This is a genomic window from Billgrantia kenyensis (assembly GCF_013697085.1).
GTDB lineage: Bacteria > Pseudomonadota > Gammaproteobacteria > Pseudomonadales > Halomonadaceae > Halomonas > Halomonas kenyensis.
In genome coordinates, this window is sequence record NZ_JACEFT010000001.1 from 170,850 (window position 1) to 226,082 (window position 55,233).

A 55,233-nucleotide genomic window follows, 5' to 3' on the forward strand; every position below is an offset into this window, starting at 1 on the left:
ACCAGTTGCACGTTGTGATGGAAGCCACCGGCATCTATCACGAAACGCTCGCCTATTGGCTGCATGCTGCCGGCATCCAGGTTTATGTCCTCAACCCCGCACAGGTGCGTGACTTCTCCCGTAGCCTGGGAGTACGCGGCAAAACAGATAAGAAGGACAGTGTGGTGCTGGCACGCTATGGCGCGACGCAACGACCTGATGCGTGGCAGCCGGAGCCTGAGGAGGTACGCAAGCTCAAGGCGCTAGCAGCGAGACTCGACGCACTGGACAAGGACATTCAGCGTGAGCGAAACCGGCGCGAGAAAGCCGAGTTCGTCATGGCAACCGATATCCTCCGCTCGATTGATGACATCCTGTCGGCATTGACGCGTGAGCGGGATCGTCTCCAGCGGGAGATCGATGACCACCTCGATCAGCACCCTGGCTTGAAGCAGGATCGCGCCTTGCTACAAACGATTCCCGGCGTTGGCCCTGCGGTATCTCTCCGACTGTTGGCGATGCTGCGTAGCCGTGCTTTCGAAAGCGCCCGCCAGGCGGCGGCGTTTGCGGGGCTCGTGCCCGTCAGTTGGGAATCGGGTAGCTCCGTACGCGGGCGTCCCCGCTTGTCGAAAGCCGGCAATCCGAAACTACGGCAGAGCCTGTACATGGCAGCCGTCGTTGGGCTGAGGCGGAATCCCGATGTCTCGGCGTTATATCAACGGCTTACAGGAAACGGCAAGAGCAAGATGGCGGCCTTGGGGGCGGCAATGCGTAAGCTGATCCATATCGCTTACGGGGTCCTCAAGACGCAAACCGAATATCGGCCACAAACCGCCTGATGGGACATTTGTGGCCGGTTAGGAGAGATGGTATCTGACCCACCTGCAAGGACGATAAATGTCGCGACTGCCCTTCTACCTCATCGTGGGCCTGCTGATGGCGCTTGGCATCGGAACCAGCCTGCACAGGCATATTCAGATGGAGGTGCCCTGGACGCCCGGCGAGCAGCGCCAGATCTGGGAGGTCGAGGCCATCGTCGACTTTACCGCCCTGGGCGACCCCGTGCGCGTCGACCTGGCACTACCGTCACATCAGCGTGGCTACCGGATCCTGACCGAGAACACGGCGTCGCCGGGCTACGGTCTGTCGTTCCTGCAGGACGACAGCGGCCGCCGGGCCCAGTGGTCGATCCGCAGCGCTACGGGCAGTCAGCAGCTCTACTACTCCGTGCGACTTCAGGTCACGGATGATCGTCGCCAGCAGCAGATACTCCAGCCCCCCCTGCGCGATGTGAGTTGGGAGCGCCCCTATGATACGGCGGCATCCCAGGTCATCGAGAGTGCCTGGATGCGCAGCGCCGATCCCTATACCTTCGCTCGGCAGCTGATACGCGACTTCAGCGAGGATCGTCAGGGCGAGAATGCCCGCCTGCTGCTGACCCAGTTCGAGCGCACGCCGCTGCTCGTAAGGCTGCTCAACCAGGCTGGCGTGCATGCCCGGGAGGTCAATGGCCTGCTGCTGGAGGATGGTCGACGGCGCCAGGCGGCCACCTCCTGGATCATGGTTTTCGAAGACGAGCAGAATTGGGCGCTGTTCGATCCACGTACCGCCGACCAGGGCCAGCCGGAAAACCTGCTGCTATGGGAAACTGGCGGACGTGCCGTCCTCGAGGTCCAGGGTGGAACGAACTCACGGGTGACCTTCTCCATGCTCTCGCGCAACCAGCCGGCCGCGGCGGCGGTGCGCAGCCAGCTGGCCGACGATACCCTGCTCAACTTCTCGATCCACAGCCTTCCCCTCGAAGAGCAGGCGCTGTTCCAGACGATCCTGTTGATCCCCATTGGTGCACTGGTGGTCGTGTTCCTGCGTATTCTGGTGGGCATCAAGACTTCGGGCACCTTCATGCCCGTCCTGATTGCATTGGCATTCATCCAGACCACCCTGCTCACCGGATTGATCGGTTTCCTGCTTATCGTCAGCGTGGGATTGGTGATTCGAAACTACCTCTCCTATCTCAACCTGCTGCTGGTAGCGCGAGTGTCGGCGGTGATCCTCACGGTCATCGCCATCATCTCCATCTTCTCCGTCCTCTCCTATCGGTTTGGTCTCAATGCCGGCCTGACGATTACCTTCTTCCCGATGATCATCCTGGCCTGGACCATCGAGCGCATGTCGATCCTGTGGGAGGAAGAGGGTCCCAAGGAGGTATTGATTCAAGGTGGCGGAAGCCTCATAACCGCCGTATTGGCCTATCTTGCGATGAATAATCCCTTGATACGCCATATCACCTTCAATTTCCTCGGCGTACAGCTCATCATCATGGCGCTGATACTGCTCGTGGGGAACTACACCGGCTACCGGCTGCTCGAATTACGGCGCTTCAAACCGGTTACCGAGGATTGAACACCATGTGGGCATTGCCTGGACAGCTGTCGCGCCGTGGCATCATCGGCATGAATCGCCGCAATATTCGCTATATCGGCCGCTACAACAATCGCAGGCTCTACCCGCTGGTGGATGACAAGCTCAAGACCAAGCTGCTGGCCGAGGAGTATGGGATCACTACCCCTGCCCTGATCGGCACGGTGTCGACCCAGTTCGGAGTCAAGGCGCTAGGTGGCATGGTGGCCGGGCACTCCGGGTTCGTCATCAAGCCCGCGAAAGGCAGCGGTGGCAAGGGCATCCTGGTGATCGAGCGCGTCGATGGCGACGGTTTCTACAAGCCCAGCGGTGCCCGCCTCGGCCTCGAGGATCTCGTGCGCCACGTCTCCAATATCCTCTCGGGGCTCTATTCGCTTGGCGGAACGCCTGACGTGGCGATGGTCGAAGGGCTGATCAATTTCGATGAAGCGCTCTCCGAGTATACCTACGAGGGCGTGCCTGACATTCGGGTCATCGTATTTCGCGGCTATCCGGTCATGGCCATGATGCGCCTCTCCACCGCCGCCTCTGACGGCAAGGCCAACCTCCACCAGGGCGCAGTGGGCGTCGGGCTCGATATCGCCACGGGTACGGCCGTGCGCGGTGTCCAGTTCGACCGCTCGCGGCGGGACCATCCGGATACCGGCCATGAGCTCGCCAGTCTCAGGATTCCTGAATGGACCAGCCTGCTCCAGCTGGCGGCAGGCTGTTATGAAATGACCGGGCTTGGCTACCTGGGCACCGACATGGTGATCGATCGCGATCGAGGCCCCATGCTGCTCGAGCTCAATGCCCGGCCCGGCCTCGCCATTCAGATGGCCAACGGCGAAGGCCTGAGGCCACGCCTGGATCTGGTGGAGAAGCAGTCCGACCGTCTCGGTGTCAGTGAGCGTGTCGCCTTTTCCCAGCGTCATTTCGCCCGGCTGGGTGTCCTCAAGGACCTCCCGGAGCCCGAGCTGGCCCAGCCCTGTCCCAGCAAGTAGAATGAGTGCTGTTCCTGAATAACGGGTCAACCATGGCCGATGCTACCACCCTGCTTTCGCAGGCTGAAAAACAATGTCACCTCCGCGGTGTGAGGTTCACGCCGATTCGTCGACGCGTGCTCGAGATGATCGCCGGAGCCAACGGCGGCCTGAAGGCATATGAGCTTCTCGACCGCCTCGCCGTCGAGCATGCGGCCGCTCGCCCGCCGACGATCTACCGGGCGCTGGATTTCCTGATCGAACAGGGCCTGGTGCATCGAATCGAGTCGCTGAACGCCTATGTGGCCTGTCCCTGCCCTGAGCATACGCATGGCTTTCAGCTGCTCATCTGTCGTCACTGCGGTCATGTCGAAGAGCTTCACCTCGACGATGTCAATGCGCAGCTCAGCGAACGAGCCCACAAGCTCGGCTTTCGCGTCGAGAGACAGACCATCGAGCTGTTGGGCAGCTGCGACGCCTGCCTCAACGCGACAGCACACGCCTGAATTCAAGTAACGGAAAGGCCATGACCGATACCTTCAAACAACTCGAGCGCGCCGAGCTCGACGCCCGCTTGCCACTGCAGCAGGTGCTCGAGGCCGTGCGATTCAATGCCGATGGGCTGATTCCCGCCATTGCCCAGCAGCACGATTCCGGCGAAGTACTAATGATGGCCTGGATGAACCGCGAGGCGCTGGAGGAGACCCTCTCGTCCGGGCGAGTATGCTACTGGTCCCGCTCGCGCGGGAAGCTGTGGCGCAAGGGAGAGTCGTCGGGCCAGCAGCAGCACCTTCGGGCGGCCAGCCTCGACTGTGACGGCGACACCCTCCTGCTTCAGGTCGAGCAGACCGGTCCGGCGTGCCATACCGGACGGCGCAGCTGCTTCTATCTTGCGCTCGAAGGCAGCGAGGCGCGAATTTCCAGCGAACCGCTGATCGATCCAGAAGCGCTCTATCGCAAGTCCCCGGAGGGGCGCTGAGCCGTGCCCTGCCTGGCGTCATGGCTTGCCCGCCTGCTCCACCTGCTGGGCAGAGCGGCTGGTCTGGCGCTGATTGGCCTGGTGAAGCTCTACCAATGGGTGATCAGCCCCCTGCTCGGCCCACGTTGTCGCTTCTGGCCCAGCTGTTCGAACTATACGGTCGAGGCCATCCAGGTGCATGGCCCGCTGCGTGGAAGCTGGCTTGCCGCCAGGCGCATCGTGCGCTGTCACCCGGGAAGCGACGGCGGCATCGATCCCGTGCCGGGCGGGCCCAGCGAGCAGCTGTGTCGCGAAGACCCGGAGCTCGACGAGCACTACCGCTGTCGTTCCCGGCACGCGGCCAAGCGCTGAATACGGCGTGAGCCATTCCTCCGCTGCCTTACCTGCCTGCCCTCTTCTTGCTGTAGTAGCCCGCTACCACCCTCTACCGGTTCGCCCGTGCCAGACTGCTTGATGGCACACCCAACACGACGAGCCGATGAGGAGACACGCCATGTCTGCCAAGCGACTGCTCTTGCTGTGCGGCGATTTCGCCGAAGATTACGAAACCATGGTGCCGTTCCAGGCGCTCCAGGCCGTAGGACACCGCGTCGATGCCGTCTGCCCCGACAAGCGGGCCGGTGACAGTATTGCCACCGCCATCCATGACTTCGAGGGGGACCAGACCTATAGCGAGAAGCCCGGCCACCGCTTTGCCCTGAACGCCGATTTTGCCGCCGTCGATCCCGCCGACTACGACGGCCTGGTCATTGCCGGTGGGCGTGCGCCAGAGTATCTGCGCCTCAACGATAGGGTCATCGAGGTAGTGCGACACTTCTTTGCCGAGGACAAGCCGGTGGCGGCGATCTGTCACGGTGCCCAGCTGCTGGCGGCGGCCCGCGTACTGGAAGGTCGCACCTGTTCGGCCTATCCTGCCTGTCGACCCGAAGTCGAGCTGGCCGGTGGTCGATATGCCGACATCGCCGTGGACGATGCCGTGACCGATGGCAGGTTGGTGACGGCGCCGGCCTGGCCCGCTCACCCGGCCTGGCTGGCCCAGTTCCTCTCCGTGCTCGGCACCCGCATCGAGCTCTGAGGAACGACCTTGCCCTGGCCCGCGACCGACGCCATGCTGAAGGCATCGGTCGCGGCCTGGATCAGGGGGAAAGGATCATGTGCAGGCTTTTCATCGGCGCCCAGCCTGAGCTCTGGGAGCCGCAGACACGCTCCATGCGTATCGATGGCGTTTCCACCAGCGTGCGCCTGGAGCGTTTCTTCTGGGTGGTACTCGAAGAAGTGGGAAGTCGCGATGGATTGTCACTCAGCCAGCTGGTCGCCAGGCTGTCGTGGGAGTGCGCCGAGGCAGGCCACGATCCCGCCAACTTCGCCTCCTTCCTGAGGGTGTGCTGCGGCCGTTATCAGGCGCTGCGGCTGGCGGGCGAGATCCCCGCCGAGCCGGATGTGGCGATCGCCAGCCTGGATGCCGAAGGCATACTGGCCAGGGAGCGGCGACGCCATGCCGAGGGACGGCGCGCGGTAAGGCCTCAGGCGGCTTCGCTCTCGGCGACCTCGTAGATCTTCGCCAGCATCGCGTGCAGCCCGTTGCTGCGGGTCGGCGATAGGTGCTTGTCGAGCCCCAGGTCCTGGAGGAAGTGCGGGCTGGTGCTGCGAATCTCGCTCGGCGGCCGGTCGTTGTAGATGCGCATCAGTACGGCAATCAGTCCGGACACGATGGCGGCGTCCGAGACGGCGTCGAAATGCAGCGTGTCGCCATCACGCCGGTGATGGATCCAGACATTCGACTGGCAGCCCTGAATCTTGCGTTCCGGCGTTTTCCACTCCTCGGGGAAATCGGGCAGCTGCTTGCCCATGTCGATGATGTACTGGTAGCGGTCCATCCAGTTGTCGAACATCTCGAACTCTTCCAGCAGCGCCTGCTGGGCCTGCTCGGCCGTGGCTTCGGTCGTCATGGGGCCTCCGTCGGTGTCGTCAGCGATATTATACCGGCTCAGCCGGCCCCGCGTCCGCCTCGGACGGCAGGCCGTGAAGCGACTGCTGGCGGTGCCACTCCTCATCCTCGGTATGCAGGTATTGCGCCGTGGTGTCGAGCCGGGCGTGGCGTGCGGTACTGGCCAGGTAGCGCAGCTCCACCCCGGCCTGGGCCTGGTGGGTCAACGCGGTGTGGCGAAGCCAGTGTGGCGTTGCGGCGCGAAGCCGTGCCGCCTGGGCGGCAGCATGGTCGACCTCCTCGGCTTCCAGCGCCTCGGCCGCCTGACGGAAGGCGTCGCGGATCAGCCGGTACAGCTGGTTATCGCCGAGGCCGCGCTGGCCATCCAGCCCGCGCAGAACCGCCCCCGGCTCGCCGGGCTGCGGCTCGGGGGGCAGGCCCAGGGTGTCGCGCCAGTCGCGCAGCAGGTGCATCATGTCCTCCGGCACCGGAATTCTTGCCGTCTTGCCCCCCTTCCCTACCACGCGCCACCACCAGCGCCCCTCGCGCTGGAAGAAATCATCCATCTCGGCCGTGGCCATCTCGCTGATCCGCGGTGCCAGCAGGTAGGCAAAGCCGAAGATCATGCGACGCCGCTGCCAGAGATAATCCGCCCTGGCGCCGGCGTGCGCCTCGAGAGGGCGCGAAAGCCAGCCCCACAGCCACTGCCACAGCGGCAGCTCGAGGTAGCGCTCGATGCCTGCTCGTCGGTTGTCGAGGCGGCGGCGCTTGTCGCGCATCAGGCGAAACGGGTTGTGCGCGACCCACCCCGCTTCCACCAGCCAGGCGAACATCCCCTGCAGGATCACCAGACTCTGTCGGCGGCTCGCCGGTGACAGCGGACCGCGAAACGGTCGCCAGTCCGCGGCATGGCGCGGCCGTGGGGGCCCCACCCAGCGATGGTGCGGCGTGGGCGAAGCCAGGAAGGCCTCATAGGCATCCAGGTCCTGGCGGCGGAGCTGGGCCAGGCTCCGGTCCTGATCTCCGAGCCACAGCAATAGCCGTTCGGCCTCACGGCGATAGGTACGCAGCGTCTGAGGACTGGCGCGAAACTCGGCGAGCCAATGGGTCACGGCCTCGGCATCGCTTGCGGCGTCGATACGTGTGGTCTGGAGTCTTTCGGCCGGCGGCGTGCCGGCCGATGCTTGCAGCTCACGGCCCGCCTGATGCCTCGGGCCGGCGAGGCTGGCCTGCTTGCTGGTGTCCTTCATTGATCTTCCCTATTTCCTTCCCTTGCGCCTGGTGGCAAAAGTGTCCGCCGTAGCGCAAATAAATTCAAGATAAGACGGGTAATCATGAATTTATATTAGATACGTAATGTAAATTACGTAACACGCGTAATGTAATTTTCTTTCCCGATGCCCCGAAAGCAGCTATGATGCAAGTCTGAAGCGGGCGCATGGCAAAGTAACAACAAGCGACGCCCGACGCGTGATGCATGGAGCAGCAAGTCAACCGCCCAAGGAGATCGTGATGGCACGCACCGGTGTACAGTACGAGGACGTTCAAGGAGCCATCGATACCCTGCAAGCCAGGGGGGAGGCGCCGAGCGTCCAGAAGATTCGCGAAGTGCTGGGAACCGGCAGCTTCACCACCATCAGCGAGCATTTGCGCGAGTGGCGTATGCGTCGCGAGGCCAATCGCGAGCTGTCTGCCCCTCTAGCCATGCCCGAGCCGGTGATGCGCCTGGCGGAAAGCCTGTGGGACAACGCGCAGCAGGCTGCCGAGGAGGCTCTCGCCCGCTACCGGGAGCAGGCGGATCAGCAGGTGGCCGAGGCTCGCGCGGCCATGCAGGAGGCCCAGCGCCAGGTGGAGGATGCCGGGCAGCGCGAGGCGGCGCTCGCGGCCCACCTGGCGGGTACCGAGCAGCGACTGGAGCAGCGCAGCGCCGCCCTGGCGCGCGTCGAGAGCGAGCGGGATCAGTGGCAGGAGCGTGCGCGCCAGTTCGAGGAGCGTCTCGCACGCACCCTGCAGCAGCTCGACAAGCTGCACAAGGAGAGCGAGCAGCAGATCCAGGCCCACCAGCAGGCGCTGGCTGACCGCGACGCCCAGCAGCTGGCCCGCCTCAACCAGGAAGAGCAGCGTCACGAGGCGGCCGAGGCGCGCCTGATGAGCCTGCTCGATGAGGCGCGCCAGGAGCGGGTGTCGGCCGAGAAACGTTACGCTGCCAGTCTGGCGCAGCTCGAGAAACGCCAGGAGAGCATGCAGCGGCAGCTACATGAGGCCCAGGCTGCCCTGACCCGTGAAGAAAAGCAGCATCGTGAGGTTCAGTGGGCAAGAAGTCGGGCGGAGGAGCGTATCGATACGTTGCGTCACGAGCAGTCGCTGCTGCAGGCGCGCATCGACGACCAGAAGCGCCATATCGAAGAGCAGGCGGCACGGCTGCGTACGCTGGATGCCGAACTGATGCGGCGTACCTGGGAGCAGGGAGAAATCTCCCCCGAAGCCCGGCGGGCGGCAAATCAACCGTTAACCAAGGAAGGCGCCAGAACGGAGCCTTCGGAGAGCGTGCGCTGAAACTGCCGAGTCTCTCAGGCGTGCTGCGGCACGCCTGAGAAGGCTTGCCTCGGCATCAGCGGTAATAGGCGTTGGTGGTGTCGCTGTGATCGGTGACGTCGCGAATGCCGGCCAGCTCCGGAATGCGCTCCATCAGCGTTTTCTCCACGCCTTCCTTGAGCGTCAGATCGACCGCAGCACAGCCCTGGCAGCCACCGCCGAAGGCCAGTACCGCCACTTGCTCTTCGGTCAGTTCGACCAGCTTGATCTCGCCGCCGTGGGCAGCCAGCCCCGGATTGATCTCGCTGTAGAGGACATAGTTGACGCGATCCTCGAGCGGGCTATCGGCATTGACCTTGGGCATCTTGGCGTTGGGCGCCTTGATGGTCAGCTGGCCGCCCATGCGATCGGCATTGAAGTCGACCACGGCCTCTTCCAGAAAAGCAATGCTGTTCTTGTCGACCAGCACGGCGATCTTGTCGAGCTCGAGCCGCTCGTCGCTGGGCTCCTCCTCGCCGGGCCGGCAGTAGGCCAAGCAGGTTTCTGCATACGGGGTACCCGGCTGGGTGATGAAGATGCGTACGGCAATTCCCTCGACGTTCTGCTTCTCGAGCAGTTCGGCAAGGTAGTCCTGCGCGCTGTCCGTAATCTGGATGATTTCGCTCATGATGCTCTCGTTGGTCGGGCGCGGCAATGTCGTGCCGGCCGTAAGTGACATACCATTATGTTAAGCAAAACCCCGCGCCGAGACAATCCCGACTGTTTTGCTTGGTTTTTGACCGGCCCTGCCCTCAAGCCGCTGGTTTTGCTACCATGTCGGGCCGACATGACCGCCCTGCCCGCTGCCGACAATAACCTGCGGGTGAGCTCTGTTCCCTGGACGTGACTTTCGCTGGAGACCGACCCGACCCATGCCCGCCCTACCCTCTGCACTGACCGCTACCCTCACCGAACGCCTCGGCGAGCGCATCCTCATGCTGGATGGCGGCATGGGTACCATGTTGCAGAACGCCCGGCTCGAGGAAGCCGACTTCCGCGGTGAGCGTTTCCGCGACTGGCCCTCGGACCTCAAGGGCAACAACGACCTGCTGGCACTGACTTGCCCCGACCTGGTGACGCGCATTCACCGCGAGTATCTCGAGGCCGGCGCCGATATCGTCGAGACCAATACCTTCAACAGCACCCGTCTGTCCCAGGCCGACTACGGCATGGAGGACCTGGTGCCCGAGCTCAACCGCGAGTCGGCGCGCCTGGCCCGTGAAGTGTGCGATGCCGTGGCGGCGGAAACCGGCGTGCCGCGCTACGTGGCCGGCGTGCTGGGACCGACCTCGCGCACCGCCTCGCTGTCGCCCGACGTCAACGACCCTGCCAAGCGCAACGTCACCTTCGATCAACTGCGCGACAACTACTACGAAGCGGCCGAGGCGCTGATCGAGGGCGGCTCCGACCTGATCCTGATCGAGACCATCTTCGACACCCTCAATGCCAAGGCCGCCATCTTCGCCCTTGAAGTCCTCTTCGAGGACCGCGGCGAGCGGCTCCCGGTGATGATCTCGGGCACTATCACCGATGCATCGGGGCGCACTCTTTCCGGCCAGACCACCGAGGCCTTCTGGAACTCGGTGCGCCACGCCCAGCCGCTTTCCGTCGGCCTGAACTGTGCCCTGGGTGCCGAGGAACTGAGGCCCTACCTCGAGGAGCTGTCGAACAAGGCCGACACTTTCGTTTCGGCCCACCCGAACGCCGGCCTGCCCAACGAGTTCGGCGAATACGACCAGACTCCGGAAGAGATGGCGACCATCGTCGCCGAGTTTGCCAGTAGCGGCCTGGTCAACATCATTGGCGGCTGCTGTGGCTCGACCCCTGAGCATATTGCCGCCATCCACGCCGCGGTGAAGGACATGCCGCCGCGCCAGTTGCCCGATCGGCCCCGTGCCTGCCGGCTGTCTGGGCTGGAACCCTTCAATATCGAGAAGGATTCCCTGTTCGTCAACGTCGGCGAGCGTACCAACGTCACCGGCTCGGCGCGCTTCAAGCGCCTGATCGTCGAAGAGGACTACACCACGGCGCTGGAGGTGGCTCTCGAGCAGGTGGAGAACGGTGCCCAGGTCATCGACATCAACATGGACGAGGGCATGCTGGAGTCGCAGGAAGCGATGGTGCGCTTCCTCAACCTGATCGCCGGCGAGCCCGATATTGCCCGGGTGCCGATCATGATCGACTCCTCGAAGTGGGAGATCATCGAGGCCGGGCTGAAGTGTGTTCAGGGCAAGGCGATAGTCAACTCCATTTCGCTCAAGGAGGGTGAAGCCGCCTTCATCGAGCAGGCCACGCTGTGCCGTCGCTATGGTGCTGCCGTAGTGGTCATGGCCTTCGACGAGGCCGGCCAGGCCGATACCTTCGCGCGCAAGACCGAGATCTGCCAACGCGCCTATGAGCTGCTGGTCGAGCGGGTGGGCTTCCCGCCCGAAGACATCATCTTCGATCCCAACATCTTCGCCATCGCCACCGGCATCGAGGAGCACGACAACTACGCCGTCGACTTCATCGAGGCCACCCGCTGGATCCGTGAGCACCTGCCCCATGCCATGGTCTCGGGCGGCGTCTCCAACGTGTCGTTCTCGTTCCGCGGCAACAACCCGGTACGCGAGGCGATCCATTCGGTGTTCCTCTACCATGCCATTCGCGCCGGCTTGAGCATGGGCATCGTCAACGCCGGCCAACTGGCGGTCTACGACGACCTTCCCGCGGAGCTGCGCGAGGCGGTCGAGGACGTGGTGCTCAACCGGCGCAGCGACGGTACCGAACGCCTGGTCGACCTGGCAGAGAAGTACAAGGGCGACGGCTCCGGCGCGGCCAAGAAGGAGGACCTCGAATGGCGCACCTGGCCGGTCGACAAGCGAATCCAGCACGCTCTGGTCAAGGGCGTGACGGCCTATATCGAGGAGGACACCGAGGAGGCCCGGCAGCTGGCCAGCCGCCCCATCGAAGTGATCGAAGGGCCGCTGATGGATGGCATGAACGTGGTCGGGGACCTGTTCGGCGCCGGCAAGATGTTCCTGCCCCAGGTCGTCAAGTCGGCCCGCGTCATGAAGCAGGCGGTGGCCTATCTGATTCCCTTCATCGAAGCGGAAAAGAGCGAGGGAACCCAGGCCAAGGGCAAGATCGTCATGGCCACGGTCAAGGGCGACGTGCATGACATCGGCAAGAACATCGTCGGCGTGGTGCTGCAGTGTAACAACTACGAGGTGGTCGACCTGGGTGTGATGGTGCCGGCGGAGAAGATCCTGCAGACCGCCCGCGAGGTCAACGCAGACATCATCGGTCTGTCGGGCCTGATCACCCCCTCGCTCGACGAGATGGTGCACGTGGCCAAGGAGATGCAGCGCCAGGGCTTTACGCTGCCGTTGCTGATCGGCGGTGCCACGACCTCCAAGGCGCACACCGCGGTCAAGGTGGAGCCGCAGTACGATGAGCCGGTGATCTACGTGACCGATGCCTCCCGTGCGGTCGGCGTGGCGGGCAAGCTGCTTTCGCCCACGCTCAAGCCCACCTACGTGGGCGAGATTCAGGCCGAATACGAGCAGGTGCGCGCGCGCAACGCCAAGCGTCGCCCCAAGGCAGCCGACCTTACCTATGCCGAGGCCCGCCAACGCAAGCTGCCCATCGACTGGGACAGCTACACCCCGCCCAGTCCCGCCCTCACCGGCCTCAAGGTGTTCGACGGCTACGATATCGAGGAGCTGATCGAGCGCATCGACTGGACGCCCTTCTTCATCAGTTGGGAACTGGCCGGGAAATATCCCAGAATCCTCGACGATGCGGTCGTCGGCGAGGCGGCGCGCAGCCTGTTTGCCGATGCCCAGAAGATGCTGCGCAAGCTGATCGACGAGAAGCGCGTCGAGGCGCGTGGCGTGATCGGTCTGTGGCCGGCCAACAGCGTCGATGACGACGTCATCGAAGTGTATGCAGATGAAACGCGCACCCAGGTCATCGAACGACTGCATCATATACGCCAGCAGACCACCAAGAATCGCGATGGGGTCTGCTACAGCCTGGCCGATTTCATTGCCCCCAAGGAGAGCGGCAAGCCGGATTGGATCGGCGGCTTTGCCGTGACCACCGGCCATGGGGTCGAGGCGTTGGCTGAGCGCTACAAGGCTGCCGGCGATGACTACAACGCGATCATGGTTCAGGCGCTGACCGATCGTCTGGCCGAGGCTTTTGCCGAGCGCATGCACGAGCGGGTGCGCAAGGAGTTCTGGGGTTACGTGCCCGACGAGACGCTCGACAACGACGCGCTGATTGCCGAGAAGTACCAGGGCATCCGCCCGGCGCCGGGCTACCCGGCCTGCCCTGACCATACCGAAAAGCGCACGCTGTTCCGCTTGCTCGATGCCACCCAGAACACCGGCCTGGAGCTGACCGAGAACTTTGCCATGTGGCCTGCCGCAGCGGTCTCGGGGTGGTATTTTTCACACCCGCAATCGAAGTACTTCTCCACCGGCAAGATCACCCGCGACCAGGTCGAGGCGCTGGCCGCACGCAAGGACATGCCGCTGGAGGAGCTGGAGCGTTGGCTGTCTCCGGTGCTCTCCTACGACCCGACCTGATGCGCGGCAGGAGTTCGACTTGCACGAGACTCGGTAGATAGATGCTGCCAGATTCGCTTCGCCGCCGACGCATCCTGCGCCTTGCTGCACCGATCATTGCCGCGATGCTGACCCAGAGCCTGATCAACCTGATCGATGCCGCTCTGGTCGGCTCGCTCGGGGAGGTGCCGCTGGCCGGGGTGGGCATCGGCGGCTATGCCATGTTCCTGGTCACGGCACTGGTCTTCGGTCTCTCTTCCGGTGTGCAGGCACAGACGGCAAGACGCCACGGAGAGCAAGCCTGGGAGCAGCGCGCCATGCCGCTCAATGCCGGCCTGTCGATCGCGCTTGCCTTCTCGCTTCCCGTCACGCTGCTGTGCCTGTGGCAGGCACCTCGCCTGCTGGGGCTGATCAATCCCGAGGCCCAAGTCACGGCCGTGGCGGTTGAGTACTTCCGCTGGCGGGTGCTGTCACTCGCCGCCGTGGCGATGATCTTCTGCTTTCGGGGCTACTGGAACGGCATCGAGCAGAGTGGCTTCTACCTGCGCATCATGCTGGTGATGCATGCGGTTAACGTGGCAGCGAGCGTCTGCCTCATCTTCGGCTATCTGGGCCTGCCGGCCATGGGGGCTGCAGGTGCCGGGGCCGGCACGACGCTGTCGCTCTACGTCGGCCTGGCACTCTGGGCAATGCTCAGCTTGCGTCATGCCAAGCCCAGCGGCTTTCTCGTCAGGAAACCTCGGCGGCCAGCCCTGATGACCACCTTGCGCCTGGCCACACCGCACTCCTTCCAGCAACTGTGGTTTGCCGCCGGCTATGCCGTGTTGTTCTGGATTCTCGGGCGTATCGATACCGCCAGCGTTGCCGTCGGCCACGTGCTGGTCAACCTTTCGCTGCTGCTGATTCTGCCCGGCGTCGGGCTGGGTATGGCCGCCATGAGCCTGGTCGGCCAGTCGCTCGGCCGCCAGGCCCATGGCGAGGCCCATCGCTGGGGCTGGGACGTCGTGCGTCTGGCTTGGCTTGCGCTGACTGCCTTGGCGCTGCCGATGGCGGCCTTCCCCGAGCTGGTGCTGTCCGTTTTCCTGCATGATCCGGACTTGATCGCCCTGGCCCGGCTGCCGCTGCAGCTGACGGCGCTGATGATCGTGCTGGATGCCGCCGCCCTGGTGCTCGCCCAGGCGCTGCTCGGGGCGGGGGCCAATCGCACCGTGATGACCGTTACCCTTACGCTGCAGTGGCTGGTCTTCCTGCCGCTGGCCTGGTGGGTCGGGGTGGTATGGGAGCAGGGGCTGCTGGGTATCTGGTGGGTGCAGCTCGGCTATCGCTGCCTGAACTCGCTGTGGTTTGCCATGATCTGGCAGCGCCGCCGCTGGCTATGGCTCGAGGTTTGAGCCCGGCTTGACGCTTTATATGCTTTTACGTATAAAAAATATAAATATTTATTCTTTCATAGAATATGTCAGGGGCGTTATGGTGCCCCCTGACGCTTCGCCAATCCCCTAGCAGCAGGACCGGCTGAATGTATCGCTACGACACCCATGACCAGACCCTGGTCAATGAACGCGTCGCCCAGTTCCGCGACCAGATGAATCGTTATCTGGCCGGCCGCCTGAGCGAAGAGGAATTCCTGCCGCTGCGCGTGCAGAACGGACTCTATGTCCAGCGTTACGCGCCCATGCTGCGCATCGCCATCCCCTACGGCATGCTGGCTTCCTATCAATTGCGCAAGCTGGGCGACCTGGCGCGCGACTATGATCGCGGCTACGGCCACTTTACGACACGCACCAATCTGCAGCTGAACTGGCCGAAGCTGGAGACGGTGCCCGACATGCTCGCCGAGCTGGCCAGCGTGCAGATGCATGCGATCCAGACCAGCGGCAACGACATCCGCAACACCTCGACCGATCAGTTCGCCGGTATTGCGGAGGACGAAGAGGTCGACCCGCGGCCCTGGTGCGAGCTGATTCGCCAGTGGTCCACCTTCCACCCCGAATTCACCTATCTGCCGCGCAAGTTCAAGATTGCCGTGACCGGTGCCGCCGAGGATCGTGCCGCCATCCAGGTCCACGACGTTGGCCTGCGCCTGTGGCGTGATGAACACGGCGAGGTTCGCGTCAGGGTGCTGGCCGGCGGTGGGCTCGGCCGCACGCCGATGATCGGCGAGGTGGTACGAGACGACCTGCCCTGGCAGCACCTGCTGACCTATCTCGAGGCACTGGTGCGCGTTTACAACCAGTTCGGCCGCCGTGACAACAAGTTCAAGGCGCGCATCAAGATCCTGGTCAAGGCGCTTGGCATCGAGGAGTTCCGGCGCCGTGTCGACGCGGAGTGGGCGCATCTCAAGGATGGCCCCCAGACGCTGACCCGTGAGGCGGTCGACGCCATGCACAAGCACTTCGTCGATCCCGAGCGTCGTGTCCTCAGCGAAGAGGCCATTGCCGACTTCGAGCGCCTGCGCGGTGAGAATCGGGCCTTCGCCCGCTTCGTGACCAACAACGTCCACGGCCACAAGACGCCGGGCTACAAGGCGGTCACGCTGTCGCTCAAGCGCAGCGGCCACTCGCCGGGCGACCTCACCTGGGAGCAGATGCATCAGGTGGCGGACCTGGCCGACGAGTTCAGCCATGGTGAGATTCGCGTCACCCACGAGCAGAACCTCGTGCTGGCCGACGTGGCGGTAGATCGCCTGGAGGCGCTGTGGCAGCGCCTGGACGAGCTTGGCCTCGCCAACCCCACCGTGGGCACCCTGGCCGACCTGATCTGCTGCCCGGGCGGCGACTACTGTGGACTGGCCAACGCCAAGTCGATCCCGGTGGCCCATGCCATCCAGGAGCGCTTCGATGACATCGACTACCTCTACGACCTGGGGCCGCTGGATCTCAACATTTCCGGGTGCATGAACGCTTGCGGTCACCACCATGTCGGCCACATCGGTATCCTTGGCGTCGACAAGAAGGGCGAGGAGTGGTACCAGGTCTCGCTCGGCGGCGCCCAGGGCAACGACTCGTCGTTGGGCAAGATTCTAGGGCCCTCGTTCGCTCGCGAGAGCGTGCCCGAGGTCATCGACAAGGTGCTGCAGGTCTACGTCGGCGAACGCGCCGAGGGCGAGACCTTCATCGAAACGTATCGCCGTATCGGCCTCAAGCCATTCAAGGAGCGGGTTTATGCCTGATCAACGTACCGAGGTGCATCCCTTCATCCGCGACGGCAAGCCGGCCGAAGATCGCTGGGTGCTGATTCGTGACGAACAGGCGGCTCTGCCCGACTCCGCTGCCATCGTGCCCTTGGCGCGCTGGCAGGCACTTGAGGGCAGCGCTGAGCTGGCGCCCTGGCTCTCCAGCGATACCGAGCTCACGCCTGAGCTGGCCGAGGAGCTTGCTGCCGCGCCGCTGATCGCCATCGACTTTCCCAAGTTCACCGACGGTCGCGGCTACAGCCTGGCGCGGCTGTTGCGCGAGCGCTATGGCTTCGATGGCGAGATCCGTGCCATCGGCGACGTCTTGGTCGACCAGGCGTTCTTCCTGACCCGCTGCGGCTTCAATGCCTTGTCGCTGCGCCAGGACCAGTGGCTGGAGGATGCCCTGCACGCGCTGAACGCCTTCAGCCGCGCCTACCAACCTGCCGTCGATGTGGACGAGCCGCTGTTCCGCCAGCGCATGCGTGAAGCCATCACGCGAGAGGAGCCGGCGTTGGCCTGATACCGTCACTGAGCGCTCAAAACCCCGAGGAAGCCGGCCCAAGAGCCGGCTTCCTCGGTTTCGACCTTTACCCCCGCCGCTTCTGCTGTCGTTCGCGGTTCTGTGCTCGCGCCCGCTCGCTCTTGCGCAACATCACCCAGGTCGCTCCCAGCCCCCCATCGGCCTGCTGTGCGGAAACGAAGGCCTGGACCTCTTCGAACTGGGTCAGCCACTTGGCCAGATAGGAGCGCAGTACATTGGCGGGACTGTCCATTTCCGGGCCGCGCCCATGCACGATCAGCAACGAGCGCAGGTCGTGGGCATAGGCCTCGTGGATGAAGGGTGGCACTGCTCGACGACACTCTGCCAGGGGGCGGCGTAGCAGGTGCAGGCGTGACTGCACGGCGTAGCCGCCATGGCGCAGGCGATCGATGACGCCCTGCTGAATGCCATCGCGGCGATACTCGATAGGGTCGAATGGCGGTACCAGCTCGACGAAATCGTCCGAGAGGAAGCTGTCCTGGGCGAGCTCTGCCTGGGCGCTTTCGCGACGCGCCAGCTGCGCCTCGCTGGGGCGACTCCGGCGGCCACCAAGGCTGGCTCGATTGGCACTGCTGCGAAGTGGCTTCACATCGCCCATCAATGCCCTGAAGTCCTGATCCTCGTGAGCTGACTGGGTCATGGGCATCCTCCACTGTGGTCGAGCCATGCTTTGCATCCTAACAGAGCCTTGCGCCGAGGGAGAACCGGACAGAATCGCTCCAGCATGGCAGGATAGGCGTCTACGGCACACAAGGAGCGTGTATGCGCCTCTCTCATGTCGCCCTCGGCGCGCTGATCGCACTGCTGGCTCTGCTCGGCTGGCTCTGGCTGACCATGCTCAGCCCTCTCACCTATGATCGCCCGGATCACTTGCCCGATATCGAGGAGGGGGAGCATGTCGTGTTCGTCTACGGCACCCTGCGCTTCGCCCCGCTGCGCTGGGTAGTGATGGGCCGTGCGGGGGAGACCGAGCCGGCCGTCCTGGAGGGGTTTCGTCGAGAGCGTCTCGACCTGGTCGAGGCGGCCGATGAACGAGTGATGGGCGAAGTCGTGGTGGTCGAGGCCGGCGAACTGGAACGACTGGATCGGTATGAGCGCCTGGGGGTTCGCTACCAGCGCGTACCCAAGCGCCTGGCAGATGGGCGAATGGCGTGGGTATACCGCCGCCTGGATGAGGCCGAAAGCCCCGCCGAGGCCGGTGCAACCAACTGATCGAAGCGGAGATTTCCGGTGACCGCGGTTGTGGCCAGCATGGCGCCCCTTCTACAATACTGGCCAGCCTTTCAAGGATCGAGGAGTCTCGCATGACCATTACGCTTTACCACAACCCGCGCTGCTCGAAGTCGCGGCAGGCGCTGGCGCTGCTCGAGGAGCACGGCGCCGAACTCAGGGTACGACGCTATCTGGACGAACCGCTAAGCGAAGATGAGCTGCGTGACCTGATGTCGCGGCTCGATGCCGACGGCGAGCGCCTGGTGCGCACCCAGGAGAAGGAGTGGCAGCAGGTCGAGGAGAGCAACCTCGAGGATCAGGAACAGGTCATCAAGGCCATTGTCCAGCACCCCAAGCTGATGGAGCGGCCCATCGCTGACGACGGCAAGCGTGCCGTGATCGGCCGTCCACCCGAGGACGTTCTGGCGCTGGTGCGAGCAAGCGACTGATACCCTGCCCTTTTGAACTGGAGCCACGATGCGCGACTCCCTGCCCTATGTCCTGATCCTCTACTACTCCCGACACGGTGCGACGCGAAGCATGGCCGAGCAGCTTGCCGCCGGGGTCGAATCCTGCCCCGGTATCGAAGCGCGGCTGCGTACCGTACCGCCGGTTTCGCCCACCTGCGAGGCCGTCGATCCCGAGATTCCGGAAGAGGGTGCCATTTACGCCGAGCTGGATGACCTGCGCCATTGCGCCGGCCTGGCGCTGGGCAGCCCGACCCGGTTTGGCAACATGGCCGCCCCGCTCAAGCATTTCATCGATTCGACCAGTGCGCTGTGGCTCAACGGGGCGCTGGTGGACAAACCGGCCACGGCCTTCACCTCCACCTCGAGCCTGCATGGCGGCCAGGAAACCACGCTGATCTCGATGCTGCTTCCTCTGCTGCACCACGGCATGGTCTATGCGGGCCTGTCCTATCGCGAGACCGACCTGATGACCACCACCTCGGGCGGAACGCCGTATGGGGCCAGTCACCTTGCCGGCCAACGCAGCGACCAGCCATTGAGCGATGTCGAGCGGCGTCTGGTCCGTGCCCAGGGCAAGCGGTTGGCCCGGCTGACCCTTGCCCTGGCCAGGCTCGAGGAGGAAGCATGAAGCGTTGGCTGGAGGGTCTCGAGGCACGCCATGGTGTCGATTCGCTCACTGAGCGCACCCGCCAGGTGGTGCTGATCAGCTATATTACCCTGCTCGCGTTGCTGGTGTGGAGTGGCATGGCCATGGAAGCCGGGGCCAACCCGCTGACTCCCATTCTGATCCGTACCCTGCCGTTGCTGCTGTTTCTGCCGTCGATTCTCGGCAAGCGGCCACGCGGTCATGCGTGGCTGTGCTTTGTAAGCCTGCTCTATTTCATTCAAGGGGTGATGGTGGCGACGCTGCCGGGACAGGGGCTGCTTGGCATGGCCGAGGCCCTGGCTGCGCTCGGGCTGTTCAGCGGTGCGATGTTCTATGCCCGCTTTCGCAGTCGGCAGATGAAGGCGGCACGTGGCGAATGACGGCATGTTGACCCATAGCGAGTCCTCTACGGCCGCGGCGATGGCGGGCTGGCGCACTGCGGCGACCCGAACCCTGTCCGGCTCGTCCCCGGGCTGAAATACGATAGGTGAGCCGCGGGAGTTGTCCTGCCCGCCCCCAGCGGCGACCATGGAGAAAAACGATGAGGAGTACGCCATGACACGCAACATTGCCGACATACGGCGCGACTACGAGGGGGGCCGGCTCGAGGAAGACATGGTGCCCTCCAGGCCGATGGAGCTGTTCGATGAGTGGATGACGCTGGCCCTCGATGCCGAAGGCGAGGACGGCAACGTCATGACCCTGGCCACCGTCGACAGCCAGGGCCTGCCCCACGCGCGAATCGTCCTGCTGAAGGGCTATGACGATCGCGGGCTGGTCTTCTACACCAATTATCACAGCCACAAGGGCAGCGAACTGGCCAACGTGCCTCACGCCGCGATGGTGTTCTGGTGGCCATCCCTGGGTCGCCAGGTACGTATCGAAGGTCAGGTGGAGCAAGTTTCCAGCGAGGAGTCGGATGCCTATTTCAACAGCCGCCCTCGGGCCAGCCAGCTCGGTGCCTGGGTGGCCACCCAAAGCGTGGTGATTCCCGACCGGCTCTGGATCGAGGAGCGGCAGCATCGTTTCGAGCAGGCTTACGAGGGTCAGGCCATTCCCCGCCCCGGCCACTGGGGGGGGTATCGCGTGGTGCCGGAAATGATCGAGTTCTGGCAAGGGCAGCCGAGCCGGCTGCACGATCGCATTCGCTACGAGTATCGCGACGATACCTGGCACGCCTTCCGCCTCGCCCCCTGAGCGAAGAGGTACGCCACGACTGGCGCCTCCCTGCCTGGGCGGGGAGGTGTCATCGAATCAGTCCGGAAGGCTCTCCAGGCGCAGCCTCTGCCACTCGCTTTCCGGCTCGTTGAGGCGCAGCACCGCATCGACGACCTGCTCTTCCATGTTGTAGCGACAGCGAAAGCCCAGGTGCTTCATCAGCGCCCGCATGGGGTGGTTGTCGACCATGATCTTGCCGATCATCTCCAGCGTACCCACGCTCTTGCAGTAGCCAATCATTTTCTTCATCAGCAGGCTGCCTAGCCCCTGCCCCGCCATGTCGTCGCGCACGATGATGGAAAATTCGGTGCGGATGTTGTCGGGGTCGTTCCACACTCGTACCACCCCGAGCATCTCCTTGCTGCCGTCGTCCTTCTGGTGCTCGGCGATGAAAGCCATCTGGCGGTCATAGTTGATGTGGGAAAGAATCGACAGGTCTCGCTGGCTGAGATCGGACTTGTTGTGGAAGTAGCGAAAGCGGATGCTCTCTTCGGACAACTGGCTGTGGAAACTGGTGATCAGCGGAGCATCCTCGGCGCGGATGGGCCGGACCTCGACCGGCATCCCGCTTTTCAGGGTCACCCACTCACGCAGGTCCTCCGGATACGGCATGATGGCAAAACGGGCGGGTGGACCGAGGTCCAGGGCAAAGTCTACCGCCGTCATGCCGTCGCGGTTGAGCAGCAAGGGGTTGAGTTCGAGTCCGCGCAGCTCTAGCAGGTCCGTGGCCATCTGGGAAAGCTTGACCAACAGCTGGCAAAGCCGTTGGAGGTCGCGCTCCGGCTCGCTCGAGTGCTCGCGGATCAGGCGTGCTGCGTGGGTGCGCCCGACCACGTCGGCGGCCAGGGTCATGTTCAACGGCGGCAGGGCGACCTGGCGGTCGGCCAGGATATTGACCTTGTAGCCGCCAATGCCGAAGACGATCAATGGCCCGAACACCGGGTCGCGGGTAATGCCGGCGCAGATCTGCATGGAGTGCTTGCCGCGCTGCATTGGCTGCAGACAGTATTCGCGAATTTTCACGGGGGGGAACTTCTCGTGGACTTTCCCCGATAGCCGGCTGATGCCCTCGGCCACCTGGTCGGGATCGTGCAGGTCTTGCAGCAGGCCCGCCGAGAGCCGGTGGGGGTGCTTGCGATAGCGGAACGGCCGGCAGTTGCCATCGTGAACGACTTTCAGAGCCCAGGGCCCTTCCAGCTCCTCCGCCGCCGCCCTGGCCTCTTCGGGAGTGAAGACATAGCGGCTGGTGGCCACGGGGATGCCGTAGGCCTCGAGGACCTGTGCGGTCTCGGCGTGGGACAGGGTCTCTCGCCCCTCGGCCCGGGCCTGCTGGATCAGGGTGCGGCAGCGGGCGCGTATATCCGGGGTAGTGCTGAACGGCAGGCTTGGTGGCGTTTCCTGGAGCAGGGCCTGGACGCGCTGGTAGTCGACCATGTGCATGAAGGCCTTGACCGCCTTTTCCGGAGATACGTAGGTCGGAATGCCCGCCATGCTGCTTTCGTGGCGCGCATACAGCGCCCCCTCGAGCCCCATCCAGCTGGTCAGCAGGTTGCGCTTGAAACGCTTGCGATTGGCGATCAGGGCCTGTGCGGTGATTTTCGAGGGGGCCAGGCGCGTGGGTGCATGCACCACCAGCACGGCGTCGACGCCAGGGTCAGACGCGACGACTTCCAATGCCTCGACGAACCGCTCCGGCGTGGCATTTCCCCCCAGGTCCACCGGATTCTCACCGGGCTTGCTCATGTCGAATTCGCCCTGGCGCAACGCCTTGCGGGTCTCCTGGGTGAAGCTGGCCAGGCGACCACCGGCGCTGATCAGCTTGTCGATGGCAAGCATGGCAGGCCCCAGCCCATTCGAGACGATGGCCAGTCGATCACCCTTGAGCGGACGCATCTGGGACAGTGTCATCAGTGCATCGAACAGCTCGTCGGAATCGTTGACCCGCACCACCCCGGCCCGGGAGAAGGCGGCATCGAAGACTACGTCGCGATTGGAAATGCCCGGCGTGGGCGGCATGCCGGAGATGTCCGACTGCGGTGTCCGCCCGCTCTTGATCGCCAGTACCAGTCGGTTGCGCGAGGCGTCGCGCAGGGCCGTCATGAAGTGCTGGGCGTCATGGATGCGCTCGAGATGCAGCAGGATGGCCTGAGTCGGGGCGAATTGATTGATGTAATCGATGAGGTCGGGGAGCATCACGTCGACGCTGTCTCCCACCGTGATCAGGTGCGAGAAGCCGATCCCGCGTCCGGCCGCCCAGTCGATCATGGCATTGGCCAACATGCCTGACTGGCCCAGGTAGGCGACCTTGCCGGCCTTGACCGGCTGACTGGAATAGGAAGCGTTGATTCGCCTGCCCGGCATGACGAGGCCCATGCACTCCGGGCCCAGCACCCGGATGCCCGACTCGCGGGCGGCCGTCAGCATGCGCTCGCGAACCGAGCCCTTGCTGCCTTCCGCTTCGTCAAGGTGCGCCCCACCCGAGAGTACCAGCGCTGCCTTGACGCCGATGCCCCCCAGGCGGGAAATCACCTTGGGCAGTGTCTCGGCAGGGGTGCACACGACAGCCAGATCCGGTGTCTCGGGAAGCTCGCTGACCCGCGAGAAGCAGGGTTGCTCGAAGACCGTCTGGTAGCCTTTGCGATTGACCGCCCAGAGCTTGCCGGGAAACCCCGCCTCTCGCAGGTTGCCAATCACGATGCCACCGATGGAGTTCGGTTTCTCCGAGGCGCCGACCACCGCAATGGTGCGGGGTTCGAAGAAGTGGCGCAGGAACCGGGTACTCAAGTCGTCACCTCTGCCAGAAGCCTGAAGATGTCTCCCTGTGTACGACTTATTGACACTGTTGTGCAAGGGCTTAGGCGCATTAAGGTGATCTCAGTCACTCTGGAGTTCCCATATGATCACGTCGTTCATTACGCATCCGGACTGCGACCTTCACCATATGGGCCCGGAGCATCCCGAAAGCCCACTGCGACTGGAAGCCATTCGCGCTCGCTTGGCCCTGAGCGGCCTTCTGCAACAGACCATGCAGTCGGAAGCGCGCCCCGCCAGCGAAGAGGAATTGAGCCGGGTGCACCCGCTGCGACACCTGCGTGCACTGGACAAGTGCGTGCCCGAGGAAGGTATCGTTACCCTCGACAGTGACACCATGATGAACCCGGACAGCCTCGATGCGGCTCGCGTTGCCGCCGGAGCGGTCATCCGTGGGGTCGACCAGGTTTACCGCGGCCAGGCAGACAACGTCTTCTGCGCGGTGCGCCCTCCCGGCCATCACGCCGAGGCCACCGATGCCATGGGGTTCTGCTTCTACAACAATGTCGCGGTGGGGGCTGCCCACGCCAGGGCGCGCCATGGCGCACGACGTATTGCCATCCTCGATTTCGACGTTCACCAGTGCAACGGAACGATCGATATCTTCAAGGATGATCCGGACATCCTGATCTGCACCAGTTTCCAGTTCCCCTTCTATCCGTGGCGCTACCTGCGCAGCGAGTGGCAGAACGTGGTCAACACGCCGCTCGAGGCCGGCACCGACAGCGCCGCCTTCCGCAAGGCGATAGAAGATGACTGGCTGCCTGCGCTGCATTCGTTCAAGCCTGAGCTGGTCCTGGTGTCCGCGGGCTTCGATGCCCATCGAGACGATCCGCTCGCCGAGCTCTGCCTGGTGGAAGAGGATTTCTTCTGGGTGACGCAACTGGCCCTGGATATCGCCGCGCTGTATTCGGAAAATCGCCTGGTCTCGGTATTGGAAGGGGGATACGACACCGACTCGCTGGGGCGAAGTGCCGAGGCCCATGTCAAGGCACTGCTCGGGCTGCCTCTCGAAAGCTGAAGCCTGCGCTTTTGTCGGTATCGTGCATGTCGAAGGCGCTTCATGCCGGTGCATGAGGCGCCTTCTGTGGTACGCTTTGCGGAAACTCTGTTTCCAATAGTGAACCTGCCAATGCCCGCCAACACCGATCAGCAGGCCGCACTGCGCATCGCCTCGGGACGCAAGCCGTTCGTCGAGCCGTTGCGCCTCGGCGAGCGACTCAAGGAAATTCGCCTGGCCAACCAGTGGACACTGGAAGATGTGAGCCAGCGCACCGGCCTGGCCCGCTCCACGCTGTCCAAAATCGAGAACAACCAGATCTCGCCCACGTTTACCGCTGTGCAGAAACTGATCAGTGGCCTCGGGATCGACCTGCCACAGCTTCTCACCCCCCCCAAGGTTCAGCCACGCACCATGGGGCGCCGCGACCTGACCCGGCTGGGCGAGGGGCAGCGCCACCCTACCCCGACCTACGAGCATGAACTGCTAAGCTGCGAGCTCGCCCAGAAGCGGATGATTCCGTTCAAGACCATCGTGCGGGCACGCAGCTTCGATGAGTTTAGCGAGTGGGTTCGCCACGACGGGGAGGAATTCCTGATGGTGCTCGAAGGAGACATTCGGCTCTATACCGAATTCTACGAGCCACTGCAGCTGTCGCGTGGCGACAGCATCTATTTTGACAGCGACATGGGGCATGCGCTGGTCTCGGTGAGCGATGACGATGCGGTCGTGCTTTCGGTCTGTACCCGCGGCGACACCGCCTGAGCCAAGTCCCACCAGGCCCTGTCCGGTTTTGCTATCCTGTGTCGACCGCCACAAGGAGCCCTGCATGCAGCATCTCGATGATTCGACACGCACCGAACTGGAGGCTGCGGCATTCCGCCGTCTGCTTCAGCACCTGGACGCCAACAAGGATGTCCAGAATATCGACCTGATGATTCTTGCCGACTTCTGCCGCAACTGTCTTTCGAAATGGCTTGTGGCCGCCGCCCAGGAGCGTGGGACCGAGCTCGACTATGAGTCGGCACGCGATTACGTCTACGGCATGCCCTACGACGAGTGGAAGGAGCGTTATCAGCAAAAGGCCACGCCAGAGCAGCTGGCCGCCTTCGAAGCGCGGCAGGCGCGCAAGCGGGGCGGCGAGTCATGAGCGATTCGATGATTCCGCTCAAAATTGCGGTGCTGACCATCTCCGACACACGCGATCTCAACAGCGATCGCAGCGGCGCTCTTCTCGCCGAGCGCCTGACCGAAGCCGGCCATCGCCTCGCCGAGCGTCGCATCGTCATCGATGATGTCTATCGCATCCGCGCGGCGGTTTCCGAGTGGATCGCAAGCCCGGAAGTCCAGGTCATACTGACTACGGGGGGTACCGGCTTCACCGGCCGCGACTCGACGCCCGAGGCGGTGTCGGTGCTGTTGGACAAGCGCATCGAGGGTTTCGGCGAGCAGTTTCGCCAACTCTCCTGGCAGGAAATCGGCAGCTCGACCATCCAGAGCCGCTGCCTTGGCGGTCTGGCCAATGCCACGGTTGTCTTCTGCCTGCCGGGCTCCAGTGGGGCCTGCCGCACCGCCTGGGACGGCCTGCTCGCCGAGCAGCTCGACAGCCGTCACAAGCCTTGCAATTTCGCCAACCTGGTAATCCCCGAGCGAGGCCAGCATGTCTGAGCTGCAGTCCGTCGAGGCCGCCCTCGCGTCCTTGCTGCAAGGCGTGACTCCGCTCGAAGGTGAATCCGTGGCGAGCGAGCTTGCCGCAGGCCGAGTGCTGGCCGACGAAGTCATCGCCCGGCTAGACGTGCCTCCGTTCGACAACAGCGCCATGGATGGTTACGCACTGCACCACGAGGATGCCGGCGGCCGGCTGCCGATAGCCCAGCGCATCGCGGCGGGCAGCGAACCGCAGCCGCTTGCACGCGGGACCTGTGCGCGAATCTTTACCGGGGCACCGCTGCCTCCGGGCGCTGACTGTGTGGTGATGCAGGAAAAGGTCGAGCTCGATGGCGATGTGGCGTCGATTCCCGGGCAGGTGCCCTGGGACAACAACGTGCGCCATCGCGGCAGCGATGTTAACGCCGGCAGTACACTGCTGTCCCGCGGTCATCGCCTGGATGCTGCGGCCCTCGGCTTTCTGGCGAGCCAGGGAATCGTCGAAGTGGCAGTATGCCGTCGGCCTCGAGTTGCCCTGCTCACCAGCGGCAACGAGATCGTCGAGCCGGGCCAGCCGCTCGAGCCCGGCCAGATCTACAACAGCAATCGTCCCATGTTGAAGGCGCTGCTCGAGCAGTTCGGCGCCGATGTCGGCTTCATTGCCTCGATGCCTGACGATGCCGATGGCACCAGGGCCATGCTGGCCCTCGCTGCCGAGCAGGCCGACGTGGTGGTTTCTACGGGGGGCGTCAGCGTTGGCGAGGAGGATCACGTCAAGCCCGCCATTGAGGCGATCGGCCGGCTCGACCTGTGGCGCCTGGCGCTCAAGCCCGGCAAGCCCCTCGCCCTGGGACGACTGGATGCCAGCGACGGCCGCGAGGTCCGTTTTGTGGGCCTGCCCGGCAATCCGGTCTCGAGCTTCGTTGCCGCCTGGTTGTTCCTGCGTCCGCTGATGGGTGCCCTGCTAGGCTGCCCAAGGTTCGCCAACCTGCCAAAATTTCATGCACGAGCGGCCTTCGACACCCGCACCGGGCCGCGCCGACATTACATGCGAGTGGCGCTGAATATGGCGGAGGGTGAAGTCACCGCCCATGCCTTTCCCGACCAGGGCTCCGGCGTGCTCGCTTCATGTGTCGGTGCCGATGCGCTGGCATTGATCCCTGCAGATACCCATATCGCCGAAGGTGACAGCGTCGAGTGTCTCTGGCTCAGGGGCGGGTGAGCCAAGCATGTCAGTTTGCTGCCGGCGCGACCGCAAGCTCCAGCGTTACCGCCGGCCACAGCTGATGGAAATCGCGCTCGAGGCCGGCGTAGTCCTGCTCCAGCCACGGTACCAGTTCCGCCAGCCGATTGGGCCCAGATAGGCGGTTGCCGATGCCGCGCACCGCATCGCAGGTGAAGGTGAAGTCGGCATAGCGGTGCATCCAATCCTGCGCCACCAGCACCGGCATCATCCGTTCCAGGCGGGTTGGCGCGCCGCGCTGGCTGATCACGCGATAGCTGCGCAGTACCAGATGGGATTCCAGCCGGTCCAGCGCTAACTCTCTGGCCACGAAGTGATCCCAGACCAGGTCGAGGGCAATACCGGCAAAGCGGCGTATGTCAGCAGGCGCACGGCGACGGGCAGCGAGCACGACCGGGTGCCGGTCGACGTAGGCGTCGACCCGGCGGTGATGGCGAATCCCCAGCGCCACCTCGGCAGGCCAGGCGGTCAGGTCGCTCCCCTTGACGCCGTCAGCGATGAGATTGCCGTAGAGGAAATCGTCGCTGCCGCCGCGAGCGAGCCAGGCATGAGCGAGGAAGTTCACGGTCCAGCCTTCATAGACAGTTGGCAGGCTTGGGTAGCCCGGCCAGGCGCGCCGCGGCCTTGGCCGGGCTATCAGGGAAGAGCTTCATCAGATGCAGGGAGCGCCCTTTCTCGGGCCCCAGCGCCAGGCCCACCGCCTTGACCAGGGGGCGCATGGCAGGCGAGGCTTCGTACCGGGAGTAGAAATCCCGGATCACCTCGATGACCTCCCAATGCTCGGGCGTCAGCACCCTGCCCTCTTCTGCGGCCAAGGCGGAGGCCACGGCGGGCGACCAGTCAGACAGTTCGATGAGGTAGCCCTCGGGGTCGAGAGCGACGCGGCGATCCCCGACTTGAAGGTGACGAGCAATTTCCGTGGAAGCCATCAGAACCAGCTCACCGTCTTGTCGGCCTCTTCGGTCAGACTGACGAAGCCATCCACGTCGACGACCAGAACGCTGGCGTCACATTGGCCTTCCAGCCCGCGGGCGCTCAGATCTTCGCGCAAGGCAAAAAGCCGCCCTTCTATCTCCTGGAAATGGCGAACTTGAGAGGTCAAGGCTCCCATCACGCCATCCTCGATCAGCAGCAGGCGGTCGTTGCCCGCCATGGCGGCAAGGGCGTCGCGATAGGCGAGGCTCGAGCTTGGGGGGCGGTTAAGAATATGCAGGATCATGGGCACCCTCGCGTAAGCATCGCAGGCCTTCAGAATGTCAGGACCAACCGGTGACCGGCAAGCAGGTGCGAAATTGAGTCGCCATCGGCGATCCTGGCAGGCAGTTGCAGCTGCTTGGCCTCCAGGCCGAAGCGCTCGAGTGCCGTCTCCTCGACATGGAGCGAGTCGATATCGTACATGCTCAGCATGTCCAGGGTAGCGGCGGTGCCTTTCTGGCCGAGCGGGCCGGTCTGTTGTCCTTTGGCCAGGGCCAGAACGCCGTCGCCCTGAAACAGCAGGCTGACCGACTGCCCGAAGGCGGCCGCCACCAATGCTGCATCCAGCCCTTCCCGTAGCCAGCTGCTGCCATGGGGCGGATGGCGCAATATGACCAGCAGATCACCGGTCGAGGGGGAGCTAATCGCCATGGTTACCTCCTCAGGGAGCAAAGGTCACCAGCCGGTCGACGCCCTGCCCCAGGTCGATCAACTGGCCGAGCCCCGTGAGTTCGAAAGGCGGCTCGACGCTGTGCCCCGACTTGCCGTGACGTTCGGCTTCACGTTCATCGAGCAAGCCCCGGCGCAGCGCCGCTGCAATACACACCTGAAGCTCGGTGCCATGCTCGGCATGCAATGATCGCCAGGCGTCGTAAAGGTGTGGTTCGTCCTGGGGCGGAGCGGCAAGGCGGGCCGCATTGTAAACGCCATCATGGTAGAAGAACACGCTGACCAGCTGGTGCCCCCGGGCGACCAGCGTCGTGGCGAAGCGCAGTGCCGAATGGGATGCCTGGCTGCTGTAGGGCGCCCCCTCGACGAGTAGAGCATAGCGCATGGACGTTTCCTGGTGTCTCAAACACGCAGGCCCCGCATCGGCGGGGCCTGGAATCTCAACTGGCTTGCGGTCAGTCGTTGCTCATGATGCCGAGAATCGACAGCAGGCTGATGAAGAGATTGTAGATCGAAACGTACAAGGTGATGGTGGCGAGAATGTAGTTGGTCTCGCCTGCACGGTGCACGATCTCACTGGTCTGGTAGAGGATGGCGGCCGAGGCGAACAGTACGAAGCCGGCGGAAACCATCAGCATCAAGGTGGGGATCTGGAAGATCAGGCCAGCGACCATGGCCAGGATCAGCACGATGGCGCCTGCCAGCAGGAAGTTGCCGAGGAAGCTGAAGTCCTTCTTGCTCACCAGCGCTACGGCGGAGAGGCCGATGAAGGTCAGCCCGGTCATCGCCAGGGCGTTCATGATCAGCGCGGCACCGTTGGGCAGTGCCAGGTAGGCGCTGAGGATCGGTCCGAGGGTGAACCCCATGAAGCCGGTGAAGGCGAAGGTCGCCAGCAGGCCGGCGGCGGAATTGGCGGTCTTGTGGACCAGGAACATCAGTCCGTATGCGCCGATGAAGAACACCAGTATGTTCATCCGTTCGACGCCCATGGCCATGGCGGCACCCGCTGTGACGGCGGAGAACAGCAGTGTCATCGCCAGTAGCGCATAGGTGTTGCGCAGCACCTTGTTGACGCTGACGGCCTGGGACGAGTGCTGGGCCACATGTGTGTCGTGATAGGCCATTGATGCAGAGCTCCCTGTGGTTGATCTTGATTGATCTCAGCAGTTGACCAAGAATGCCGTCGGTTGGTTCCCGACGCAAGTCCTTAGTTCTGAAAGAGTCAACGTAGCTTCAGCGGCCTTGGCTGGAGGCCAGCATGGCGACAGCGATGCGTCGTGCGCTGTCGCATAGCGCCGGGGTGCGTCTCGCTTGCCCCGAATCCAGCCAGCGTACCTCGCTGGCATCGTCTGCGGCAAGACCGGTCCCCTTCACCCAGCGACAGCTGACCACCACGATGATGTAGTGCCCAAGCAGACAGCCCCGTGCATCGTGGTGGAACTGATCGATGGCGGTCAGCACGCGCTCTGGCTCGGCAACGATACCGGTTTCCTCGCGCAACTCACGTATTGCAGCCTCGAGCAGCGGCTCCCCGAGCTCCACTCGTCCTCCTGGTAGCGCCAGCATGCCGGCGTTGGGGGGCCGGCCGCGGCGCACCGTGAGGATCCTGCCGTTATGCACGACAGCGGCTGCCACTGCCGGTATCGGTGTGAGCTTTTCAGTGGAGGCCATGGAATCTCCCAAAATTCCTGTCGACTCTTGACCTTGTAAGCATAACTGGTAATATTCGCCACCGAGCCGGAGGGATGGCAGAGCGGTTGAATGCACCGGTCTTGAAAACCGGCAAGGGTTAACGCCCTTCCAGGGTTCGAATCCCTGTCCCTCCGCCACTGCTTGATGAAAAGCCACTGATTTCAGTGGCTTTTCTTTTATCTAGACTTTCCAAGCCAATGCTTCAGCCCATATTCGTGTTTTGATGCGGCTAACCTTCATGTTCCCGATAGGGGCGTCTGAATGGCACTGAAAGCGACTGTTTTCAAGGCAAGACTCCAGATTTCGGACATGGATCGCCATTACTATGGCGACCATGCCCTCACCATCGCCCGCCACCCGTCGGAAACCGATGAGCGCATGATGCTGCGTCTATTGGCTTTCGCCCGGCACGCCCATGAAGATCTTGCCTTTGGTCGTGGCGTCAGCTCCGATGATGATCCCGATCTATGGATAAGAAACCTGACCGGTGACATCGAACTCTTGATTCAGCTGGGACAGCCGGGCGAACGCGAGATACGCCGCGCTTGCAGCCACGCGAGGCAGGTGGTGCTCTACACCTACAGCGGGCAAGGTGCTCGGATCTGGTGGGAGCAGCTCGGCAACAAGCTTGCCGGACTGTCTAACCTCTCGATCTACGACATTTCCCCGGAAAGCATGGCCGCACTGGGACAGCTAACCGTTCGCAGCATGGATCTCAATATCACCATTCAAGATGGTGCGATCTGGGTGAGCGATGATAGAGAGTCCGTTGAAGTGGACATCCGCACACGCTTGTGAGCACTGGGCTTTATCATGGCCGGATGCCCATTTTTGCGTCAGCAGGTACGCGGGGAGGCACGGGGCAATCCCTGTTGCCCCGTGCAAGAACGATCAGAAGATCAGCATGAGAAGGCCGATTACCACCAGCAAGCCGATCAGAAAGATGACGCCTGCAGTACTGGCGAGAAACTTGAGCATTGTGACACTCCTTGTCGTGATGGTGTGACGAAGGTAGTCCTCATGTCGCAAGGCCGCAAGCGAGAAGGCGGCGTCCGTTACTTGATCGAACAGGAACACAACCTGCCGATACCTCGCGCTGCGCTCCCCTGGTCATCTAGCGCTGTCGATCCAGGCTAGTAGAGGCGCAAGCCGACCCGCGTGATGCGATTGCCTTCCATCTCGCTGACCACCCAATGAATGCCGTGCCAGTCGACGTCGTCCCCCACCACCGGATGGCCACCCACGCGCAGGGAGACGAATTCGGCGAGCGTCATCTCGCTTTCGCCGGGGCTGAGCGTCAAGCCGTAGACACTCGCAATATCCTTCATCAGAGCGTCACCGTCGAACGTGAAGGTGCCGAAGAAGGCGCGCTCACGTTTGAGTTTGGCCTCGCCACTGAACAGCCTGTTGAGTGCCGGCAGGTCTTCGCTGCGCCCAATGACGCAAATGACGTCGCCTGGCTTGAGCCGGGTGCTGCCCTTGGGGTGCAGCATGGCATGCTGGCGAAAAAGCGCTGAGATCACCGCCCCGGAAGGAAAACGCAACAGGCGGATGGGCACGTCATCGAGATCCTCGTTGTCCACCTTGTAGACGAACATTTCGTAGTCATTCTCGGGTAGGATGCCGAGCGGGCCACGATGGTTGGGGGTGACCCCCTCGGGTATCTCGACTCTGGTCCAGCGCGCCATGAGGGGCAAGGTGCCGCCTTGAATAAGGAGTGACAGCAACACGACGGCGAATGCGACATTGAAGTAGAGCCCGGCATTTTCCACGCCGCCGATCACCGGGAAGATGGCCAGTACGATGGGTACCGCCCCGCGCAGCCCGACCCAGGAAATGAAGCCGATCTCACGCCAGCGAAAACGAAAGAATGGCTTGACGGTGATCAGCACGGCCAGGGGGCGGGCAATGAAGATCAGGGCCAGAGCCACGAGCGAGGCCGGCAGGAAGAATTCGAGCAGCCCCGATGGGCTGACCAATAGCCCGAGGATCAGGAACAGGCCGATCTGACTCAGCCAGGCCAGTCCGTCATGGACCGGCAGGATGAAGTTGAGATGGCGGCCAGGCTGGTTGCCGATCATCAGGCCGGTCAGGTAAATGGCCAGGAAGCCGCTCCCACCAAAGAAGCTCGTGATTCCGAAGATGCAGAAGCCAAGGCCCAGGGCAAGCAGCGAATAGAGCCCCGGCGCCAGGTCGAGCCAGCGCAGCAGCTTGGCGCTCAGCCAGCCGCCGCCCAAACCGATGACCAGGGCGAGGCCGAACTGCAGAAACATGAACATGGCAGTCGAGGCCGGCCCGCGGATATCCCCTACCAGCAACTCCACCAGCAGGAGGGTCAGGAAAATAGCCATCGGATCGTTGGTGCCTGACTCGATCTCGAGTGTGGCGCTTACCCGTTCGTTGAGGTGCACGCCGCGACCGCTGAGCATCGAGAAAACGGCAGCGGCATCGGTAGAGCCGACGATGGCTCCGACCAGCAGGCCCTGCACCAGGGTGAGATCGAAGATCCACATGGCGAACAGGCCGATCACCCCGCTGGTGACGAAGACGCCAAGCGTCGCCAGCGACAAGGCCGGCTTGAAGCCTACACGGAACGTCTTCAGGCGAGTGCGCAGGCCCCCATCGAGCAGGATCATGGCCAAAGCCAGGTGGCCGATAAGAAACGCGAGGGAGTAATCGTCGAACTGAACGCCAAGTATGCCCTCTTCTCCTGCCAGCATGCCCAGTCCGAGGAAAATCAGTAGAAGGGGCAGTCCGACCATCGAGGAGATGCGGCTGGCCACGACGCTGAGCGCGATGAGAAAGCCGGAAAGCAGAAAAAGGGTGTTGATGGTGTCCATGCATGACCTCGGGCTGGAGTCGCTCCATTATGCCATGGGCGATCGGGCTCCCGCAGGTGGGTTTCCTCTGGCCATGCCTGGCATGACAACGATAAACTGCCGGCTTACCAAAGATCACGTTGTTGCTTTGGAGATCCATGACCAAACCTCTCGCCAGGCTGATGGCTGCACTGATTTCTGCGATCGTTGCCTGGGCGGTGTTGCTCTCCCTGCCGTTGCTGGCCGATACCCCGCCGGGTGATGATGATCCTCTGCCCGTCCCTCCGCTGCAGCTCGATACCAGGGTTATGGTTTTCCCCCCACTTGTTGGGCAAGAAATCCAGACACAGAGCGAACTCTCGCCACTGGTTGAAGTGCCGCCGGTTGTCGATGGCCCCGGCTTTCTCCCGCAGCTGTTGGGAGAGTCGGCATCGCCTGGCCTGCAGGCCGAGGCATCGGATGAGGCATCTTCTGCCGTGCCCTCGGTGGCTAGCCAGCCCCCCGATCCCATCATCCTGCCCCCTGTCACAGAGATCGCCGTGACGCTCGACTGGTACCTGAACCCGCAGCACGCCACCTTGCTCGTGGCACGGGAAAAAGGGATGTTTCAGCGGCGTGGACTGGAGGTGACCCTGGTGACGCCGGCCGATCCCAATGTGCCTGCCAAGCTGCTTGCCGCCGGGCGTACCGATCTTGTCGTCGGACGGCAGCCACAACTCCATCTGCTGACAGACAAGGGGGTGCCGCTGGTGCGCGTAGCCACGCTGCTGTCCGCGCCCGTCTCAGGGTTGGTCCTGCGGGCAGAGCACGACGACGAGATGGCGCTCGAGGGGATGAAGCTCGGATTTACCGATGCCGATGGGCGAGATGTGATGCTGGCCAGTGCGTTGGCCGAGCTGCTGGGGACGGCCAACGGCCTGGCGCTCGTGGAGTTGCAGGATGTTGACTATGCCATGCTCGAGGCCATGCGCGGAAAGAGTGTGGATGGTGCGATGGTGCATCATCGCTACCTCCTGCCTCGCCAGTTGGCGGACGAGGGTGTGCTGACACGCGTGCTGCCGGTCGAAGAACTGGGGGTGCCAGTACATGATGGCCTGATCTTGATGGCCAACCGGGAACGCCTTAATGGCAAGCGGGAAGAGATTCACCGCCTGGTTTCGGCGCTTGAGGAAGCCGCGCTGTGGATCGTCAACCATCCCGTCGAGGCATGGGAGTTGCTCGAGGCGTCCGAGCCCGCGCTGGCCGACTCGGCCAGCCGTGAGGCCTGGAAGGAGATAATGCCGCGACTCGCCCTGCAGCCGGCTGCCCTCGACCAGGGGCGCTACCTGCGCCTGGAACATTTCCTGTTCGAGGCCGGTATCATCGAGGCCATTCGCCCGATGGACCGGCTCGCCATCGATATCGGGGCTCCCATGCAGTGACGAGTTACTCCGCCAGCGAGGAAAGAAACTCGTTGACTGCGTTCTGGAACGCTTCAGGCTGCTCGGCATGAAGCCAGTGACCGGCGTTATCGAGGGTTTCGACCCGGGCATTGGGGAGTATCTCGCGTAGCCTCGGCAGCGCCGAGTCCGGCACGTAGTGCGACTGGCCTCCCCGCAGCACCAATGTCGCGCCTTCAAAGGGAGCTTCTCCAGCCGGGGCCTGCATGATGTCCGTATAGCCGGCTTCTATCTGGTCGAGGCCAAGGCGCAGCTGAAGACCTCCCTCCTCGCCTCGCTCCAGATTGGTCGCCAGGAACAGCCGAACGGCCCGCTCCTGAACATGTTCTGCCAGCAGGGCATCGGCTTCGCGACGATTTTCGGGCTTGCCGCGCTCCAGGTTCCTGAGGGCGGCAAATACCGCATCGTGGCCATGCCCATAAGCCTGTGGTGCGATATCCGCCACGATCAGCGAGGCCACGCGCTCCGGCGCCTGGCGGGCCAGGCTGATGACGACCTTGCCCCCCATGGAATGCCCCAGCAAGTGAGCCCGGTCGATCCGTAGGCGATCCATCAGCGCCAGCAGGTCGTCGGCCATCTCGCGATAGCTCATTCCCTCAGCGTGAGGGGAGCGGCCATGATTGCGCAGATCGACAGCCACCACCCGCCTGGCCTGTTGCCACTGTTTGACGTGGGATCGCCAGTTGTCTGCGTTGCCCAGCAGGCCATGAACGACGATGAGCGGCGTGCCTTCACCACCGGTATCCTGATAATTGAGATGCACAGTCATCCTTCCTCCCGTTGCTTGTCCTTTCGGCCATCACGAGCGCTGGGGCGCAAGGTCTTGTTGGCCGGTGAATTCAACCAGCCTGCGGCTCAGCCAAGCCAGCAGTACCCCGTAGAGCGGCAGGAAGAACAGCAGACTGACGCCGAGCTTGATCACGTAGTCGACGACCGCAATCTCGACCCAGTTGGCCGCCATGAAGGGATCGGGGCTGCGATAAAAAGCCATGGCGAAGAATCCGGCCGTATCGGCAAGATTGCCCAATACGGTGGAAATGGCTGGCGCCAGCCACCAGGAGCCGATATTGCGCAGGCGATCGAACACCTGCACGTCGAGCAACTGGCCGAGCACATAGGCCATGAAGCTTGCCAAGGCGATTCTCGCCACGAACAGGTTCCACTCCCCCAATGCCTCGAAGCCGACGTAGGTGCCTCGCGGAAAGACCACCGAAACGACATAGGAGATCAACAAGGCTGGGAGCATCACCCGCATGACGATGGCGCGGGCCTGTTCCTTGCCGAACAGTCGCACGGTGAGGTCGGTCGCCAGAAAAATGAAGGGAAAACTGAAGGCGCCCCAGGTGGTATGGAAGCCAAATAGAGTAAAGGGAAGTTGAACCAGATAGTTGCTGGCGGCGATCACGAAGATATGGAACGACACCAGCAGCAGCAAGCAGCGACGTTGCTGTGCTTCCGTCAGCACGAACATGAGCGAGTCCTTTTTAAGGCCGTCAAGGCCAGGGTGAGATCGAGGGGTGAGGGAACCCTCGCCGCTATCCTGCCGGATAGCGCCATGAGGCGGGCATTATACGTGGCCCAGTCTCGCTGGCCAATGGGCCATGGGGGGCAGGATCAATTCACTGCGCCGCCCGATGGGCGGCGCAGTGGCACTGGTGGTCCAGCAGATCTGGGGATTCGTCAGAGCTGACGAGCTTCGTGGGCAGAGCCCACCTCGCGATCCTTCATGGCCTCGTGTACGTCCTGCAGGCTGGCCGGATCGTCAATGGTCGAGGGGACGCCGTACTCCTTGCCGTCGGCGATGCTGCGCAGCAGCTTGCGCAGGATCTTGCCCGAACGCGTCTTGGGCAGCCGGTTGACCACCAGTACCTGCTTGAAACAGGCGATCGGGCCGATCTTTTCCCGCACCAGGGCAATCAGTTCGTTCTCAAGTGTGACTTCGTCGCCATCGAAACCATCCTTGGGAATGACGAGACCAACCGGGATCTGCCCCTTGAGAGCGTCATGAATCCCGATCACGGCGCACTCGGCCACGGCGGAATGCGCCCCCACGACTTCTTCCATCTCACCGGTCGAAAGCCTGTGGCCCGCCACGTTGATCACGTCATCGGTGCGCCCCATGATGAACAGGTAACCCTCCTCATCGAAATAGCCGCCGTCGCCGGTCAGGTAATAGCCCGGGTATGCCGCCATGTAGGCACTGTGGAAACGCTTGGGGTCGCCCCAGACGCCGACCAGGCAGCCCGGAGGCATGGGCTGCTTGATGACCACGCTGCCCTGCTCCATCGCCTTGACCGGCTCCGCTTCACGATCGAGAATCTGAACGTTGAAGCCAGGTACCGGCACAGTGGCACTACCGGCCTTGGTCGGCATCGCCTCGAGCCCCTGCAGGTTGGCGGCAATCGGCCAGCCCGTTTCGGTCTGCCACCAATGGTCGATCACCGGAACCTCGAGAAGGTCATCGAGCCAGTGGTAGGTGGGTGGGTCGAGCCTCTCGCCGGCAAGGTACAGCGCCTTGAGGCAGGAAATGTCGTACTGCTGCATCAGCTTGCCGTCCGGGTCTTCCTTCTTGATCGCGCGGAAGGCCGTCGGTGCGGTAAAGAAGCTTTTCACCCGGTACTGACTGATCAGGCGCCAGAAGGCGCCGGCATCCGGCGTTTTGACGGGCTTGCCCTCGTATACCACAGTGGTGCAGCCACGCAGCAGCGGCGCGTAGACGATATAGGAGTGTCCTACCACCCAGCCCACGTCCGAAGCCGAGAAGAAGACGTCGCCGGGGCTTACGTCATAAATGGTATCCATCGAATAGTGCAGGGCCACCGCATAACCTGCGGTGTCGCGCACCACCCCCTTGGGCTTGCCTGTCGTGCCCGAGGTATAAAGCACGTAGAGAGGGTCGCTGCCCTTGACCGGAACACAATCGGCGGGTTTGGCGTGCTTCACGACTTCCACCCAGTCATGGTCGCGTGCGCCGAGTTCGGCTCGCTGCTGGTCGCGCTGGAGGAAGATGCAGGCATCGGGCTTGTGCTCGCTCTGCTCGATCGCCTGGTCGATATTGGGCTTGTAGGGGATCACCCGGTCGATTTCGATACCGCAGGAGGCCGCAACCACGACCTTGGGCTGGGCATCGTCGATGCGAACGGCAAGTTCATGCGGGGCAAAGCCACCGAACACCACGGAGTGTATGGCACCGAGACGGGCGCAGGCGTACATCGCCACCAGAGCCTCCGGCACCATGGGCATGTAGATCACGACCCGGTCGCCTTTGGTCACGCCAAGGCCCTGCAGCGCGCCGGCAAAGAGCGCCACCTCGTCGCGCATTTCACGATAGGTCAGCGTACGCTTGCTGCCGGTAACCGGGGAGTCCCAGTAGATGGCAGGCTGATCACCACGCCCCTGCTCCACGTGATGGTCGAGTGCCGCGTGGCAGATGTTCATCTCGCCATCGGTAAACCAGCGTGCATGGCCCTGATCGTCGTATTCGAGCACGGTACTGGGCGGAGTGAACCATGGAATCCGTTGTGCCTGCTCGGCCCAGAAGGATTCCGGCTGTTCGATCGAGCGTTGAAATTCGTTTTTGTAGATTGCCATGAGCGTCTTGTCCGACATCGAAGGAGAACTTTGATTGTTGACACTTTAGAGACTTTTATAGAGTTTTCCTTCATACCATTGGCTAATGTGTCGGAAACAGCGGGCAAAAGCGATTTTTTCTTCAGAGGTTGTCGACAATCGCGCGCTATCGGCAAGGCACAGGTGGGCATGGGTTGATTCTTCGTTTGACAGCCGGAGAGTCACTATCAATGATGACTAAATCAGCAATGCCAAGACCAATCCGGGCACTGCGTTGACCTCCGGGATGCGCCATGTTGGCTGACATCTGGAATCGAGGCAGCGCCTGAAGCCCAGCCTGAGCCAACAGCACGCTCGCGCAGCCACAACGGGAGATCATCATGAGCACCTCGCATAGCGCTGCAGCCCGTCTCCTCCAGGCCGGCAATCCGGCCATCGATCATGCCACTGCCCTGCTAAAGGCTCTGGCCAACGACAATCGCCTGCGCATCCTGTGCCACCTCGACGGCACCGAGCTCTCGGTAACCGAGCTCAACCAGCGACTCTCGCTTAGCCAATCGGCCCTGTCCCAGCACCTGGCGATACTGAGACGAGAAGGACTGGTCTCGACTCGCCGGGCGTCGCAGACCATCTACTACTCGCTGCAGGGCGATCAGGCCAGCCAGATGATCGATGCGCTGGTTCGGCTTCAGGAGTTCTGATGCATGCCGATTGGCCTCCTGCCTCAGCTCAGCGCTTTTCCCAGCGGCTAGCCTCGAGCCGCTCCAGAATGCGGTCAAGCGCACCTTCGACACCACGGCTCATGGCCATGCCGAAGCGTTCCGCCATTGGATGACGCGCTTCCAGGCGCACGCTGACGACACGGGCCTCTTCCATACGGGAGACGAGGTAGGCTTCGCCGGTACCAAGTGCATCAATCAACCCCTTGTCGAAGGCATCGTGGCCGTACCACACCTCCCCCGTGGCCACGGCTTCGATATCCAGGCTCGGGCGGCGCTCGGCCACGTGCTTCTTGAACAGGTCGTGAATATTCTCGAGATCCGACTGGAATTTTTCGCGCCCCTCCGGTGTGTTTTCCCCGAACACGGTTAGAGTTCGCTTGTACTCACCGGCCGTGAGCAGCTCCACATCGACATCGTGCCGCTTGAGCAGGCGGTGGACATTGGGAAGCTGGGCAACAACGCCGATGGAGCCCAGCACGGCAAAGGGAGCGGCACGCAGGTGGTCCGCGGCGCATGCCATCAGATAGCCGCCGCTGGCCGCTACCTTGTCGACGCACACCGTGGTGGTAAGCCCCGCCTCTCGCAACCGGTCGACCTGGGCCGCGGCCAGGCCATAGGAGTGGACCAGCCCGCCCGCGGATTCGAGACGGATCACCACTTCGTCCCCTTTCGCTGCGGCTGCCATTACGGCGGAAATCTCCTCACCCAGGCGCCCCACTCCGCTCGCTTTCAGGTCGCCTTGAAAGTCGAGCACCCAGACAGTGCTGCGGCTGTCCTGTGCCTGCTTGTCGCCGCTCCGGGAGCGGTGCTTGTCATCGCGTCGGAAGGTCTTGACCAGGCGCTTGCGGGCGCTTGGCGCGGTGGCAGCGAGGGCCAGACGGCGACGGCGATACTCGAGGTTGTCGTTGAGCTCCTCCACACGCAGCCGGGTCCGTCCGCCCGATTCGCTCTTGATCCGTACGATCACCATTATCACGACCGCGACCAGCAAGGTGAGGAGCGACATCTGTACGACGAAGCGCCCGATATCCATCAGCCATTCATTCACGTCTTCACTCCATGGATTGAAGATGTCCCAATCGTGACCCTGGCCGGGGGCAATGACAATGGGCTTGATTGAAACAATTGTTTGAAATACTCTCTGGTTTGACAGGACTGTTTGAGTCCGCATGGTCATCAACAAAGGAATAGCTTCATGTCCACCTCGACCCTTGACAAGCTCCAAGAGCGCTTCGATCCCCAGGCTGCCCAAGGCATGGACGATGTCTTTCAGTTCCACTTCAGCGACAACGGCAGTCACTATCTAGTGGTCAAGGATGGTAGCCTTGCAATCGAGGAGGGTGAGCATGACGACCCCTCCGTATCGCTGTCGATGAGCAGCGACACGCTGAAGGGCATCATGAGTGGGGATGTCAATGGCATGACGGCCTTCATGACCGGCAAGCTCAAGGCAACCGGCAACGTGATGCTGGCGACCAAGCTGACGAGCCTGTTCCCCAATCGCTGAGCGTCGCTTCGAGCCGCTGCATCGTCATGGGCCGCCTTCAGGCGGCCCATTTCAATTCAGTTTGCCATGTCGGTTGGTCCCGCCGGCGACTTCTGCAAGGTGAGTCTCTATCAATGCCCGGGAAATGGAGTAAGGCGGCGGCAACTGCGGCAGCCGCCCGGGCAGGAACCAGGCGGCATCGGCAATCTCGACACCATCGATGCGAATGTGCCGGCTGGCGGCCTCGGCAAAAAATCCCAGCATCAGGGCGTGAGGAAAAGGCCAGGCCTGGCTGCGGTAGTAACGAATCCGCCCCACACTGATACCCACTTCTTCATGGACTTCACGATGAACCGCTTCTTCTGCTGACTCTCCCGGTTCGATGAAGCCTGCCAGGGTCGAGTAACGTCCCGGTGGAAAGCGTGGGCTGCGGGCCAGCAGCATGGCATCGCCATGGGTCACCAGGGTAATGATGCAGGGCGAGATCCGTGGGTAGTTGCGATGACCGCAATGCTCACAGTGCATGGCGAACTCGGCATCGAGCCGCGAGGCCCGGGCGCCGCAGCGACCACAGTAGCGGTGGTCGCGAATCCAGGATGCCACTTGCAGTGCCGTGGACAGCAGGGGATACCAGGACTCGGGCATTCGCGCCAGCCACTGCCGCCCGTCCGGCCAATCCTCGCCGGGCTCTTCTTCCACTGACAGTGCGATAGGCTCGTCATGCCAATAGGCCAGTGGCTGGATGCTCTCGGGCCAGGCCTGTTCCGCTTGAAGGGGGGTGTCGTCCGCCCCGGGAGCGATGCGGCCGGCGGCCACACGGATCACTCTGCCATAGGCGTTATCGACTGGCAGCTCACGGCGCAGCATCACCGCCCTCTCCCGCCTGTCCTGTCAGCGCATCCCAGTGGCAGCGGCCAGCCGCCTGGCGGATCTGCTCCAGCTTGGTCTGGTGTGCGGCAAGCTCCGCCTCGGCAGGGCGCACGACGCGCAGGCTGCCGGTCGACAGCGAGAGGCGCCTGATCGAGAGGCCGCCGGTCATGGCCTGGGTGTCGGCGGCCTCTTCGGCATCCAGCGACAGGGCTGTCTGTCCGCCGGTCATGGCGAGGTAGACCTCTGCCAGGATTTCCGCATCCAGCAAGGCACCATGAAGCACGCGGTGGCCGTTGTCGATCTCGTAGCGCTTGCACAGGGCATCGAGGTTGTTGCGCTGACCGGGGTGGCGCTCACGCGCCAGCTGCAGGGTGTCGAGTATGCGGCAGTGTTCCGCTACCGGCCCCAGGCGGGGTTCACCGCGTGCCGCCAGCAGCAGCTTGAACTCATGGTCGATGAAGCCTACGTCGAACGCGGCGTTGTGAATGACCAACTCCCCACCGCGAACGAATTCCCAGAAGGCGTCGGCAACCTCAGCGAAGACCGGCTTGTCCTCGAGGAACTCGTTGGTGATGCCATGGACGCCGATGGCCTCGGCTTCGACCTCACGCTCGGGATTGATGTACTGGTGGTAGGTGCGACCGGTGAAGCGACGGTTGACGAGCTCCAGTGCACCGATCTCGATCAGGCGATGGCCTTCGCGAGGATCGATGCCGGTGGTTTCTGTATCCAGAACGATCTGACGCATTGGCTAGGACTCAGGTTGGATGACTTTCGGCTCGCTGTTGGGCCCGTGAACGTCGATGGCGGCATTGGCCAGTGCATCGGCGCGCTCGTTGCCGGGATGACCGTTGTGTCCCTTGACCCAGTGCCACTCGATGCGGTGACGGTGGGTTTCTTCCAGCAGCTCGCGCCATAGCTCGGCATTCTTGACCGGCTGGCGACTGGCAGTTTTCCAGTTGCGCTTCATCCAGCCATGAATCCACTGCGTGATTCCCAGGCGCAGATACTCCGAGTCGGTCCAGAGCTCTACCTCGCATGGTCGCTTGAGCGTTCGCAGGGCCATGATGGCAGCCATGAGCTCCATTCGGTTGTTGGTGGTCGCCGCCTCGAAGCCGTTCAAGGTCTTCTCGTGCTTGCCGCTGACCAGCAAGGCGCCCCACCCTCCTGGCCCCGGATTGCCTCGACAGGCACCGTCGGTATAAATGGTCACGTGCGGGAGCGGCTCGCCCTGCTCATTGTCCTTCAACTTCGGTTGTCCTTCTGCTTGGTTCAGGTGCGGGCGTGCCGACGCGGGTGGCATGACCCAAGGCGCCCCCGCCCAGCGTGCCCTGTATGTTCAGTCGCGGCTTCTGGCTCTGGGCAAGGCGCGTGCGCCGGCGGGCACGAATGACATAGCTGTCGCCCAGCGGTACGTTATGGCGCCGGCCGAGGGTCTCGAGCGCCGCATTATTCGGCAGGCTGCCAGGCAGATGAAAGCCGCAGTAGTCTACCCGTTCGATACGGAAGTCGACAAACGCGAGCCAGTCGTTGAGCTTGGATGGCGTGCGCCAGTGACCGCGCCAGGGCAGACGCTCCCGACGCCACGGTGAGAGTCGTCCCAGGCCGGTAATGCCGAGGGGCATCCAGCCGAGCACGATGAGGCAGCCGTCGTCGGCAGTGACCCGGGCCGCTTCCTGCAGCAGCTTATGGGGCTCTTCCACCACTTCGAGCAGGTGATGGACGATGACCAGATGCAGGCACTCGTCGGGAAGCGCCAGGGCGTCCAGGGGACACACCAGCGTCGACGAGGTCTCGGTCAGTTCCACCGTCGGGGCCCAGCGGAGGTTATGGCGTATCGGCGACATGTCGGTCAGCGAGGGTCCCATTCCGAGTTCCAGGCTGTGGCCACCGTGCAGGCTTTCACAGACCGGTCCCAGGCAGGCTCGCTCGGCGCGCCAATGGGCCTGCCCGTCTTCACTGGCCCAGTAACGACGTCCTTCCCGAAACAGCCGCGCCAGGGCGAGCGGTTCACGCAGGTTTGACATTTCGGGGAAATACCTCCATGATCACCGGTTTTGCAGGAAAATAACGGCGAATTTGGCCGCGCATGCTCCATGTCGACGGTCGAGCTGCGGCCGTCATGCGCGCTTGAGTGCAACGAACGGGCAGCCACCCGCCACTCACTTCGGCTGACGACGCGACAAGGGACAGACGCCTATGCTGAGCGTGACACCGATTCCCGCTTTTAGCGACAACTATATATGGCTCCTGCGCCAGGATACGAGCCCTGAAGCCTGTGTCGTGGATCCCGGTGATGCAGAACCGGTCATCCGTGCCCTCGAACAGGAGGGCCTCACACTCGATACCATCCTCGTCACTCACCACCACCACGACCATACTGGCGGGCTGCCGGAGCTCATCGATCGCTATTCGCCGCGGGTCATCGGCCCCGACAACCCGCGGATTACCGGCTTGACCGAGCGAGTCGGTGACGGTGATACCTGTCGGGTCATGGGGCGGCGCTTCGATGTCTTCGCGGTCCCCGGCCACACGCTCGACCACATCGCGTTCTTCACGGCAGGAATACCGCCGCTGCTGTTCTGTGGCGATACCCTCTTTTGCGGTGGATGTGGCCGTCTCTTCGAGGGCAGCCCGGAGCAGATGCACCGCTCCTTGCAGGTGCTTGCCGGCTTGCCGGACGAGACCCTGGTGTTCGCGGCTCACGAATATACCCTGGCCAACCTGCGGTTCGCCCAGGCAGCCGAGCCCCACAATTCCGATACCGTCGAAGCCCTTGCCGCAGCCCAGCGTGCCCGTGACTTCGACAAGCCTACGCTGCCGAGCACGCTTGCGCGTGAGAAGCGGATCAACCCGTTCCTGCGCTGTAACGACCCCGAGCTGCGTGCCGTCGCTTCGCAGCATGGCAGCACCGATACCGACCAGGCGACCTTTGCGACGCTGCGCGCCTGGAAAGACAGTTTCTGAGAATCGACGCATCCCATGGGCGACATCAGCAACACGACGTGCCCAGAAGGAGAACGCATGACCTATCGAACGACGCGGCAGTGGACATTGGCACTCGCCGGAGGCATTGCCATGATCGGCGCCTTGGCGACGACCGGCCAGGTGTCGCTGGCGGCGCCTCATCCGGGTGCCAGCCCTGCCTTGCCCACGCACCATTTCTGGGATGACCTGACACTGGACTACCTTCCAGGCGATGCCTGGGAACGCCTGCGTGACAACCTCGCCTGGCATGACAGTCGGCACGACGCACGGGTGCAGCACTGGATCGAGCATTACCGCTCCAATCCGGAAAACGTGGTCGAGATCATCGAGCGTGCTCGCCCCTGGATGGCCTGGATCACCGAGCAGGTGGAGCGGCGTGGCCTGCCCGGCGAGGTCAGCCTGATCCCTTTCATCGAAAGCTCGTACGATCCGCACGCTCGTAGCCATCGCGGCGCCGCCGGCCTTTGGCAGTTCATGCCCGGCACCGCCGATGCCCTGGGGCTTCGCCGCCTCAATGGCTATGACGGGCGCCTGGACGTGGTGGCCGCGACCCAGGCGGCGCTCGACTATATCGAGCTGCAGGCCGAACAGTGGTACGAAGGCGACATAGAACTCTCGCTGGCTGCATACAATGCCGGTGCAGGGACCGTCAACCGTGCTCGTCATGCAGCCATGGCGCGCGGCGAAGCCGGCGACTACTGGCAGTTACAGCTGCCCAACGAGACCATGCAGTACGTACCCAAGCTGAACGCCATCGCCGCGATCATCGACGACCCCGAGACCTACGGCGTCGAGCTTCCCGAGATAGAGGACACCCCCGCTTTCGCCAAGATCCCGGTCAACCAGCCTGTCGACCTGGCGCAGTTGGCAAGAGCCACCGGCGTAGACAACCAGGAACTGACGGCCTTGAATCCAGGCCTGACCAACGGCAGCGCCAGTCCAGCCACGGTGGATGTAGTGCTGGTGCCCGTCGAGCAGGAAGAACTCGTGCTGGCTGAATTGAGCGCCCCGGCGCCGAGCTCGCACACCGATGAGAGCCAATACCTGGTACAGCGCGGCGACAGCCTGTCTGCGATCGCGGCTCGGCATGGGGTCAGCGTCGGTGAGCTGCGTCGGCATAACGGTCTCAATGGTGACATCATTCACGCCGGTCAGACGCTTCAGATCCCGCAGCGTAGCCTGGCGGCGCGTTGACCGCAGCAGCCGGTTTCGCTGCATGCCGATGTTTACAAGCGACTTGGAGCCTGACACCTTATGGCGGTAATGCCCGGCTGCCGGGATAGCCCCACTCAAGGATGTCACTGATGCGGTTTGCCTTGCGCTCCACTCTTCTTTGCTCTCTCATGCTCGGCTGGTGGGCCGCGGCGTCAGCGGCCGATCCCGACTCCGTTGCCACCGTCCATGGCTTGTCGCTTTACGACGAGCCGGCCCTGCCCGCAGATTTTACCCACTTCCCTTACGTCGAGCCTGACGCTCCGAAGGGGGGCACAATGACCCAGGCAGCGGTGGGCAGCAGCTTCGATTCGACCAATCCGTTCATCATTCGCGGTACGCCGGCGATCGGAACCAGCCAGATCTATGACACCCTGCTTGCCGAAAACGCAGATGAACCCTTCAGCCTCTATGGCCTGCTGGCCGAGGGCATTCGGCTCGACCCGGACCGCTACTGGATCGAGTTCGACATGCGCCCGGAGGCTCGCTTTCATGACGGCGAGCCGGTAACCGCCGACGATGTGGTGTACAGCTTCAATCTGCTGATCGAGGAAGGCAATCCCTTCTACCGCGGCTACTATGCCGATGTCGAAAATGTCGTGGCGCTCGATCGCCACACCGTGCGCTTCGAGTTTGCCACCAACCACTCCCGCGAACTGCCGCTGATCGTGGGGCAGCTGCCCATCCTGCCCAAGCATTATTGGGAGGAGCGCGACTTCAGTGCACCGACCCTCGCCCGGCACCCTGGCTCCGGGCCTTACCGCATTGCCAACGTCGAACCCGGGCGGCGCATCGTCTACCAGCGCGACGAGGATTACTGGGGACGGGACTTGCCGGTCAACGTCGGTCGGCACAACATCGATCGCATGATCTTCGACTATTACCGCGACCGTGACATTGCCTGGGAGGCGTTCAAGGCCGGTGTGATGGATTATCGTATCGACGCCCGTGCGGCGACCTGGGCCATCGGCTACGATTTCCCCGCCTACCGGGACGGCCTGGTCAAGCGGATTACCGTTCCGGATGGCCAGCCGGCTCGCATGCAGGCCTTCGTCTTCAACCTGCGCCGCGACAAGTTCCAGGACCCCCGGGTCAGGGAGGCGCTCAACCTCACCTTCGACTTTCCCTGGCTCAACGCCAACCTGTTCTACGACTCCTACCGGCGCACCGAGAGCTATTTCCAGAACTCGGAAATGGCGGCCGAGGGGTTACCGAGCGAAGCCGAGCTCGAACTGCTCGAACCCCATCGTGACGAACTGCCCGATCGGGTCTTCGACAGCCCGCTACCGATCGATCACCCCGAGAACCTGAGGGAACGGCTGCGGCTGGCCCATGACCTGCTGATCGAGGCTGGCTACGAGTATCGTGGCGGCACCCTGGTGCATGGCGACACGGGGCGTCCGCTCACGGTGGAAATCTTGCTCTTCGATAGCGGTCTGGAGCGTGTCGTGCATCCGATGCTGCGCAATATGTCGCGCCTGGGCATTCAGGGGCGGCTGCGCATCGTCGACATCAACCAGTTCTTGAATCGCCTGCGCAGCTTCGATTTCGATATCGTCACTGGCCACTTCCCCCAGTCGAACAATCCCGGCAACGAGCAGCGGGAATTCTGGACCAGCGAGTTCGCCGAGGTGCCCCAGAGCCGCAACCTGATGGGCCTGGAAAACCCCGTGGTGGATGAGCTGGTGGAGCGTCTGATCCGGGCGGACAGCCGCGAGGAGCTGAATACCGTGACCCGTGCCCTGGATCGGGTCTTGCTGTGGAACTTCATTACGATTCCCCACTATCATTCCGGCGAAACGCGTCTCGCGGTTTGGGACAAGTTCGGCTATCCGCAGCCTTTCCCGAAATACGGTTTCGACCTCACCGCCTGGTGGGTCGACACCGAGCGCGAGGCTGAGATAAACCGCCGGCTACGACGCAGATAATCCGTTGCCACCCGTCACCTGCTTGCACAAGGACGATCTATCGTGAGCCGTTACATCCTGCGCCGCCTGCTGCTCATGATCCCGACCCTTTTCGGGATCATGTTGCTGAACTTCGTCATCGTTCAGGCGGCTCCGGGCGGCCCGATCGACCAGATGCTGGCCCGCTTCGAGGGCGTCGATGCCATGGCCAGCACACGCCTCGATGCCGGCGGTGGCGAAGTGGTGGTTCAGGATGAGTCCCGCGGTGCCCGTGGCATCGACCCGCGCTTCATCGAGCAGCTCGAGGAACAGTTCGGCTTCGACAAGCCGGCCCACGTGCGCTTCTTTACCATGATGCGCGATTACGCCACCTTCGACTTCGGCAACAGCTTTTTCCGTGACCGCCCGGTCGTCGAGCTCATGATCGAGCGTCTGCCGGTCTCGATATCCCTGGGCCTGTGGACGACGCTGCTGGTCTACCTGATCTCGATACCGCTGGGCATCCGCAAGGCACTGCGCCATGGCTCCCGCTTCGATGTCTGGACATCGGGGCTGGTCATCGTCGGCTATGCCATCCCCGGCTTCTTGTTCGCCATATTGCTCATCGTACTGTTCGCCGGCGGCAGCTACTGGGACTTCTTTCCTCTCCGAGGGCTGACCTCGCCGGACTTCGACGAACTGACTCTGTGGGGCAAGATCAAGGATTACTTCTGGCACATAACGCTGCCGGTAACCGCCCTGACCATCGGCAGCTTCGCCACCCTCACCATGCTGACGAAGAACAGCTTTCTCGACGAGATACACAAGCAGTACGTGCTGACCGCTCGCGCCAAGGGGGCGAGCGACCGCCAGGCTCTCTACGGACACGTGTTCCGCAACGCCATGCTGATCATCATTGCCGGCCTGCCCGGTGCCCTGGTGTCGATCTTCTTCACCGGCTCGCTGCTGATCGAGGTGATCTTCTCGCTGGAGGGGCTCGGACTACTCGGCTTCGAGGCGGTGATGCAGCGAGACTACCCGGTGATCTTCGGCACCCTGTTCCTGTATACCCTGATCGGGCTGATCCTCAAGCTGGTGTCGGACCTCACCTATGTCTGGGTGGACCCGCGCATCGATTTCGAGACAAGGGAGTCCTGAGCCGATGTTCGCCAACTTCACCGCCAAGCTCTCGCCCATCTCCCGGCGACGCATCGACGTCTTCTGGAGCAACCGCCGCGCCAAGGTCTCGCTGTGGATCTTTCTCGCTCTCTTCGTGGTCAGCCTCTGCGCCGAGCTTATCGCCAATGACAAGCCCATCGTCATGAACTATGAAGGCCAGTGGTACGTGCCGCTGCTGGTGGATTATCCCGAGACGGAGTTCGGCGGGTTCCTGCCGACGCGCACGGATTACCACGACCCCTTCATCCAGCAGCAGATCGACGAGCATGGCTGGGCGATCTGGCCGCCGATCCCCTTCTCCTATCAGACGCTGGACATGCAGATGAGGCGCCCTTCCCCGTCTCCCCCCGACTCCCGCCACTGGCTGGGCACGGACGACCAGGGGCGCGATGTCCTGGCACGCGTCATCTACGGCTTTCGCCTCTCGGTGTTCTTTGCCCTGGTGCTGACCGCCGGCTCGCTGGTGATGGGCGTGGTCATCGGCGGCATCCAAGGTTACTTTGGCGGAAAGACAGATCTTATCGGTCAGCGCTTGACGGAGATCTGGTCGGGCTTGCCCGTGCTGTTCCTGCTGATCATCCTGGCCAGTCTCGTGCAGCCGGGATTCTGGTGGCTGCTGGGCATCATGCTGCTGTTCTCGTGGCTTGGCCTGGTCGACGTGGTGCGCGCCGAGTTCCTGCGCGCCCGCAATCTGGAGTATGTCCGTGCAGCCAAGGCGATGGGCTTGCCGTCTCGCCTGATCATGTGGCGCCACGTGCTGCCGAATGCCATGGTCGCCACGCTGACCTTCATTCCGTTCCTGTTCACCGGTGCCATCACCACCCTGACGGCCCTCGACTTTCTCGGCTTCGGCTTGCCGCCGGGCTCACCGTCCCTGGGGGAGCTGGTAGCCCAGGGCAAGAACAACCTGCATGCTCCCTGGCTCGGGATCACCGCCTTCGTCAGTCTCTCGCTGATGCTGTCACTGCTGGTATTCATTGGCGAAGGACTGCGCGATGCCTTCGATCCCCGACACATCCAGCACGCCTCGAGTGCCACTCCGTTGACCAGGACCCAGCCCAATGCCTGACACTCGCTCTACGCCTCTGTTACGCCTCGACAAGCTGTCGGTCGCCTTCGACGGAAAGCCGGTCGTCAATGAGCTCAGCCTCGAGGTACGCCGCGGAGAGACGCTGGCGCTGGTGGGGGAGTCTGGCTCAGGAAAGTCCGTCTCGGCACTTGGGGCCATGAACCTGCTGCCGGACAACGCCCAGGTCATAGGCAGTCGCTGGCTTGGCGATACCGACCTGAGCTCGTTGAAAAAGCGCGACTGGCAGGCGCTGAGGGGAGGACGCGTCGGTTTCATCTTCCAGGAGCCGATGACCTCTCTCAACCCACTGCATACCGTGGCCAAGCAGATCGGTGAGACGCTGCGCCTGCATCAGGGCCTGTCGGGGCGCGCGGCCCGGGATCGCACCCGTAAGTTGCTGGAACAGGTCAAGCTGCCGCGACCCGACGAGTTGCTCGATGCCTGGCCACATCAGCTGTCGGGCGGGCAGCGGCAGCGCGTGATGATCGCCATGGCCATCGCCAATGATCCAGAGTTGCTGATCGCCGACGAGCCCACCACCGCGCTGGATGTCACCGTGCAACGGGAGATACTGGCCCTGCTCGCCGAGCTACGCGATCGCCACGGTATGGGCATGCTCTTCATCACCCACGATCTCAACCTGGTGCGGCGTCACGCCGACCGTGTCTGTGTTCTGTATGGTGGACACGAGCAGGAAACCGGGCCGGTGGATGAGGTGTTCACCACACCCAGTAGCAGCTATACGCGAATGCTGCTCGATGCAGAGCCTACCGGTCGCCCGGCGGCTGTATCGTCTTCCCAAGTACTGCTCGAGGCGAAGGGTGTCAGCGTCAGCTTCCAGCGTCCCAAGCGCCTGTTTGCCAAGCGACCGCCCCCCTTCGTGGCCGTGCAGCCGATCGACCTGCAGCTTGCCCGGGGCGAAACCCTGGGCATCGTTGGCGAATCCGGCTCCGGCAAGACCACGCTGGCCATGGCCCTGCTGCGTCTGGTGGAGAGCCGCGGCGAGATCGAGCTGGCGGGTGAACGGCTGGATCGCCTGACCGGGAATGCATTGCGGCAGCGAAGGCGCCGCATTCAGGTGGTCTTCCAGGATCCCTATGGCTCGTTATCCCCCAGGATGCCGGTGTCCGACATCATCAGCGAAGGGCTTCGCTTCCACTACCCCGAGCTGAAGGAGGAGGAGGTAACCGCGAAGGTGCGTGCGGCGATCGCCGAAGTCGGTTTGCCCCAGGATTGCGCGGCACGTTACCCCCACGAATTCTCCGGGGGGCAGCGCCAGCGCATCGCCGTGGCCCGGGCGCTGATCCTGGAGCCCGAGCTGGTGGTACTCGACGAGCCCACCTCGGCGCTGGATCGCACCGTGCAAAAGCAGCTCGTACAACTTCTCAGGGAGCTTCAGGCCCGCCGAGGACTCAGTTACCTGTTCATCAGCCATGACCTGGCCGTGGTGAGGGCCATGGCGCATCGGGTGCTGGTCCTGAAGGATGGTCAACTGGTTGAGGAAGGTGAGAGCCAGGCGCTGCTGTCGAATCCGGTCAGCGCCTATACCAAGGAACTGGTCAAGGCGGCCGGCTTCCTGCCCGAGGAGTGAGCGTGCTACCTGAGGTCACCTGAAAGCGTCAATTTCCCCTTCGGTCAGTTCGCGCCACTCGCCGGGCTCGAGGGTGTCAAGCGTCAACGGACCTACCGATTCTCGATGCAGTGCGACCACGTGGTTTCCGATGGCGGCAAACATTCGCTTGACCTGGTGATAGCGACCCTCGTAGAGGGTCAGCTCTGCCTTGAAGGGCGTGCGCATCACGAGCTCGGCCGGCAGCGTCGGCTTCTCTTCGCCGTCGAGCAGAATGCCCTCCTCGAAGCGCCTGACGGCCTCGTCCAGGGCTTGTCCTTCGAGCGGTTCGGCCAGGGTCGCCAGGTAGACCTTGGCGCAACGACGGCGAGGCGAGGTGACGCGATGCTGCCACTGTCCATCATCGGTCAGCAGCACCAAGCCGGTGGTATCCACATCCAGCCGCCCCACCGTCTGAAGCCGCTCCGCCTTGGGCAGCTCGATATAGTCCACCGCACGGGGGTAGAGTCCCCGCCGTGAGCTGCACTCGACGTCTTCCGGCTTGTGCAGCATCACGTAGCGAAGACCGACCAGCGCTAGCGGCTGGTCACCCCACACCACGCGATCATCCGCATCCAGCTGGAGCGAGCCCTGCTTTACCACTTGCCCGTTGACGCTGACCTCACCACGCTGCAACGCCTTCTTGGCCAGGCTACGGGTCAGCTCCGTGGTTTCCGCCAGGAAGCGATCCAGGCGCATCAGAACCCTACTCCATCGGCCAGGGTGAAGTGGTCGGCGTCACGCCAGGCCGGGAACTTCTCGCGAAACGCTTCGAGGTCGGCGTGGGACAGCGTCGCGGTCTTGATGAAGGCCGTGTCGCGGGGCTCGTCGATGATGGTCTCCCCCTTGAAGTCCACCAGCATCGAATCCCCGGAATAGCTCATGCCATTGGCATCCTCGCCGACGCGGTTGACGCCGATGACCGGACACAGGTTTTCGATGGCGCGCGCCTGCAGCAGAATGCGCCACGGATGGCGCCGGGGAGCCGGCCAGTTGGCGACGCACAGCAGCGCATCGTATTCGAAGTGCTCACCGGGACTAGGGCTCTGGCGCAGCCAGACCGGGAAGCGCAGGTCATAGCAGACGCTGAGCAGGATGCGAAAGCCCTTGAGCGTGACGATCACGCGATCATGCCCCATTGCGTAGCGCTCATGCTCCCCGGCCATCCTGAACAGATGGCGCTTGTCGTAGTGGACGCGGCTGCCGTCAGGCCGCGCCCAGACCAGGCGATTGTAGTACTCACCATCCTCGACGATCGCCACGCTACCGGTAATCACGCAATTGCGCTTATGGGCCTGTTCACTAAGCCATGCCACGGCGCGGCTTTGCTCCATGGGTTCGGCCATTTCCCGAGAGTTCATGGAGAAACCGGTGGAGAACATTTCCGGCAACACGATGAGGTCGGTCTCCTCTCCACTGAGTTCACCAAGCTGCTCATCAAGCATGCGGCAGTTGGCTTCGGGATCTTCCCAGCGCAGATCACATTGCACCAGGGTGGTACGTAAATCGCTCATGATGGTTCCCTTGCGATGTCTGGCCATTGATACGACTCGATGATCCAGCCTAACCCAGGCTACCGAAGGAGTCAGCCCGCTGACACAACACCGGGAAGCGGACGGCATGCGTGCATGGTGGTATATTCCATAGCCTGCTAAGTTGAAGCCTTCCGTTGACGAGAGACCCTGGCATGTCCCCGCTGCCCCTGAGCGATCGAGAAACCACACGAGGCGTTGGCTTCGGACTGACCGCCTATATCATGTGGGGCTGCTTCCCGCTTTTCTTCGCGCTTTTCGACGGTGTTCCCGCCTTCGAAGTGCTGATCCACCGCATTATCTGGTCGTGTCTGTTCCTGGTGGGACTGGTTACCCTGCTCAAACGCTGGTCCCCCATCCGCCAGGCGCTTGTCGAACCGCGACGCCTGGGCAGGGTGCTCGGTTGCGCCCTGCTGATCGCCACCAACTGGGGCCTCTATATCTACGCTGTCGAGACTCGCCAGGTGTTCCAGGCCAGCCTCGGCTATTTCCTGACGCCGCTGGTAAACGTAGCACTCGGCATGCTGGTCCTGCGCGAGGCCATGGCCGGGTTGCAGCGCCTTGCCGTACTGCTGGCGGGCGTGGCCATTGCCATCCAGCTGTTGCTGCTGGGCGAACTGCCCTGGATCAGTCTGATGCTGGCCTTGACCTTTGGCACTTATGGGCTGTTACGCAAGCAGGTGCCCCTCGATGGGCTTTCCGGTCTCTTCGTGGAGACCCTGCTCCTGCTCCCGCTGGGGTTGATGGCGCTGGCCTGGCTGAGTGCGGCCGAACTCTCGCACTTTCTGGGCGAGCCGAATATCACGCTGCTGCTGATGGCCAGCGGGGTCATTACCGCCCTGCCCCTGCTTGCCTTCGCTGGTGCCGCCCGCCGCCTACGCCTCGCCACGCTGGGTTTCCTGATGTACTTGAACCCGACCATCCAGTTCTTCATTGCGCTGCTGATCTTTCGCGAGCCGCTTTCCCTGATCCAGCTCGGCACCTTCCTGTTGATCTGGGCCAGCCTGGTGCTCTACTCCTGGTCTGCCTGGAACAGCCGGGCACGCTCCCCCCTTGCCGTGGCAGCTGCTCCGCAGCAGAGCAAGAGGGTTTGATGCCATGACCAGGGAGCGCCCCCGCATCCTGCTGGTCGGTGCCGGCCATGCTCACCTCTACCTGATGCGCAATCGCTGGCGCCTGGCCGAGGCCTGCGTGACCGTCGTCGACCCCGCTGCCTTCTGGTACTCGGGCATGGCGGCGGGCGTCCTGGGTGGTGCTCTCTCACCTGTTGCGGACCGCATTGACCCCAAGCGGCTGGCTGCCAGGCATCGCTTCGACATGGTTCGCGGGCGGCTGGAGAGGCTGGACCGAGAAAATCGTCTCGCTGTGCTGGAAGATGGCCGGACACTCGGATACGACCTGCTTTCGCTCAACCTGGGCTCTTATGCTCCCACGCTCCCCGTCCGAGACCGCGGCTCGAGAGCCTGGTCCGTCAAGCCCATTCCTCAGCTGGTGACGCTGCGGCGCTGCCTGGAAACCGGCTTTCGTCGCGGCGAGCGGGCGCGACTCATTGTCGTGGGAGGCGGAGCCAGCGGAGTGGAGCTGGCCTGCAACCTGCGCGCGCTGGCCAACAGGCACGCTGCGCCGCTTTCGATCACGCTGGTCAGTCGGGGGGAAACGCTGCTGGCAGGTGCACCCCGCGGTGCGCGGCGCTGGCTGCATGGCTACTTGAGCCGGCTGGATATCCAGGTGTGCAACGGTCTGCGTGCGGTCTCGCATCACCCGCTTGGACTGCTGGTCGCCGAGGAGGGGGTAACCCTGGGCCAGGATACCCTGAAGCTGCTCGAGTGCGAGCATGTGGTCCATGCCGGTGGCCTGGAGCCGCCGCCGGTACTCGAGCGCCTGGGACTGCCAGTCATTGCCGGGCGCGGACTGGCGCTGCGCGACACCCTACAGAGCGTGGATGACCCGGACATCTTCGCTGCCGGGGATTGCGCCGCCCTGAGCGACACCCCACTGCCCCGACTGGGGGTCTATGGTGTACGTCAGGCGCCAGTGCTGCTGGCGAACCTCCAGGCCCGGCTCCGTGGTCGCCCCCCGCAACGCTACACCCCGCAGTCACGGGCCCTGACGATCCTTAATCTGGGGCCGAGGCACGGCCTGGCGATCCGCGGCC

At 63.2% G+C, this 55,233-nt stretch carries 59 protein-coding genes and 1 tRNA gene (2 of these 60 running past the window's edge); 36 read left to right on the top strand and 24 right to left on the bottom strand.

Translation table 11 applies throughout. The features are described from left to right. From H1D44_RS00650 to H1D44_RS00685, 8 genes are all read left to right on the top strand, one after another. Positions 1 to 818, top strand: partial view of an IS110 family RNA-guided transposase gene (locus tag H1D44_RS00650; RefSeq protein WP_181512916.1) — the 3' portion only. It extends 160 nt beyond the left edge of the window; only the last 818 of its 978 coding nucleotides appear in the window; the start codon falls outside the window, past its left edge; the stop codon is at positions 816 to 818. 58 nt (positions 819 to 876) lie between these two features. After that, complete coding sequence (locus H1D44_RS00655) at positions 877 to 2,382, top strand: inactive transglutaminase family protein (RefSeq protein ID WP_181512917.1); 1,506 nt, start codon at positions 877 to 879, stop codon at positions 2,380 to 2,382. A 5-nt stretch (positions 2,383 to 2,387) separates the two neighbouring features. Then, on the top strand, positions 2,388 to 3,383 hold the full coding sequence (locus H1D44_RS00660) for an alpha-L-glutamate ligase-like protein (RefSeq protein WP_181512918.1): 996 nt from the start codon (positions 2,388 to 2,390) through the stop codon (positions 3,381 to 3,383). A gap of 32 nt (positions 3,384 to 3,415) precedes the next feature. Further along, positions 3,416 to 3,868, top strand: coding sequence for a transcriptional repressor (locus tag H1D44_RS00665; RefSeq protein WP_181512919.1), 453 nt, complete (start codon positions 3,416 to 3,418; stop codon positions 3,866 to 3,868). Positions 3,869 to 3,888: 20 nt separating this feature from the next. Beyond that, complete coding sequence (gene hisI / locus H1D44_RS00670; protein ID WP_181512920.1) at positions 3,889 to 4,341, top strand: phosphoribosyl-AMP cyclohydrolase; 453 nt, start codon at positions 3,889 to 3,891, stop codon at positions 4,339 to 4,341. Positions 4,342 to 4,353: 12 nt separating this feature from the next. After that, positions 4,354 to 4,692 (top strand): membrane protein insertion efficiency factor YidD, encoded by a 339-nt coding sequence (gene yidD / locus H1D44_RS00675; protein WP_181513267.1) that lies wholly within the window; start codon positions 4,354 to 4,356, stop codon positions 4,690 to 4,692. A gap of 142 nt (positions 4,693 to 4,834) precedes the next feature. Further along, positions 4,835 to 5,416 (top strand): DJ-1/PfpI family protein, encoded by a 582-nt coding sequence (locus tag H1D44_RS00680; RefSeq protein ID WP_181512921.1) that lies wholly within the window; start codon positions 4,835 to 4,837, stop codon positions 5,414 to 5,416. A gap of 77 nt (positions 5,417 to 5,493) precedes the next feature. Further along, positions 5,494 to 5,895: a ribbon-helix-helix domain-containing protein gene (locus H1D44_RS00685; protein WP_181512922.1), complete on the top strand. Its 402-nt coding sequence runs from the start codon at positions 5,494 to 5,496 to the stop codon at positions 5,893 to 5,895. Here H1D44_RS00685 and H1D44_RS00690 read toward each other — a convergent pair. Next, positions 5,865 to 6,290 carry a SufE family protein gene (locus tag H1D44_RS00690; RefSeq protein WP_181512923.1) on the bottom strand — a complete coding sequence of 142 codons (426 nt, stop codon included), beginning with the start codon at positions 6,288 to 6,290 and terminating at the stop codon, positions 5,865 to 5,867. The two genes, H1D44_RS00685 and H1D44_RS00690, sit on opposite strands and share 31 nt — an antisense overlap. A gap of 28 nt (positions 6,291 to 6,318) precedes the next feature. Then, a complete protein-coding gene (locus H1D44_RS00695; RefSeq protein ID WP_181512924.1) occupies positions 6,319 to 7,518 on the bottom strand; it encodes a tyrosine-type recombinase/integrase in 1,200 nt (399 codons plus the stop codon). Between the two features lie 262 nt (positions 7,519 to 7,780). On the opposite strand from H1D44_RS00695, the gene H1D44_RS00700 reads away from it, so the two are divergent. Continuing rightward, positions 7,781 to 8,824, top strand: a complete 1,044-nt coding sequence (locus tag H1D44_RS00700) for a DNA-binding protein (protein ID WP_181512925.1) — start codon at positions 7,781 to 7,783, stop codon at positions 8,822 to 8,824. A 55-nt stretch (positions 8,825 to 8,879) separates the two neighbouring features. Here H1D44_RS00700 and nfuA read toward each other — a convergent pair whose 3' ends face one another. Then, the gene (nfuA, locus tag H1D44_RS00705) at positions 8,880 to 9,470 is read right to left on the bottom strand and encodes a Fe-S biogenesis protein NfuA (protein ID WP_181512926.1); all 591 of its coding nucleotides are present in this window, start codon (positions 9,468 to 9,470) and stop codon (positions 8,880 to 8,882) included. Between the two features lie 244 nt (positions 9,471 to 9,714). Here nfuA and metH point away from each other — a divergent pair, with 244 nt between their 5' ends. The 4 genes from metH (at position 9,715) to H1D44_RS00725 (ending at position 17,093) form a co-directional block, all read left to right on the top strand. Then, entirely contained in the window at positions 9,715 to 13,416 is a 3,702-nt protein-coding gene (gene metH, locus H1D44_RS00710) for a methionine synthase (protein ID WP_181512927.1), read from the top strand. Positions 13,417 to 13,457: 41 nt separating this feature from the next. After that, entirely contained in the window at positions 13,458 to 14,786 is a 1,329-nt protein-coding gene (locus H1D44_RS00715; protein WP_181512928.1) for an MATE family efflux transporter, read from the top strand. Between the two features lie 128 nt (positions 14,787 to 14,914). Further along, complete coding sequence (locus H1D44_RS00720; protein ID WP_181512929.1) at positions 14,915 to 16,567, top strand: nitrite/sulfite reductase; 1,653 nt, start codon at positions 14,915 to 14,917, stop codon at positions 16,565 to 16,567. Next, positions 16,560 to 17,093, top strand: coding sequence for a DUF934 domain-containing protein (locus H1D44_RS00725; RefSeq protein ID WP_181512930.1), 534 nt, complete (start codon positions 16,560 to 16,562; stop codon positions 17,091 to 17,093). The genes H1D44_RS00720 and H1D44_RS00725 overlap by 8 nt, the downstream gene beginning before the upstream one ends. Positions 17,094 to 17,160: 67 nt before the next feature. Here H1D44_RS00725 and smrA read toward each other — a convergent pair whose 3' ends face one another. Then, positions 17,161 to 17,754 carry a DNA endonuclease SmrA gene (gene smrA / locus H1D44_RS00730; RefSeq protein WP_181512931.1) on the bottom strand — a complete coding sequence of 198 codons (594 nt, stop codon included), beginning with the start codon at positions 17,752 to 17,754 and terminating at the stop codon, positions 17,161 to 17,163. A gap of 122 nt (positions 17,755 to 17,876) precedes the next feature. On the opposite strand from smrA, the gene H1D44_RS00735 reads away from it, so the two are divergent. From H1D44_RS00735 to pdxH, 5 genes are all read left to right on the top strand, one after another. After that, complete coding sequence (locus H1D44_RS00735) at positions 17,877 to 18,326, top strand: gamma-glutamylcyclotransferase family protein (protein WP_181512932.1); 450 nt, start codon at positions 17,877 to 17,879, stop codon at positions 18,324 to 18,326. 92 nt (positions 18,327 to 18,418) lie between these two features. Continuing rightward, on the top strand, positions 18,419 to 18,775 hold the full coding sequence (gene arsC / locus H1D44_RS00740; RefSeq protein WP_181512933.1) for an arsenate reductase (glutaredoxin): 357 nt from the start codon (positions 18,419 to 18,421) through the stop codon (positions 18,773 to 18,775). A 28-nt stretch (positions 18,776 to 18,803) separates the two neighbouring features. Beyond that, positions 18,804 to 19,424: an NAD(P)H:quinone oxidoreductase gene (gene wrbA / locus H1D44_RS00745; protein ID WP_181512934.1), complete on the top strand. Its 621-nt coding sequence runs from the start codon at positions 18,804 to 18,806 to the stop codon at positions 19,422 to 19,424. Then, positions 19,421 to 19,822, top strand: a complete 402-nt coding sequence (locus tag H1D44_RS00750; protein ID WP_181512935.1) for a DUF2069 domain-containing protein — start codon at positions 19,421 to 19,423, stop codon at positions 19,820 to 19,822. Before wrbA ends, H1D44_RS00750 begins: the two co-directional genes overlap by 4 nt. A gap of 175 nt (positions 19,823 to 19,997) precedes the next feature. Continuing rightward, positions 19,998 to 20,639 (top strand): pyridoxamine 5'-phosphate oxidase, encoded by a 642-nt coding sequence (gene pdxH, locus H1D44_RS00755; protein WP_181512936.1) that lies wholly within the window; start codon positions 19,998 to 20,000, stop codon positions 20,637 to 20,639. 57 nt (positions 20,640 to 20,696) lie between these two features. Here pdxH and H1D44_RS00760 read toward each other — a convergent pair whose 3' ends face one another. Further along, entirely contained in the window at positions 20,697 to 23,444 is a 2,748-nt protein-coding gene (locus tag H1D44_RS00760; protein WP_181512937.1) for a bifunctional acetate--CoA ligase family protein/GNAT family N-acetyltransferase, read from the bottom strand. A 112-nt stretch (positions 23,445 to 23,556) separates the two neighbouring features. Here H1D44_RS00760 and H1D44_RS00765 point away from each other — a divergent pair, with 112 nt between their 5' ends. The 5 genes from H1D44_RS00765 to H1D44_RS00785 all read left to right on the top strand — a co-directional run bounded on the left by H1D44_RS00765 (position 23,557) and on the right by H1D44_RS00785 (position 27,340). Continuing rightward, positions 23,557 to 24,492 carry a histone deacetylase family protein gene (locus H1D44_RS00765; protein WP_181512938.1) on the top strand — a complete coding sequence of 312 codons (936 nt, stop codon included), beginning with the start codon at positions 23,557 to 23,559 and terminating at the stop codon, positions 24,490 to 24,492. Between the two features lie 111 nt (positions 24,493 to 24,603). Continuing rightward, positions 24,604 to 25,236: a helix-turn-helix domain-containing protein gene (locus H1D44_RS00770; RefSeq protein ID WP_181512939.1), complete on the top strand. Its 633-nt coding sequence runs from the start codon at positions 24,604 to 24,606 to the stop codon at positions 25,234 to 25,236. Between the two features lie 64 nt (positions 25,237 to 25,300). Next, complete coding sequence (locus H1D44_RS00775) at positions 25,301 to 25,621, top strand: DUF1244 domain-containing protein (protein ID WP_181512940.1); 321 nt, start codon at positions 25,301 to 25,303, stop codon at positions 25,619 to 25,621. Beyond that, on the top strand, positions 25,618 to 26,139 hold the full coding sequence (gene moaB / locus H1D44_RS00780) for a molybdenum cofactor biosynthesis protein B (RefSeq protein WP_181512941.1): 522 nt from the start codon (positions 25,618 to 25,620) through the stop codon (positions 26,137 to 26,139). Before H1D44_RS00775 ends, moaB begins: the two co-directional genes overlap by 4 nt. Next, entirely contained in the window at positions 26,132 to 27,340 is a 1,209-nt protein-coding gene (locus H1D44_RS00785) for a molybdopterin molybdotransferase MoeA (protein ID WP_181512942.1), read from the top strand. The genes moaB and H1D44_RS00785 overlap by 8 nt, the downstream gene beginning before the upstream one ends. A 10-nt stretch (positions 27,341 to 27,350) precedes the next feature. Here H1D44_RS00785 and H1D44_RS00790 read toward each other — a convergent pair whose 3' ends face one another. The 7 genes from H1D44_RS00790 to H1D44_RS00820 form a co-directional block, all read right to left on the bottom strand. After that, entirely contained in the window at positions 27,351 to 27,926 is a 576-nt protein-coding gene (locus H1D44_RS00790) for an ACP phosphodiesterase (RefSeq protein ID WP_181512943.1), read from the bottom strand. 10 nt (positions 27,927 to 27,936) lie between these two features. Next, positions 27,937 to 28,290, bottom strand: coding sequence for a TusE/DsrC/DsvC family sulfur relay protein (locus tag H1D44_RS00795; protein WP_181512944.1), 354 nt, complete (start codon positions 28,288 to 28,290; stop codon positions 27,937 to 27,939). Further along, entirely contained in the window at positions 28,290 to 28,580 is a 291-nt protein-coding gene (gene tusB / locus H1D44_RS00800; RefSeq protein WP_181512945.1) for a sulfurtransferase complex subunit TusB, read from the bottom strand. Before tusB ends, H1D44_RS00795 begins: the two co-directional genes overlap by 1 nt. A gap of 29 nt (positions 28,581 to 28,609) precedes the next feature. Then, positions 28,610 to 28,987, bottom strand: a complete 378-nt coding sequence (gene tusC / locus H1D44_RS00805) for a sulfurtransferase complex subunit TusC (RefSeq protein WP_181512946.1) — start codon at positions 28,985 to 28,987, stop codon at positions 28,610 to 28,612. Between the two features lie 10 nt (positions 28,988 to 28,997). Next, positions 28,998 to 29,390: a sulfurtransferase complex subunit TusD gene (gene tusD, locus H1D44_RS00810; RefSeq protein WP_181512947.1), complete on the bottom strand. Its 393-nt coding sequence runs from the start codon at positions 29,388 to 29,390 to the stop codon at positions 28,998 to 29,000. 70 nt (positions 29,391 to 29,460) lie between these two features. Then, complete coding sequence (locus tag H1D44_RS00815) at positions 29,461 to 30,129, bottom strand: Bax inhibitor-1/YccA family protein (protein ID WP_181512948.1); 669 nt, start codon at positions 30,127 to 30,129, stop codon at positions 29,461 to 29,463. A 109-nt stretch (positions 30,130 to 30,238) separates the two neighbouring features. Then, entirely contained in the window at positions 30,239 to 30,676 is a 438-nt protein-coding gene (locus H1D44_RS00820) for an NUDIX hydrolase (RefSeq protein WP_181512949.1), read from the bottom strand. Between the two features lie 68 nt (positions 30,677 to 30,744). Here H1D44_RS00820 and H1D44_RS00825 point away from each other — a divergent pair. Then, positions 30,745 to 30,834: transfer RNA gene (locus tag H1D44_RS00825), tRNA-Ser, on the top strand. Positions 30,835 to 30,958: 124 nt separating this feature from the next. Continuing rightward, entirely contained in the window at positions 30,959 to 31,495 is a 537-nt protein-coding gene (locus H1D44_RS00830; protein WP_181512950.1) for a YaeQ family protein, read from the top strand. 93 nt (positions 31,496 to 31,588) lie between these two features. On the opposite strand, the gene H1D44_RS00835 is transcribed toward H1D44_RS00830, so the two are convergent. Together H1D44_RS00835 and H1D44_RS00840 are read right to left on the bottom strand one after the other, a co-directional pair. Further along, positions 31,589 to 31,774, bottom strand: coding sequence for a small membrane protein YohP (locus tag H1D44_RS00835; RefSeq protein WP_181512951.1), 186 nt, complete (start codon positions 31,772 to 31,774; stop codon positions 31,589 to 31,591). 56 nt (positions 31,775 to 31,830) lie between these two features. Further along, entirely contained in the window at positions 31,831 to 33,537 is a 1,707-nt protein-coding gene (locus H1D44_RS00840) for a potassium/proton antiporter (RefSeq protein ID WP_181512952.1), read from the bottom strand. 137 nt (positions 33,538 to 33,674) lie between these two features. On the opposite strand from H1D44_RS00840, the gene H1D44_RS00845 reads away from it, so the two are divergent. Continuing rightward, positions 33,675 to 34,937, top strand: coding sequence for an ABC transporter substrate-binding protein (locus H1D44_RS00845; protein WP_181512953.1), 1,263 nt, complete (start codon positions 33,675 to 33,677; stop codon positions 34,935 to 34,937). 4 nt (positions 34,938 to 34,941) lie between these two features. Here the strand turns inward: H1D44_RS00845 and H1D44_RS00850 are convergent, their stop codons facing one another. The 3 genes from H1D44_RS00850 to H1D44_RS00860 all read right to left on the bottom strand — a co-directional run bounded on the left by H1D44_RS00850 (position 34,942) and on the right by H1D44_RS00860 (position 38,546). Beyond that, on the bottom strand, positions 34,942 to 35,724 hold the full coding sequence (locus H1D44_RS00850; protein ID WP_181512954.1) for an alpha/beta fold hydrolase: 783 nt from the start codon (positions 35,722 to 35,724) through the stop codon (positions 34,942 to 34,944). A gap of 30 nt (positions 35,725 to 35,754) precedes the next feature. Then, on the bottom strand, positions 35,755 to 36,426 hold the full coding sequence (locus tag H1D44_RS00855; protein WP_181512955.1) for a 7-cyano-7-deazaguanine/7-aminomethyl-7-deazaguanine transporter: 672 nt from the start codon (positions 36,424 to 36,426) through the stop codon (positions 35,755 to 35,757). Positions 36,427 to 36,635: 209 nt separating this feature from the next. After that, a complete protein-coding gene (locus tag H1D44_RS00860) occupies positions 36,636 to 38,546 on the bottom strand; it encodes a propionyl-CoA synthetase (protein WP_181512956.1) in 1,911 nt (636 codons plus the stop codon). A gap of 359 nt (positions 38,547 to 38,905) precedes the next feature. Between H1D44_RS00860 and H1D44_RS00865 the strand changes: the two genes are divergently transcribed. After that, the gene (locus H1D44_RS00865) at positions 38,906 to 39,226 is read left to right on the top strand and encodes an ArsR/SmtB family transcription factor (protein WP_181512957.1); all 321 of its coding nucleotides are present in this window, start codon (positions 38,906 to 38,908) and stop codon (positions 39,224 to 39,226) included. 28 nt (positions 39,227 to 39,254) lie between these two features. Here H1D44_RS00865 and sohB read toward each other — a convergent pair whose 3' ends face one another. Then, positions 39,255 to 40,295: a protease SohB gene (gene sohB, locus H1D44_RS00870; RefSeq protein ID WP_181512958.1), complete on the bottom strand. Its 1,041-nt coding sequence runs from the start codon at positions 40,293 to 40,295 to the stop codon at positions 39,255 to 39,257. Between the two features lie 147 nt (positions 40,296 to 40,442). On the opposite strand from sohB, the gene H1D44_RS00875 reads away from it, so the two are divergent. Next, complete coding sequence (locus tag H1D44_RS00875; RefSeq protein ID WP_181512959.1) at positions 40,443 to 40,754, top strand: SCP2 sterol-binding domain-containing protein; 312 nt, start codon at positions 40,443 to 40,445, stop codon at positions 40,752 to 40,754. Positions 40,755 to 40,805: 51 nt separating this feature from the next. Here H1D44_RS00875 and nudC read toward each other — a convergent pair whose 3' ends face one another. The 4 genes from nudC to H1D44_RS00895 are packed head-to-tail and all read right to left on the bottom strand — an operon-like array spanning position 40,806 to position 43,630. Beyond that, complete coding sequence (gene nudC, locus H1D44_RS00880; protein WP_181512960.1) at positions 40,806 to 41,600, bottom strand: NAD(+) diphosphatase; 795 nt, start codon at positions 41,598 to 41,600, stop codon at positions 40,806 to 40,808. Beyond that, on the bottom strand, positions 41,587 to 42,351 hold the full coding sequence (gene dnaQ, locus H1D44_RS00885; protein WP_181512961.1) for a DNA polymerase III subunit epsilon: 765 nt from the start codon (positions 42,349 to 42,351) through the stop codon (positions 41,587 to 41,589). The genes nudC and dnaQ overlap by 14 nt, the downstream gene beginning before the upstream one ends. A 3-nt stretch (positions 42,352 to 42,354) precedes the next feature. Continuing rightward, the gene (rnhA, locus tag H1D44_RS00890) at positions 42,355 to 42,852 is read right to left on the bottom strand and encodes a ribonuclease HI (RefSeq protein ID WP_238984340.1); all 498 of its coding nucleotides are present in this window, start codon (positions 42,850 to 42,852) and stop codon (positions 42,355 to 42,357) included. Then, positions 42,839 to 43,630: a class I SAM-dependent methyltransferase gene (locus H1D44_RS00895; RefSeq protein WP_181512963.1), complete on the bottom strand. Its 792-nt coding sequence runs from the start codon at positions 43,628 to 43,630 to the stop codon at positions 42,839 to 42,841. The genes rnhA and H1D44_RS00895 overlap by 14 nt, the downstream gene beginning before the upstream one ends. Positions 43,631 to 43,802: 172 nt before the next feature. Between H1D44_RS00895 and gloB the strand changes: the two genes are divergently transcribed. The 6 genes from gloB (at position 43,803) to H1D44_RS00925 (ending at position 51,528) form a co-directional block, all read left to right on the top strand. Next, complete coding sequence (gene gloB, locus H1D44_RS00900; RefSeq protein ID WP_181512964.1) at positions 43,803 to 44,570, top strand: hydroxyacylglutathione hydrolase; 768 nt, start codon at positions 43,803 to 43,805, stop codon at positions 44,568 to 44,570. A 57-nt stretch (positions 44,571 to 44,627) separates the two neighbouring features. After that, on the top strand, positions 44,628 to 45,785 hold the full coding sequence (locus tag H1D44_RS00905) for a transglycosylase SLT domain-containing protein (RefSeq protein ID WP_181512965.1): 1,158 nt from the start codon (positions 44,628 to 44,630) through the stop codon (positions 45,783 to 45,785). 149 nt (positions 45,786 to 45,934) lie between these two features. Then, positions 45,935 to 47,731, top strand: coding sequence for an extracellular solute-binding protein (locus H1D44_RS00910; protein WP_238984356.1), 1,797 nt, complete (start codon positions 45,935 to 45,937; stop codon positions 47,729 to 47,731). A 42-nt stretch (positions 47,732 to 47,773) separates the two neighbouring features. Further along, positions 47,774 to 48,847, top strand: a complete 1,074-nt coding sequence (locus tag H1D44_RS00915; RefSeq protein ID WP_181512967.1) for a microcin C ABC transporter permease YejB — start codon at positions 47,774 to 47,776, stop codon at positions 48,845 to 48,847. 4 nt (positions 48,848 to 48,851) lie between these two features. Continuing rightward, positions 48,852 to 49,937 carry an ABC transporter permease gene (locus H1D44_RS00920; protein WP_181512968.1) on the top strand — a complete coding sequence of 362 codons (1,086 nt, stop codon included), beginning with the start codon at positions 48,852 to 48,854 and terminating at the stop codon, positions 49,935 to 49,937. After that, positions 49,930 to 51,528, top strand: a complete 1,599-nt coding sequence (locus H1D44_RS00925; RefSeq protein WP_181512969.1) for an ABC transporter ATP-binding protein — start codon at positions 49,930 to 49,932, stop codon at positions 51,526 to 51,528. The genes H1D44_RS00920 and H1D44_RS00925 overlap by 8 nt, the downstream gene beginning before the upstream one ends. Before the next feature lie 15 nt (positions 51,529 to 51,543). On the opposite strand, the gene H1D44_RS00930 is transcribed toward H1D44_RS00925, so the two are convergent. Further along, on the bottom strand, positions 51,544 to 52,245 hold the full coding sequence (locus tag H1D44_RS00930; protein ID WP_181512970.1) for a pseudouridine synthase: 702 nt from the start codon (positions 52,243 to 52,245) through the stop codon (positions 51,544 to 51,546). Next, a complete protein-coding gene (locus H1D44_RS00935) occupies positions 52,245 to 53,060 on the bottom strand; it encodes an amidohydrolase (protein WP_181512971.1) in 816 nt (271 codons plus the stop codon). The genes H1D44_RS00930 and H1D44_RS00935 overlap by 1 nt, the downstream gene beginning before the upstream one ends. A gap of 173 nt (positions 53,061 to 53,233) precedes the next feature. On the opposite strand from H1D44_RS00935, the gene rarD reads away from it, so the two are divergent. Together rarD and H1D44_RS00945 are read left to right on the top strand one after the other, a co-directional pair. After that, positions 53,234 to 54,172, top strand: a complete 939-nt coding sequence (gene rarD / locus H1D44_RS00940) for an EamA family transporter RarD (protein WP_181512972.1) — start codon at positions 53,234 to 53,236, stop codon at positions 54,170 to 54,172. A gap of 4 nt (positions 54,173 to 54,176) precedes the next feature. Continuing rightward, a protein-coding gene (locus H1D44_RS00945) for an NAD(P)/FAD-dependent oxidoreductase (protein ID WP_181512973.1) crosses the window boundary here: on the top strand, positions 54,177 to 55,233 show its 5' portion. 80 nt of this gene lie beyond the right edge of the window; only the first 1,057 of its 1,137 coding nucleotides appear in the window; its start codon is at positions 54,177 to 54,179; the stop codon falls past the right edge of the window.

Coding starts and splice junctions, on each gene's coding strand:
- H1D44_RS00655 (WP_181512917.1), top strand. CDS start 877: ATGTCGCGACTGCCCTTCTACCTCATCGTGGGCCTGCTGATGGCGCTT.
- H1D44_RS00660 (WP_181512918.1), top strand. CDS start 2,388: ATGTGGGCATTGCCTGGACAGCTGTCGCGCCGTGGCATCATCGGCATG.
- H1D44_RS00665 (WP_181512919.1), top strand. CDS start 3,416: ATGGCCGATGCTACCACCCTGCTTTCGCAGGCTGAAAAACAATGTCAC.
- hisI (WP_181512920.1), top strand. CDS start 3,889: ATGACCGATACCTTCAAACAACTCGAGCGCGCCGAGCTCGACGCCCGC.
- H1D44_RS00680 (WP_181512921.1), top strand. CDS start 4,835: ATGTCTGCCAAGCGACTGCTCTTGCTGTGCGGCGATTTCGCCGAAGAT.
- H1D44_RS00685 (WP_181512922.1), top strand. CDS start 5,494: ATGTGCAGGCTTTTCATCGGCGCCCAGCCTGAGCTCTGGGAGCCGCAG.
- H1D44_RS00690 (WP_181512923.1), bottom strand. CDS start 6,290: ATGACGACCGAAGCCACGGCCGAGCAGGCCCAGCAGGCGCTGCTGGAA.
- H1D44_RS00695 (WP_181512924.1), bottom strand. CDS start 7,518: ATGAAGGACACCAGCAAGCAGGCCAGCCTCGCCGGCCCGAGGCATCAG.
- H1D44_RS00700 (WP_181512925.1), top strand. CDS start 7,781: ATGGCACGCACCGGTGTACAGTACGAGGACGTTCAAGGAGCCATCGAT.
- nfuA (WP_181512926.1), bottom strand. CDS start 9,470: ATGAGCGAAATCATCCAGATTACGGACAGCGCGCAGGACTACCTTGCC.
- metH (WP_181512927.1), top strand. CDS start 9,715: ATGCCCGCCCTACCCTCTGCACTGACCGCTACCCTCACCGAACGCCTC.
- H1D44_RS00715 (WP_181512928.1), top strand. CDS start 13,458: ATGCTGCCAGATTCGCTTCGCCGCCGACGCATCCTGCGCCTTGCTGCA.
- H1D44_RS00720 (WP_181512929.1), top strand. CDS start 14,915: ATGTATCGCTACGACACCCATGACCAGACCCTGGTCAATGAACGCGTC.
- H1D44_RS00725 (WP_181512930.1), top strand. CDS start 16,560: ATGCCTGATCAACGTACCGAGGTGCATCCCTTCATCCGCGACGGCAAG.
- smrA (WP_181512931.1), bottom strand. CDS start 17,754: ATGACCCAGTCAGCTCACGAGGATCAGGACTTCAGGGCATTGATGGGC.
- H1D44_RS00735 (WP_181512932.1), top strand. CDS start 17,877: ATGCGCCTCTCTCATGTCGCCCTCGGCGCGCTGATCGCACTGCTGGCT.
- arsC (WP_181512933.1), top strand. CDS start 18,419: ATGACCATTACGCTTTACCACAACCCGCGCTGCTCGAAGTCGCGGCAG.
- wrbA (WP_181512934.1), top strand. CDS start 18,804: ATGCGCGACTCCCTGCCCTATGTCCTGATCCTCTACTACTCCCGACAC.
- H1D44_RS00750 (WP_181512935.1), top strand. CDS start 19,421: ATGAAGCGTTGGCTGGAGGGTCTCGAGGCACGCCATGGTGTCGATTCG.
- pdxH (WP_181512936.1), top strand. CDS start 19,998: ATGACACGCAACATTGCCGACATACGGCGCGACTACGAGGGGGGCCGG.
- H1D44_RS00765 (WP_181512938.1), top strand. CDS start 23,557: ATGATCACGTCGTTCATTACGCATCCGGACTGCGACCTTCACCATATG.
- H1D44_RS00770 (WP_181512939.1), top strand. CDS start 24,604: ATGCCCGCCAACACCGATCAGCAGGCCGCACTGCGCATCGCCTCGGGA.
- H1D44_RS00775 (WP_181512940.1), top strand. CDS start 25,301: ATGCAGCATCTCGATGATTCGACACGCACCGAACTGGAGGCTGCGGCA.
- moaB (WP_181512941.1), top strand. CDS start 25,618: ATGAGCGATTCGATGATTCCGCTCAAAATTGCGGTGCTGACCATCTCC.
- H1D44_RS00785 (WP_181512942.1), top strand. CDS start 26,132: ATGTCTGAGCTGCAGTCCGTCGAGGCCGCCCTCGCGTCCTTGCTGCAA.
- H1D44_RS00795 (WP_181512944.1), bottom strand. CDS start 28,290: ATGGCTTCCACGGAAATTGCTCGTCACCTTCAAGTCGGGGATCGCCGC.
- tusB (WP_181512945.1), bottom strand. CDS start 28,580: ATGATCCTGCATATTCTTAACCGCCCCCCAAGCTCGAGCCTCGCCTAT.
- tusC (WP_181512946.1), bottom strand. CDS start 28,987: ATGGCGATTAGCTCCCCCTCGACCGGTGATCTGCTGGTCATATTGCGC.
- tusD (WP_181512947.1), bottom strand. CDS start 29,390: ATGCGCTATGCTCTACTCGTCGAGGGGGCGCCCTACAGCAGCCAGGCA.
- H1D44_RS00815 (WP_181512948.1), bottom strand. CDS start 30,129: ATGGCCTATCACGACACACATGTGGCCCAGCACTCGTCCCAGGCCGTC.
- H1D44_RS00820 (WP_181512949.1), bottom strand. CDS start 30,676: ATGGCCTCCACTGAAAAGCTCACACCGATACCGGCAGTGGCAGCCGCT.
- H1D44_RS00830 (WP_181512950.1), top strand. CDS start 30,959: ATGGCACTGAAAGCGACTGTTTTCAAGGCAAGACTCCAGATTTCGGAC.
- H1D44_RS00840 (WP_181512952.1), bottom strand. CDS start 33,537: ATGGACACCATCAACACCCTTTTTCTGCTTTCCGGCTTTCTCATCGCG.
- H1D44_RS00845 (WP_181512953.1), top strand. CDS start 33,675: ATGACCAAACCTCTCGCCAGGCTGATGGCTGCACTGATTTCTGCGATC.
- H1D44_RS00850 (WP_181512954.1), bottom strand. CDS start 35,724: ATGACTGTGCATCTCAATTATCAGGATACCGGTGGTGAAGGCACGCCG.
- H1D44_RS00855 (WP_181512955.1), bottom strand. CDS start 36,426: ATGTTCGTGCTGACGGAAGCACAGCAACGTCGCTGCTTGCTGCTGCTG.
- H1D44_RS00860 (WP_181512956.1), bottom strand. CDS start 38,546: ATGGCAATCTACAAAAACGAATTTCAACGCTCGATCGAACAGCCGGAA.
- H1D44_RS00865 (WP_181512957.1), top strand. CDS start 38,906: ATGAGCACCTCGCATAGCGCTGCAGCCCGTCTCCTCCAGGCCGGCAAT.
- H1D44_RS00875 (WP_181512959.1), top strand. CDS start 40,443: ATGTCCACCTCGACCCTTGACAAGCTCCAAGAGCGCTTCGATCCCCAG.
- nudC (WP_181512960.1), bottom strand. CDS start 41,600: ATGCTGCGCCGTGAGCTGCCAGTCGATAACGCCTATGGCAGAGTGATC.
- dnaQ (WP_181512961.1), bottom strand. CDS start 42,351: ATGCGTCAGATCGTTCTGGATACAGAAACCACCGGCATCGATCCTCGC.
- H1D44_RS00895 (WP_181512963.1), bottom strand. CDS start 43,630: ATGTCAAACCTGCGTGAACCGCTCGCCCTGGCGCGGCTGTTTCGGGAA.
- gloB (WP_181512964.1), top strand. CDS start 43,803: ATGCTGAGCGTGACACCGATTCCCGCTTTTAGCGACAACTATATATGG.
- H1D44_RS00905 (WP_181512965.1), top strand. CDS start 44,628: ATGACCTATCGAACGACGCGGCAGTGGACATTGGCACTCGCCGGAGGC.
- H1D44_RS00910 (WP_238984356.1), top strand. CDS start 45,935: ATGCTCGGCTGGTGGGCCGCGGCGTCAGCGGCCGATCCCGACTCCGTT.
- H1D44_RS00920 (WP_181512968.1), top strand. CDS start 48,852: ATGTTCGCCAACTTCACCGCCAAGCTCTCGCCCATCTCCCGGCGACGC.
- H1D44_RS00925 (WP_181512969.1), top strand. CDS start 49,930: ATGCCTGACACTCGCTCTACGCCTCTGTTACGCCTCGACAAGCTGTCG.
- H1D44_RS00930 (WP_181512970.1), bottom strand. CDS start 52,245: ATGCGCCTGGATCGCTTCCTGGCGGAAACCACGGAGCTGACCCGTAGC.
- H1D44_RS00935 (WP_181512971.1), bottom strand. CDS start 53,060: ATGAGCGATTTACGTACCACCCTGGTGCAATGTGATCTGCGCTGGGAA.
- rarD (WP_181512972.1), top strand. CDS start 53,234: ATGTCCCCGCTGCCCCTGAGCGATCGAGAAACCACACGAGGCGTTGGC.